Source organism: Saccharopolyspora rectivirgula DSM 43747 (assembly GCF_000497205.1).
Lineage (GTDB): Bacteria > Actinomycetota > Actinomycetes > Mycobacteriales > Pseudonocardiaceae > Saccharopolyspora > Saccharopolyspora rectivirgula.
Map to the genome: position 1 here is coordinate 1 of NZ_AYJW01000029.1, position 50,129 is coordinate 50,129.

Here is a 50,129-nt window from a genome sequence, read left to right on the forward strand (position 1 = left end):
CTCCGGGAGAGATTCCGAACAACCGGTCAGTGCGGCACGTTCGGGCGGCCTCCCCAAGTGGGAGGCCGTGTTGGAACGGATGCGGTCGGAGAACTTCCCGGTCGCCTCCAAAGTGCTGCCCCCGAGCGTGCGGCAGGACTTGCATGCCCTCTACGGTTACTTCCGACTGGTTGATTACGCCGGCGACGAGGCCCCGGGGCACCGAGGGGAGCTGCTCGACCTGCTGGAGGTGGATCTGCGTCGGGCCTACCAGGGCACAGCGCGGATCCCGGCGCTGCGAGCGCTCAGTCCGACGGTGCGCAAGCACGGCATTCCGTACGAGGTCCTGGTCAAGTTGATCGAGGCCAACCGGCAGGACCAACGGGTGCGCAGGTACGAGACGTTCGCAGACCTGCTCGACTACTGCGCTCTGTCAGCTGCCCCGGTCGGAGAAGCGGTCCTGCACGTGTTCGACCGCGCTGACAAGAGCTTGATCGAACTGTCGGACAAGATCTGCACCGCACTGCAGATCCTGGAACACTGCCAGGACATCAGGGCTGACTTCAACCAGGGGCGGATCTACATCCCCGCCGAGGACATGCGCCGCTTCGGTTGCGCTGAAGAAGAACTCGCCGGCGCCCACGCGTCGACGAAACTGCGCGGATTAGTGAAGTTCGAGGTGGACCGGGCGCGGCGGATGCTGGCGGCCGGCGCACCCATCGTCTCGCAACTGTCCGGTATGGCCCGGATAGCGGTGTCGGGGTACATCGCCGGTGGCCGTGCCACCGCTGCGGCATTCGCCGCGGCCGGACATGATCCGCTCAGCACCGAGATACGTCCCGGCCGCGTGCGGACCTTCGTGGAATGGGGAAAACTCTACGCTCTGGGGAGACCTTGGTGACTGAGGCGGCGAGCATTGCGGATGCTTATCGGGAATGCGAGCGGATCACCCGTCAGCAAGCCCGCAACTTCTACTACGGCATCCGCTTGCTGCAGCCCCCGAAGCGGCGCGCGCTGAGCGCCGTTTACGCCTTCGCTCGACGCGTGGACGATGTGGGGGACGGCGAGCTGCCCGCGGAGGAGAAGCTGCAGCAACTGAAACAGGCGCGACACGCGCTGCAGCACATGTCGGTGGATTCATCCGATCCCGTGCTGGCAGCCCTGGCCGACGCCAGCAGCCGCTTCCCGATCCCCCTGCCAGCTTTCGCCGAGCTCATCTCCGGGTGCGAAGCGGATGTGCGCGGCCAGCAGTACGACACGTTCGCCGAACTCGTCGGCTACTGCCGTTGCGTCGCCGGGTCCATCGGGCGCCTCTCCCTCGGGGTGTTCGCCCCCGAGGACAGCAAAACCGCCGAACCCCACGCCGATTCGCTGGGAGTGGCGCTGCAGCTGACCAACATCCTCCGCGACGTCCGGGAAGACCAGCGCAACGGGCGGGTCTACCTCCCCCGGCAAGACCTGGCCGTGTTCGACGTCGAGCTCAGCCCGAGCGGCGAGCTCATCACCTCAGGTGACTCCTGGGAAAGATTGATCCGGTTCCAGGCGGCCCGCGCTGAGTGCTGGTACGAGGAGGGGTTTCGGCTGCTGCCGATGCTGGACCGCCGCAGCCGTGCCTGCACTGCTGCCATGGCCGGCATCTACCACCAACTGCTGCAGCGCATCGCGGCCAAACCGCACGCGGTGATCCAGCGCCGCGCCGCACTGCCCGGGTGGCGCAAAGCAGTGGTGGCCGTCCGCGCGCTGGCGGGGTGGCAGCCGTGAGCCGCGGTCAGGTGGTGGTGATCGGCGGCGGGCTCGCTGGGATCAGCGCTGCGCTGCGCTGCGCGGACAACGGCTTCACCGTCACCCTCTTGGAAGCGCGCTCCAGGCTCGGCGGTGCCACGTACTCCTTCCAGCGGGGAGAGTTGGAAGTGGACACCGGCCAGCACGTGTTCCTGCGGTGCTACCGCAATTACCGCGGACTGCTGGACCGCCTCGGGGTCAGCTCGCACGTGAGCATCCAGCCGCGGTTCCACATCCCGGTGCTCGCCCCCCGAGGCCGGCGAGCCGAGGTGCGCCGCTGGAACCTGCCGGCTCCCTGGCACTTGCTGCCTGCGCTGCTGGGCTACCGGCTGTTGACCGTGGGGGAGCGGATCGGTGTCGCGCGTGCAGCTTGGGCGATGCGCAAACTCCCCCTCGATGACCCGGAGCTGGATCGGACCAGCTTCGCCGACTGGCTGCGCGCGCACGGGCAACACGACCGGGCGGTGGACCTCTTCTGGGGGCTGTTGGCGGTTGCCGCGCTGAACGCTTCCCCGCGGCAAGCTTCGATGGCCTTGGCCGCGAGGGTGTTCCGCACCGGGGTGCTCGACGAAACCGACAGCGCGGACATCGGGATTCCCCAAGTCCCGTTGAGCAAGCTGCACGGCGAACCCGCCCACCGGGAACTGACCGCCAGCGGCGTCCGGGTTCTACTGCGCTGCAAGGTGACCGGGATGCAGCGCGGACGAGACGGCCTGCGCGTGTGCTTCCGGGAGCGATCCGGAACCTCCACGATCGACGCGGATTGGGTCGTCGTCGCGGTACCGCACTGGTCGGCTTCCCGGTTGCTGGCCGGGCACGGTGTGGCCGGGCGGGAGGAGTGGGCCCAGCTCTCCTCGGCGCCGATCATCAACGTCCACGTCTGGTACGACCGCCCGGTCACCGACCTGCCGGTCAGCGCGGTGGTCGACTCGCCGGTGCAGTGGGTCTTCGACCGGACCGAGGCAGCCGGCGCCGGGGACGGCCAGTACCTGGTCCTGTCGATTTCAGCGGCCCAGCCCTACCTGCACCAGCGGGCTGAGCAACTGCAGCAGCTCTTCCTGCCCGCGCTCGAGGAAATATTCCCAGCAGCCCGCCGAGCCGAGGTGCGGGACTTCTTCGTCAGCAGGGAACCGAACGCCACTTTCCTGCAAGCCCCGGGCGTCGCTCGCCTTCGACCGGGGCCGCACACCGAAATTCCCGGGCTCCTCCTCGCTGGTGCCTGGACGGCCACCGGTTTCCCGGACACCACCGAAGGGGCAGTGATGAGCGGTCTTCGAGCCGCAGAAGCAGTGGACCTCGAGCAGCGATCGGCGCGTGGCGTGGAGGTGACCGCATGACAACTGTTGTGCCGCCTGTACTTCTCTCTGCCCGAGAAGCGGTGGAACCGGTGCTGCGCGAAGCAGTCGGCAAGCTGGAACCGCACACCCGAGGGGTGTGCGAATACCACTTCGGCTGGCAGAACGCGGACGGATCTCCGGCCACCAGCGGAGGCAAAGCGCTGCGCCCGGCAATGGTGCTGCTGGGGGCCAGGAGCGCGGTACCGGACTGCGATCCACCCCTGCCGGCCGCGGCGGCCGTCGAACTCGTGCACAACTTCTCCCTGCTGCACGACGACGTGATGGACAACGACACCGCTCGACGCCATCGCCCGACCGCGTGGACCATCTTCGGTCGTTCCGCCGCCCTGCTGGCCGGAGACGCCCTGCTGGCCTTGGCCACCGACGTGCTGCTGGAGAAGAACAGCCCGCACACCGCGGCAGCGGTCCGCTGGTTGTCCGCCGCCACCCGCACCCTGATCGCCGGCCAGGCGGCTGACCTCGACTTCGAGCGGCGCAACGACGTGCGCCTGGACGAGTGCTTGCAGATGGCGCACGACAAGACGGCCGTGCTGCTCGGGTGCGCCGCTTCCATCGGAGCCCTGTACTTGGGGGCGGAACAGCGGGAAGTGACCCGGCTCCACACCTTCGGGGTGGAACTCGGGATGGCGTTCCAACTCGTCGACGACCTGCTCGGCCTGTGGGGAGATCCCGAGGTCACCGGCAAGCCCGTGCTCTCCGACCTGCGCACCCGGAAGAAGACCGTGCCGGTGGTCCACGCGCTGAACTCGGGCACCCCCGAGGGCGAACGGCTGCGCCGGTTGTACGACCAGCCCGATCCGCTGACCGAGGACGAACTGCAGGAAGCCGCTGAAATGGTGCAGCGCACTGGGTCTGCGGATTGGACTCGAGCGGAGTGCGAACGCCGGCTGGCCACCGCCCGGCAGCACTTGGGGAGCGGCCCGCCAGAAGTGATCGATTCGCTGACCGAACTCGCCGAGTTCATCGTTCGGAGGAAACATTGACCGACCAGCTTCAGCACGCCCCAGCGTCAATCGGAGAGGGCCCGGACGTCCAAGCCGCGCTGCGCGCTGCCCGGGACTACTTCCTGTCCCTGCAGCACCCCGCCGGCTATTGGAAGGGTGAGCTGGAAACCAACGTCACGATGGATGCCGAAGACCTGCTGTTGCGCCAATTCCTGGGAATTCGCACTCAGCAGGAGACCGAGGAAGCCGCCCGCTGGATTCGTTCCCAGCAGCGCGAGGACGGCACCTGGGCCCTCTTCCGCGGAGGACCCGGTGATCTGTCCACCACGGTCGAAGCCTACGTGGCGCTCAAACTGGCCGGTGATGACATCAGGGCAGAGCACATGGTGGCCGCTCGGGAGTGGATCCTCACGCACGGCGGGCTGGAATCCACCCGGGTGTTCACCCGGATCTGGCTGGCCCTGTTCGGGGAGTGGTCGTGGCGGGACCTCCCGGCCATGCCTCCGGAGATCGTGCTGCTGCCGACCTGGGTGCCGCTGAACCTTGCGGACTGGGGATGCTGGGCGCGGCAGACCATCGTCCCCCTCACCGTGGTGTGCACCCTGCAACCCCGTCGAGAACTCGGCTTCAGCGTTCGGGAACTCCGCACCGGGCAGCGCCCACCGCGCGTGCGGCCGCAGTGGAACGCCGAATACGGCTTCCACCTGCTGGACCGGGTACTGCACCTGTACCAGAAGCGTCCGGTGCGGACGCTCCGGCAGCACGCGATGCTGCGTGCCGCGGAGTGGATCATCGCCCGGCAGGAAGCGGACGGGGGCTGGGGCGGCATCCAGCCGCCGTGGGTGTACTCAATTCTGGCGCTGCACCTGCTGGGGTATTCGCTGGAGCACCCGGTGCTGCGCCAAGCGCTCGACGGTCTGGAGGGGTTCCTCATCAGGCAGAAGACGCCGGAGGGGACGGTCCGCCGACTGGAGGCGTGCCAATCCCCGGTGTGGGACACCGTGCTCGGCATGCAGGCGCTGCGCGATGCCGGCCTGCCCGCTGACCACCCCGCTCTGCGCAAAGCTGCCGACTACGTGCTGGACCAGGAAATCCAGGTCAAAGGTGACTGGTCGGTGCGCAGGCCCGAGCTGCCGCCCGGCGGCAACTGGGCGTTCGAGTTCGAGAACGACTGGTACCCGGACATCGACGACACCGCGGAAGCCCTGCTGGCGCTCAACCGGGTGGACCACCCCCACCGGAACGAGGTGCAGGGGGCGATCTCCCGAGGAATTCGCTGGTTGCGGGGCATGCAGTCGGCCGATGGAGGTTGGGGCGCCTTCGACGCCGACAACACCCGGGGACTGGTGGGCAAACTGCCGTTCTGCGACTTCGGGGAAGTCATCGATCCCCCTTCGGCGGACGTCACCGCCCACGTCGTCGAAGCGCTGTCCGTGCTGGGGCACCGCAACGACAAGACCACCCGCGACGGGGTGCAGTGGCTGCTGGACCACCAGGAAGCCGACGGCTCGTGGTTCGGCCGCTGGGGCGCGAACCACGTGTACGGCACCGGAGCGGTGGTACCGGCCCTGGTGCGCGCGGGAATCCCCACCGACCACCCGGCGGTGCGGCGGGCGGTGAACTGGTTGGAGCAGCACCAGAACCCCGATGGCGGTTGGGGAGAGGACCTGCGCTCCTACGACGACCCCAGCTGGATCGGCCGGGGCACCTCCACCCCCTCGCAGACGGGATGGGCGCTGTTCGCCCTGCTGGCCGCTGGTCGGCAGCACTCCCCGGTGGTGCGCCGCGGGGTGGAGTACTTGGTCCGCACCCAGCGCGCCGACGGAGGTTGGGACGAGGAGATGTTCACCGGAACCGGTTTCCCCGGTGATTTCTACATCAACTACCACCTGTACCGGGTGATCTTCCCGCTGGCCGCCCTCGGGCGCTACCACCAAGCGATCTCCGAGGAGGCCCCGGAGACGCTGGTGGCCGACGAACTGGAAGCGGGATAGCGCCATGACCGGCCTGCTGGTGTGCGCTCCGCTCGGCATCGAGGCCCGGGCGCTGCGGGCGACGCTGGGACCGGGCCCGGTCGTGCGAACCGGGTTCGGTCCGGCCCGCAGCGCGAAAAGCGCCGCAGAGCTGGCTCGTCGGGAATTCTCGGCCCTGGTCGTGGCCGGCTTGGCCGGCGGTGTCGGAGCAGACCTGCACCCCGGGGACGTGGTCGCGGCCAGCGAGGTGCGCGGTCGCCGGACCGTGCCCTGCTCCCTGCTGCCGGGGTTATGGCAAGAGCTGCTGCGCGCCGGACTGCCGGTGCGACGCGGACCGGTGGCCACCGTGGACCACGTGGTGCGCGGTCGGCAGCGGGACGAGCACCGGCGGGCCGGTGCCCTGGCGGTGGACATGGAATCCGCTGAACTGGCCGCGATCGCCCGAGGACGTCCGCTCGCCGTGCTCCGGGTCGTCGTCGACACCGCCGAACAACCGCTGTTGAGCGTCGGCACACCGCTGCGCGCCCTGCGAGCGCTGAGCACATTGCGGACCATCGGCACATGCCTTCGGCGTTGGGCTGGCTCCGGACCAGACTTCGTCGGCGATTTCTCTTCCCAGCCACCTGAGGAGGTGCTCTGATGGGAATTCCACTGCGGCAGGCCGTCCGAGTCGGTTCCTACTTGCTGAAGCAGAAGCTGGCTCGCCGATCCAAGTTCGCCCTCCTGCTGGAGCTGGAGCCGCTGTTCGCCTGCAACCTGGCCTGCGCCGGGTGCGGGAAGATCCAGCATCCGGCCAGCGTGCTCAAACAGCGGATGCCGGTGGAGCAGGCGATCGCGGCGGTGGAGGAGTGCGGCGCCCCGATCGTGTCCATTGCCGGTGGTGAGCCGCTGATGCACCCGGAGATCGACGTCATGGTCCGGGAGCTGGTCCGTCGCAAGAAGTTCGTTTACCTGTGCACGAACGCACTGCTCATGCCCCGGAAGATAGACAAGCTGGAACCGTCCCCGTACTTCTCCTGGGCGGTGCACATCGACGGGTTGGAGCAGCGGCACGACGAATCGGTGTGCAAGAAGGGCGTTTTCGCGCAGGCCGTGGAGAACGTGAAGGAGGCGCAGCGGAGGGGCTTCCGGGTGACCACCAACAGCACCTTCTTCAGCAACGACTCCCCGAGCTCGGTGATCGAGGTGCTGGACTACCTCAACAACGAGCTCGAAGTGGACAAGATGATGGTGTCGCCGGCCTACGCCTACGACAAGGCACCCGACCAGGAGCACTTCCTCGGCGTCACCGAGACCCGGGAACTCTTCCGCAAGGTGTTCGCCGACGGTCGGCGCAAGAAGTGGCGGTTCAACCACTCGCCGCTGTTCCTGGACTTCCTGGAAGGCAAGGTGGACTTCGCCTGCACCGCGTGGGCCATCCCGTCCTACTCGCTGTACGGCTGGCAGCGTCCGTGCTACCTGATGTCCGACGGTTATGCCAGCAGCTACCAGGAACTGTTGGAGGAAACGGACTGGTCCGCCTACGGAAGGGGGAAGGACCCCCGGTGCGCCAACTGCATGGCGCACTGCGGTTACGAGCCCACCGCGGTGCTGGCCACGATGGGGTCGTTGCGGGAATCGATCCGCGCCATGCGCGAGTGAACGGCTCGCATCAGCCGAACCTGCGGGCGAGCCGGTGGAACGCTCCGGGGAAGAGCCCCTGCACCCGGACGGCCAATTCCAGCCAGCGCGGCACGTACACCTCGTCGATCCCCCGTTCGATGGCGCGAACCGCTTGCCGCGCTACCGCTTCCGGAGCGATCATGCGCGGAAACCGCCGGTCGTAGGGAGTGCCGCGGCGGTCGAAGAACGGTGTGCGCACCGCACCGGGGAACACCGTGGAGACACCCACCCCGTGCGGCTCCGCTCGATACCGCAGACTGGTCGCGAACGCGCGCAGCCCGGCCTTGGTCGCCGAGTACACCTCCTCCCCGCGGACACCGACGGCAGCGATCGAGGAGACGAAGACGATGTGCCCCCGGCGGCGTTGCACCATTCCGGGCAGCGCCGCCCGGGTCAGCAGCATGGGCGCGGTGAGGTTCACCGCCGTCAGCTCGAGAACGCGGTCTTCCGGCATGTCCGTGAACTGCCCCGCCCAACCGGCACCGGCGCTGTGCACCAGCACGTCCACTTCACCGGCAGCCGCCACCAGCTGCTCGGAACCGGCTGGATCCGCCAGATCCGCTGGGCAGACCCGCCCGCCGGTGCGGCGGGCCACCTCCGCCAAGCGATCGGGGTCGCGGCCGCTGAGCAGCACTTTGCACCCGGCAGCGGCCAGCTCTTCGGAAATCGCCGCGCCGATCCCGGAGGAAGCGCCGGTCACCAGTGCGGTGCTGCCGTCAACCCGCAACGCCATGACGCCCTCCCTCGCCGGCGCCACCGCTGGCGACCGACCAGACCGGCCGGGGCATCAGCAGAGGGTCGTGCATTCGCTCCTCCGGAACTGGTGCGGGGGTCAGGTACCGCTGGTGTGCTGCAGCAAGTCGAACGCCGACTTCATGTGCTGGGCCACCGCACCGGCTCGCGGGGCGATCTCCGGATCGGTGGTGATTCCCGAGAAGATGGCCTCTCCCCAGTTGAGAGCGCCCACGGCAAGGCCCACCCCTTCTGCGAGGGACAGCACGGGAACCGCAGCCTCGACAGGAGAACCGCCGATTCGCGGCACCCGCCGACGACCGGGTAGGACTGAGACGATCGCGTTGAAGAAGGCCCGGTGGTAGACCCGTCGAGCTATCCAGCGGTGCAGCGGCGCAGGCAACCAGCCGAACGCGGTCAGCACCGCGCTGGCCGCCTCCGCCTGCCGGTACCGCTTCTCGGAGTCGAGTTGGTCGTCCACCGCGGCCAGGCGGGAGGTGAACGGCATCGGCCCGACCGGGAGATCGACGGCGAGCGTGCTCGTGTGATTCCCGGGGGCGTCCGCTCCCGGGCCGTCGTGCCGGATCCGCGTGGTCTGCGGGATCATGACCCGCAACTGCTGCGCACCGGACCGCGGTGTTGCCCGGTGCACCGCTTCGGCGATCAGCGCCAGCACCACCCCGGTGGTGCTCACCCGGTGCCGGCGGGCCAGCTGGCGCAGCTCGGGCGCCGGCAACTCCGCCCAGGCGATTTCCCGGCGGGAACTGCTCATCCCGGTGACCGGACTGCGAGGGGCGAAGCCCGCCGCGGCCAGTTCGGCGATGCCGCGCAACACCGGCAAGACGTTCTTGCTCCGCCGGGGAAGACCGATCGAGGCTCCTCGGCGCACCGGATCCGGGTGGTCCGTCAGCAAGCGCACCAGCGTGCTGGTGACGGCCAGGCCATCGCCGAGGGCGTGGTGCATCTTCACCAGCAGGTTGCAGTGCCCGGAAGGATCGTGCAGCAGCTGCAGTTCCCACGGAGCGCGATCGGTGCGCACGGGGCGGCGGAAGAACTCGGTGACCGCGGCCCCGGTCTCTTCTGACGTGCTGAGCTGGCGCCAGTGGAGGTGCTCTTCCGGAGAACTGCTGTCCTGGCGCCAGCGCGGTCGCCGACCGGGGCGGAGAACGAGCCGCCGGGTGAGCATCGGCAGGTCGCCGACCCGCTCGGCCAGCTTCCCCCGGAGGTGTTCGGCCCACTCCTCGGCTGGTCTTCCCAGGTCCGGGAAGCGCAACAGGACACCGGTCTGCTGCGGGACGTTCGGGGTGGCGGCGTGGACGAAGAACGCGTCGGACGACCGCAGCGGTCGATTCCCGTGGTGCTGCGGCAGGTGCTGCAAAGCCTCCACCTGGTCGGCGAAGTTGCCGGAAGAGGCGTGTTCCAGGGCTCGTTTTTCCTGATCCGCCAGCTGCTGCGGATCGGAGAGCCAGTGTCGCAAGGTCTCGGTCAGTTCCTGCTCGTTCCAGCACAGGGCGGCCAGTCCGGCTCGAGCCATCAGCCTGGCGTTGGCCTTGCCGTGACCGGCGATCGGTTCGAACATCACCACCGCCCGGCCGCAGGCCAGCGCTTCCAGCGCCGTCGCACCTCCGGCGTTCGTGACCACCACGTCGGCGGCGGCCAGCAACCCCGGCATGTCCTCGACCCACCCCAGCGGCACCACCCGGGGGTCGGGGTGCTGGCTGAGCCGCTGGTGCAGAGCGCGGTTGCGGCCGCACACCACGACCACCTGGCGCACCCGGTCTTCCCGGAGGCAACCGTCGAGGGCGCGGTCCACCGCGCCGAACCCGTAGGAACCGCAGGCGAGCAGGGCGGTGAACCCGTCCGCCAAACCGTGCCGCTTCCGCGCGAGAGCGCGGTCCTGCGGTTGGAAGGCCGAAACCACCGGGGGCACGCAGACCTCGCCCACCGCGTGCGGTTCAGCGCGTTCCATGGCGCGCAGGCTCTCCTGGCTGGCGACGTAGTGCAGGTCGATCTCCGGGTACACCCAAAAGGGGTGCGGTGCGAAGTCGGAGACCACCGCGGCCGTCGGAACGTCGAGGAGGTCGTGCCGGCGCAACCAGTTCAACCCGGCCGTGCCCAGCGGATAGGTGCTGATGATCAGATCAGGTCGGTATTCGGCCAGCACGCGCTTGAGCCGTTGCCCGCACCAGGCTCCGGTGAAGTTCCTCGACGCGTTGGCGAACCACCGGTACCGCCACAGCGCGGCGTAGAAGAAGTCGTAGAGCCACGGGGTCGATTCCACGTTGGTCACGTAGATCCAGTTGAACGCGCGCGGAACCCAGCGGCCCATGACCTGCAGTGCGTCCAGCCAACGCGTCTGGCAGCCAGGCCAGCGCTCGTGGACAGCTTCTTCGACGGCGCGGGCGGTGGCGTTGTGCCCCTCGCCGATGGTGGCGCTGATGAGCAGCACGCGCTGCGGGTGGCCGTTCACGAGACTGAATCCTTTCGGTCCGGCTCGTGCGTTCGAAGGTTAACCTCCGGCAGCGGTTCCGGCTGGTCGAACAACCCCTTGCGGGGCCAGCTCCCGACGCCGCGCTCGCGGGGAAGCGCGCTAGATCCGGTTCCCGGCTCGTCTTGGCTGTCCACGCGGAGCTCGTTGTGGTGTGATCGGCAGCGAGGATCGCGATCGGGAGCAGTTGCTGATGAGAAGAGGGCGCCGAGGCCACCCCTGCCAGGTCGACACGTCGCAGATCGGGATGTGGACCTGCCCGGAGTGCGGGCAGAAGTGGGAGGTCCACGGAGTGGCCGGGCAGGTGGTCAAGGTCCGCAGGGTCAGCAGAATAGCGTGGTTCTTCGTCCGACTGCTGGGGTGATCCCCGCGAATGCGCTGACTGCGATTGCCGGTTTGGGGGTATCCGGCCTGCGGGAACGGGAAATCGCAGCGGGGATCCGGTATGGGCAGTGCAGTCCTGATCGTTGTGGTGGCCGTTGCGGCGGTCATCGTGCTGGTGCTGATCGGTTTGCTGCTGCTCCAGCAGCGGACTGCGCGGCTGCAGCAGCGCCTCTCCGAACGCTCCGAGGAGGAGAACGGACGGCGTGAGGACACCGCTGAGTGAGTTGCAGCGCCGCTGGGAGAACCGCATCAGAACCTTCCCGTCCCCGCGGTCGCGGCAGCAGCGCCGCTCGTCGGGTGCAACTGCCTTCGCGCTCGTTCGGCGTGACGGCGCAGCTGAACCAGCTCTCGCCGAGCGGGCTGCGGGCGGCCGACGGTGAGCAATGACGCACTCGCACGGACGGACCTGCGCAGATGTGTGCCTGGGACAGATCTTGGGGAACTGCTGGGGACAGAGGGGTTTCCCTGAGCAGGGAAGAAGACAGGAAGTGGTTCACGACCAGCGTGGTCCCCGGCAAGAAGGGGCAGTCCCGCAAGGGGGGCCAGGTGAGCAACGAGCGCAGCCGGGTGTGGTCCCCGCTGGCTCGGAACTTCGCGGATCTCGGCCGCGACCTGTTCGCCGCCGCACGTGTGGCGGAGGTGCTGGAGCACGTGGTCGGCGTGGCGACGACCGTGATGGCCGGGGCCAACGGCGCGGGGATCACGCTCCGCGGCGCGGACGGGGTGCTGCGGACCACCTCGGCCACCGACGAGCGCTGCGCGCGCTTCGACCAGCTGCAGCAGGAAACCGCTGAAGGGCCGTTCGCCGCCGCCACCGCCGTGGACGGTACGGGCATCTCCGGCAGCCCTGACTTGGCGAAGGAACCCCTCTGGCCGCAGCTGGGGCCCCGAGCGGCGCAGGAGGGGATTCGCGGTGTCCTCTGCGCCGACATGGCTCTTCCGGCCCCCAGGGCGGGGACCCTGAACGTCTACACCAGCGAGCCGCGCGGCCTGGCCGCTTCCGATCCGGACACGCTGCTGGTGCTCGCGTCGTTCGCCGCCACCGCGCTGGCCACCACCGGGGTGGTCACGTCCGAAGAGCTGGCCGCAGAACCGATCCGCGGGCCGCTGCGCAGCGGAGAAGCGATGAAGCGGGCAGCCGAGTTGCTGATGCTGCGCCGCCGCTTGTCCGCGGAGGAGGCCTACGACGTGCTGGAAAAAGCGGTGCGGGAGTTGACCGAGTGGCGCAGCTGAGCGGTCATGAGCCCGTCTTGTCCCGGACTATCACCACGGGGCAGTTGGCGTGCACCGCGCAGCGCCGGCTGACGGAGCCGATCAGCGTTCCGTAGAAGGTTCCGTGGCCCCGGCTGCCGACGACGAGCAGCTCGGCGTCAGCTGCCTCGTCGATGAGCACCTGGGCGGCGTGCCCGTGCTTCAAAGTCCGGCGGATGGTCACCGGAGTTCGGGTCTCCTCCTCCATCTCCTGCACGGTTTCGTCCAGGTTGCGCTGCGCTGAGGCAGCGAAGTCGTCGGGCGGCATGGGGCCGCCTTCCCAGCTGTAGAAGGCCGGGAACTCCCAGGCGCTGACCGCGTGGACCTCGGCGCCGGTCAGTTCGGCCTGGCCGATCGCCCAGCGCAGCGCTCGTTTCGAGGGTTCTGAGCCGTCCACTCCGACCACGATCTTCCGTTCCGCAGCGCTGCCCATGGCTGTGCCTCCTAGCCGCCTCGCCGACTACGAAAGGACCTTTTCCAAGAGTTCGTCGGAGAGCGTGCGCAACTTGGCCTGTGCTTCTGGATCGTGGGCTTGATCCAGTGGTTTGGCCTCCCGGACGCCGTGGAAGTAGCAGCCGGTGAGGCCTTCCGTGTCCGGGGAGTTGACCAGCCGCAGGGTTGCTTGCACTCCTTCGTCGACGGTGCCCAAGGGGGTGACCCCGGCTTCTCGCACCATGGCGGTGTTCATGTAGGTCGCCGGGTGCACCGCGTTGACCCGGACCCCGGTTCCCTCGAGTTCCTTCGCCAAGTCGAAGGTGAACATGATGAGGGCGAGCTTGCTCCGGGCGTAGGCGCGAGTGCCGGAGTAGTTCCGGATCAGCATCGGATCGTCGAAGTCGATGGGGTGCTGGCCGGCGGAAGCGATGTTGACGATGTGGGAGGGAGCGGATTCGCGCAGCAGCGGGAGCAGCAAGCGGGTCAGGTAGTAGCTCGCGAGGTAGTTGACGGCGAATCGCATTTCTATCCCGTCGGGGCTCTCTTGGCGCTCACCTCCGGGAGGTCCTGAGCTGATCCCGGCGTTGTTGATCAGGATGTCGAGCTTTTCGCAGCACTCGGGGACGTCGTGCGCCAGCTGGCGAACTTGGTGCAGATCGGCCAGATCGGCGACCACGACGTCCAGGTCTTGGTTCCCGGTGGAGGCGGCCAGCTCGTCGCGGACGGCTTCGGCGCGCTGCGCGTAGCGGCCGTGGATGAGCACGTGCGCCCCTTCTTGCGCGAACTTTCCGACGAGCGCCCGGCCGAGCCCGTTCGTCGCTCCGGTGACCAGCACGGTCCGCTGCTTGCTTGTGCTCACGGGTGGCTCCGAATTCATCTTGCGGGTCCTCCAAGTGTGGAGATAGGGACGCGCACTTGTCATCCGCGCGAGTGCGGTGAATTTGGCTTTCCTCCTTCTGGAGCGCATTCAGGGGCGTTGGCTTCCACCGGAAGCGCGGCAGGTTGAAGAAGGGTTGTCACGCTTTGTGAATACGTACCTGACCGGGCGATTGTGACTACTAGTAATTGAAGATACACATCGAGTAACAGATTACTTTCCGTTGACCCGAAGAGGGAGCTCTTATGACGACTGGACCGGAATCCACGGGCCGATACCTGGTGCTGCTCGAAGACGACGCGACCATCGTCGGCACCCGTGAGCTGACCAGGCTTGCCGGGCTCCGGTGCGCGAACACCGCGGACATCGCCGGACCCGCTCCCGCCGAGATCTTCGGGGAAGCGGACGGGATCGTGCTGCACGAACTCGGAGTCGCGCTGGTCCAAGCCAATGCGGAACAGGCCTCCCTGATCGAACGAGCCGCGGGGGAGCGAGGCCCCATCGCCGCCTTCGAGCCGGAGCGAACGGTCTACGCCATCGACGGTGAGCCGCGAGCGGAGGACGGGGAGTTCACCTGGGGACTGCAGGCGGTCCGCGGAGACCGCAGCGAGCCCACCGGTGCCGGGGTGCGGGTGGCCATCTTGGACACCGGGCTCGACCAGGAGCATCCCGACTTCGCCGATCGCGACATCGTGGCCGGCTCGTTCGTCCCGGGAGCCGACCCCCACGACGGCCACGGGCACGGCACGCACGTCACCGGCACCGCGTGCGGTCCGCGGCAAGCCCAAGAGGGACCCGGCTACGGATTGGCATCCGAAGCTTCGATATACGCCGGCAAAGTGCTCAGCGATGAAGGTTCTGGCACCGACAGCGGCATCCTCGCCGGAATCCAGTGGGCGATCTCCAACGGGTGTTCGGTGGTGTCCATGTCGTTGGGCGCGCCCGCTCAGCCCGGGCAACCCTACTCGCGGGCGTTCGAACAGGTCGCGCGGCGAGCGATGGCGAGGGGAACGCTCATCATCGCTGCTGCCGGCAACGAGAGCCAGCGTTCGGCGGGGGTCATCGCGCCGGTCGGCCACCCGGCGAACTGCCCGTCGATCATGGCGGTGGGAGCGGTCGGGCCGGAACTGCAGATCGCTGATTTCTCCTCCGGCACGGTCGATGAAATAGGGCAGGTCGACTTGGTGGCGCCCGGAGTGGACGTGTACTCGAGCTTCGCCGGGCCCGAGAAGTACCGCAAGCTCAGCGGGACCAGCATGGCGACCCCGCACGTTTCCGGAGTAGCCGCTCTGCTCGCTCAGCAGACCGGCGAACGTGCCTGGGGCCTGTGGGCCAGGTTGACGCAGTCGGCCAGGAGACTGCCGCTGGCCTCCACTGATGTCGGTGCCGGATTGGTGCAGGCCCCCTGATCGGAAAGCGCCGTCCGGGTCATTCCCGATCTTCGATGGCCTGGGCGGCGACCTTCGTGCAGTTCCCCAGGTCCTCGGCGGCCGCTGCGGCTTGGTCCAAGGCCACGTGCACAGCTGACGGCTCGGAGAGCGAGGGTGATTCGTACTCGTTGGCCAGCAGGTCCAACTGCCGAGCCAGCCGGGCGCCAGCCCGGGTTATGGCGAACAGAGCTTCCTGAGCAGTAGCCAGCTCCTCGGTCGATTTGATGTGCCGGGCGCTGGTTTCCAACTGGCCACCAGCCTGGGCGATGGCTTCCGCGGTAGCGCTCACCTCGTGCCAACGAGATGTTGTGCTGCTGCCCATGAATTGCCCCCGAATCTGCCGTATCAAGCGATCAGGTTGACCGGACGGCTTGCCGCCCAACCTCCATCCAGCGCTTACCCAGTGGCTTCGCTGGTCACACGCAAAGGTGAGCGACATCGCAGGTCATCGCCAGGAGGTGAACCACCATCCGGTGTTGGCGGTCCGGTTGGCCAGCACCGCGCTCATCGCGGCAAGAGCAACACCGGCCCGCCTGCTGTTCGGGACCACGGCGCGTCCGCCGAAAACGTTGTAGTCCGCCTCGACGATCCGGTCGAGGATGTCCTGGTACAGGGTGAACGCGGTGGCGATGCACGGTCGGGAGCAGGGCTTCAGCAGGGCGATCCCGTGCTCGGCGAACCGGTACGTGGCGCGGGTGCGGGCCACTTGGTCGGCCAGAGCTCGCTGCACCTTCCGGTCGGCGATTCCCCGCTGCCGGCACCACACCAGTCGCTCCCGGTCGACCCCGAAAGCGGCCAGTTCATCGGCGGGCAGGTACACCCTGCCCCGATCCAGGTCTTCGCCGACGTCCCGCAAGAAGTTGGTCAACTGGAACGCCCTGCCCAGTGCGGTGGCGTAGGGGGCCGCTTCGGATTGGGGGCACACCGTGCCCAGCACGGGGAGGACCTGCAGCCCGATCACCGCGGCGGACCCGTGGACGTAGGTGTTCAGGGCTTCCCGGGTGGGGTACTCGTGGACCGTCAGATCCATTCGCATGGACGTCATGAAGTCGCTGAACAGCGCCGGTTCTATCGCGTGCCGGGCAGCGGTGTGCGACACCGCCGCCAGCACGGGGTGCTCGGTCCTGAGGCCCTCCAACCCGGTCTTGAGCTCCTGCTCCACCTGGTCGAGCATCTGGTGGAGCTCGGCGCGCCGAGCTGGGGCTGACAAGTCGTCGACCAGGTCGTCCACCCAGCGGGCAAAACCGTACAGAGCGTGGATGGGCGGGCGTTGCGCAGTGGTCAGCAAACGGGTGGCCAGGAAGTAGGTCCGCCCGTGCTGCGCGTTGAGTCGCCGGCACCGGTAGTAAGCCGTCCGCAATTGCGGGTCCGTGATTCCCGCGGCGTCGAGTTCTCGGCGAGCAGCGGCATTCGGTCGGGTACCGGAGAGCATGTGAAGAATCACAGCACACCAGCAGTGCCCCGCAGGACGTGGACACAGCCGCTGGTGAAGCCGGTCACTGCTGGTGATTGCTGTGGGGGTCCGAGGAGAGCACCTCGGTGGGAGTGCGCAGCCCGCTGAACGCCACCTTGGTCACCGCATCGGCTATCTCGGCGCTCCGCATTCCGCGGTTCGGGCGATACCACTCACTGATGGAGTTCACCATGCCGAACAGCAACCGCGCGGTCAGCGCCGGATCCACATCCGGCCGCACGCTGCCCTCGGCAACCGCCTGCTTGACCAAGTCGGTGACGAACCGGTCGAACTCGCGGCGACGCGCGAGCGCCTGCCGCTCGACCCGGGTGTTGCCACGCACCCGCAGCAGCAGGGTCACGAACGGGAGCTCGGCGATCAGCACTTCGACGCTGCGGCGAACCACGTGCTCCAGGCGGTGGATGGCCGGACCGGTGGCGGACTCCTCCTCTTCCAGCACCGCGAACAACGCGTCCAGCGCCCGGTTGACGCTGAGCCGGAGCAGTTCGTCCTTGCCCGAGACGTGGTGGTAGATCGCCGACTTGGTGATCCCGAGGCGGTGGGAGAGGTCCTCCATGCTGGTGCCTTCGTAACCGCGCTCGTTGAAAACCCGGACGGTGACCTCGAGCAATCGCCCGAGGTCATATCCGGGCCGGCCCCGGCGCGTTGCGCGCTCTCCGTTGCCCTGCATACCAGCAAGTATCGCAGTGGGCCGGTCAGCGGTTGCGCCGGTCCACGACGCGCCGAAGTTTGCCGACCGAACGCTCCAGGGTGTCCGGATCGACGATCTCGACCTTGGTGGACACGCCCACGCTGTTCTTGATGTTCTGCTGCAGTTCGGTCACCGCAGTGGTACGGCGTTCCGCAGGGCAGTCCGGGCGTGCCTCCACCCGCACGGTCATGTTGTCCATGCGGCCCTCCCGGGTGAGCACCAACTGGAAGTGCGGTGCCATGCCGGGGGTCTGCAGCACGATCTCCTCGATCTGCGTCGGGTAGACGTTCACCCCGCGCAGCACGATCATGTCGTCGCTGCGCCCGGTGATCTTGCTCATCCGGCGCATCGGGCGGGCGGTGCCGGGCAGCAACCGGGTGAGGTCCCGGGTGCGGTAGCGGATGACCGGCATGGCCTCTTTGGTCAACGAGGTGAACACGAGTTCCCCCTCGCTGCCGTCCGGCAACGGCTCCCCGGTGATCGGATCGATGATCTCGGGGTAGAAGTGGTCCTCCCAGATGTGCAGGCCGTCCTTGGTCTCCACGCACTCGCTGGCCACCCCGGGGCCCATCACTTCGGACAGCCCGTAGATGTCCACGGCGTGGATGTCGAGGCGCTCCTCGATCTCGGCGCGCATCTGATCGGTCCAGGGTTCGGCGCCGAAGATGCCGACCTTCAGCGAAGTGCTGCGGGGATCGATGCCCTGGCGCTCGAACTCGTCGAGCAGCGTCAGCATGTAGGTCGGGGTGACCATGATGATCTCGGGCTGGAAGTCCTGGATGATCTGCACCTGACGCGCGGTCATGCCGCCGGAGGCGGGAACGACGGTGCAACCCAGCTTCTCGGCTCCGTAGTGGGCCCCGAGGCCACCGGTGAACAGCCCGTACCCGTAGGAGACGTGCACCTTGTGCCCGGGGCGGCCACCGGCCGCGCGGATCGAGCGGGCCACCACTTCGGCCCAGGTCTGCAGATCACCGTCGGTGTAACCCACCACGGTGGGTTTGCCGGTGGTGCCGCTGGAGGCGTGCAACCGGCGGACCTTCTCCTGCGGAACGGCGAACATGCCGAACGGGTAGTTCTCCCGCAGGTCCTGCTTGGTGGTGAACGGGAACCTGCTGAGGTCCTCGAGGCTGCGGCAGTCCTGGGGGTGCACCCCGGCTTCGTCGAACTTCTTGCGGTACGCCGGGACGTTGTCGTAGGCGTGCTGCAGGGTTTTCCGCAACCGTTCGAGTTGGACAGCGGCCAGTTCGTCGCGGGAATACCGTTCTGCCTGATCCAGCTCAGCCGGTGCAGGAGCAACGCCGACCCTCTGGGAGGCCAGGGACTTCGTTGTCGCTGTCATTGCTTGGCTCCTTGGTCGGAAATGGTTCGGCTGTGGCCACGGAATTCCGCGACTGTTTCGCTTCCGCGGCGAACGGTGACGTCGTACATGCCGCTGCGGCCGTAGCGAACTCGCTCGGTGGCGGTGGCTTCCAGCAGGTCCCCCTGGCGGACGGGACGGATGAAGGTGATCTCCGCGCTCGCTGCGACGGTGGTGGGCCCGTGACTGTTGCAGGCGCAGGCGAACGTCGTGTCGGCGAACAGGAAGATGTAGCCGCCGTGGGCGATGCCGTGCCCGTTGACCATGGTCTCGGTGATGCGCATCCGAGCCCGGGCGAAGCCGTTGGCCGCTTCCACCAGTTCGATGCCGAGTGCTCGGGAAGCGCGGTCGTCGTCGAACATCGCGTGTGCCGCGTTCGGCGTTGCTTGTGCGTGCACCAATGTCACCGCCTTGGACTGAACGATTAGTCGGTAATTAATGCAGCGGCCGGGGTGGTTGTCAAGGTTGGGATGAGATCAATTCTGGTTCGATAAAGGGAAAATCCGGAACCAGGGGTAGTGCCCGAACCGCCCTTCGGTGCTAGCGTTACTGAACAAACGGTCAGTAATTCAACCCGTGAGGAGGTCGGGGCGCATGGTTGCCCTGCGGAGCTACGTCAACGGTGACTGGCACGTGCCCTCGGACGAAGGAGTCCCGCTCCACGACGCGGTGACCGGGGACGAGGTGGCCCGGGTCTCCTCGGCGGGGATCGACATGGCGTCGGTGCTCGAGCACGGGCGCAGCAAGGGCGGACCCGCCCTCGCCGAACTCACCTTCCACCAGCGCGCCGCGCTGCTTAAAGCGCTCGCTTCCCACCTGCGGGAGCACCGCGAGGAGCTGTACGCGCTCTCCGCCCGCACCGGAGCCACCCTGGCCGACTCGAAGTTCGACATCGACGGCGGCATCGGAGTGCTGTTCAGCTACTCCAGCAAGGGGCGTCGGGAACTGCCCAACGACACCGTCTACGTCGACGGATCGGTGGAAGCGCTCGGCAAGGGCGGCACCTTCGTCGGCCAGCACGTCTGCACCCCGCTGCGCGGGGTGGCCGTGCAGATCAACGCGTTCAACTTCCCGGTGTGGGGTCCGCTGGAGAAGTTCGCCCCGGCCTTCCTGGCCGGGGTGCCAACACTGATCAAGCCGGCCACGCAGACCGCGTACCTCACGCACCGCCTGGTCGAGCTGATGGTGGAGTCCGACTTGCTGCCGGAGGGGTCGCTGCAGCTGGTCTGCGGCAGCGTCGGCGACTTGTTCGACCACCTCACCGACCAGGACCTGGTGTCCTTCACCGGCTCGGCGGCCACCGGTCAGCGACTGCGCGCGCACCCGGTGGTCGCGGCGAACTCGGTGCGGTTCAACGTCGAAGCGGACTCCCTCAACTGCTCCGTCCTCGGTCCTGACGCGGTCCCGGGAACCGACGAGTTCAAGCTCTTCGTCAAGCAGCTGGTCACCGAGATGACCGTCAAGGCGGGGCAGAAGTGCACCGCCATCCGACGCGCCCTGGTGCCGGAGCACCTGCTGGACGACGTGGTCGAGGCGGCACGGGAACGACTCGCCCGGGTGGTGGTCGGCAATCCTGCCTCCGAACAGGTCACGATGGGCGCGCTGGCCAGCCTCGAACAGCGCGAAGAAGTCCGCCGTTCCCTCAAGGCGCTGCTGGAAGCCGGAACGCTGGTGCACGGCGACCCCGAACGGGTCGAGGTGGTGGACGCGGACGCCGAGCGCGGAGCGTTCCTGCCGCCGCTGCTGGTGCGCTGCGCCGACCCGGAGCTGCCGCAGCCGCACGAGGTGGAAGCGTTCGGGCCGGTCAGCACGATCATGCCGTACCGCGACGCCGACCACGCCGTGGAGCTGGCGCGCCGAGGCAAGGGCAGCCTGGCCGGTTCGGTGGTCACCGCCGACGCGGAATTCGCCCGCAAGGTGGTGCTGGGAGCGGCCTCCCGGCACGGCCGCATGCTCGTGCTGAACTCGCGCAACGCCAAGGAATCCACCGGCCACGGCTCCCCGCTGCCGATGCTGGTCCACGGAGGACCGGGACGGGCCGGCGGAGGTGAGGAGATGGGCGGCATCCGGGGCGTGCTCCACCACATGCAGCGCACCGCGGTCCAGGCGGATCCGGACACCCTCACCGCGGTCACCGGCCAGTGGGTGACGGGCTCCCAGCGCAACACCGCTGACCAGCACCCGTTCACCAAGTACCTGGAAGACCTGCGCATCGGGGACTCGGTCGTGGCCGGCCCCCGCAAGGTGACGCTCGAGGACGTCCAGCACTTCGCGGAGTTCACCGGAGACACCTTCTACGCCCACACCGACGAGGAAGCCGCCCGCGCCAACCCGTTCTTCGAGGGCAAGGTCGCGCACGGCTACCTGGTCGTCTCCTTCGCCGCCGGGTTGTTCGTGCATCCCGACCCGGGGCCGGTGCTGGCCAACTACGGGCTGGAGAACCTCCGCTTCCTGACTCCCACCTACCCGGGGGACGAGATCACCGTGACCATGACGGCCAAGCAGATCACGCCGCGGGTCAACGCCGAGCACGGTGAAGTCCGCTGGGACGTGGACGTGACCAATCAGAACGGCGACTCAGTGGCCAAGTACGACGTGTTGACCCTGGTGGCCAAACGGCCGGAGGAGCAGAAGTGACGATGACGACGACGGAAGCCGACCGGCTGGACGAAGCCGAACTGGAACGGCACTTCGAGGAGAAGATCGCCAAGGACCAGCGGATCGAGCCCCGTGACTGGATGCCCGAGGGCTACCGCAAGACCCTGGTGCGGCAGATCGCCCAGCACGCCCACTCCGAGATCATCGGCATGCAGCCGGAAGGCAACTGGCTGACCCGGGCCCCCAGCCTTCGCCGCAAGGCGATCCTGCTGGCCAAGGTGCAGGACGAAGCCGGTCACGGGCTCTACCTGTACTCGGCCGCCGAAACCCTGGGAGTCAACCGGGCCGAGCTGACCGAGCGGCTGCTGCAGCACAAGCAGAAGTACTCGTCCATCTTCAACTACCCGACCCTGACCTTCGCTGACGTCGGTGTCATCGGGTGGTTGGTGGACGGTGCCGCCATCTGCAACCAGGTACCGCTGTGCCGCAGTTCCTACGGCCCCTACGCGCGGGCCATGGTGCGGATCTGCAAGGAGGAGTCCTTCCACCAGCGGCAGGGCTACGAACTGCTGATGACGATGATGCAGGGCACCGAGGAACAGCGGCAGATGGTGCAGGACGCCACCAACCGCTGGTGGTGGCCATCGCTGATGATGTTCGGACCGCCGGACGCCGAATCGCCCCACACCCAGCAGTCCATGGCCTGGCGGATCAAGCGCCACACCAACGACGAGCTGCGGCAGAAGTTCGTGGACATGACCGTGCCCCAGGCGGAAGCGTTGGGCGTGACCCTGCCCGACCCGGAACTGAAGTGGAACCCCGAACGGGGGCACTACGACTTCGGCGAGCCCGACTGGGCGGAATTCAAACAGGTCATCAGCGGCAACGGACCGTGCAACCAAGAGCGGCTGGCCCATCGCACGGCCGCGCACGAACAGGGCAGCTGGGTGCGCGAGGCGGCCGCGGCGTACGCCCGCAAGCACTCCGGGCAGGAGGTGGCGGCATGAGCGAGCAGAAACCACCGCAGGCCGACTGGCCGTTGTACGAGGTGTTCGTGCGCAGCAAGCGAGGGCTCAACCACGTGCACGTGGGGTCGCTGCACGCGGCCGACGACCAGATGGCGCTGCACAACGCGCGCAACCTCTACACCCGCCGCAACGAGGGCGTGAGCATCTGGGTGGTGCGCGCTGACGCGATCACCGCGTCCAGCCCGGACGAGAAGGACCCCTTCTTCACCCCGAGCGGTGACAAGGTCTACCGCCACCCCACCTTCTACGAGATCCCCGACAACGTTCCGCACATGTGAGGCCCCGATGTCGTTCGACAACGCCTACCAGGCACTGACCGAGGATTCCTCGGGAGACGGCCGCTGGGCCTTCGGCACCGGCTTCGCCGACCCGCTGGCCGGAGTGGACACCCGCTTGCCGGAAGGGGTGGACGGGCAGCTGCTGGCGCAGTACTGCCTGATGCTGGCCGACGACGCCCTGGTCACCTCGCAGCGGCTGACCGAGTGGGTCAGTTGGGCTCCAGAGCTCGAAGACGAGATGGCGTTGGCCAACATCGCTTTGGACCTGCTCGGCCAGGCCAGGATGCTGCTGACCCGGGCGGGCCAGGCCGACGGCACCGGTCGTGGCGAGGACGAGCTGGCGTACTTCCGCAACGAACACCAGTTCCGCAACGTGCGGCTGGCCGAGATGCCCAACGGGGACTTCGGCCACACCGTGGCGAGGATCTTGCTCTTCGCTTCCTGGCGCCTGGCGGTGTTCGCGCGACTGCGCGAGTCCCGGGATCCGATGTTGGCGGCGATCGCGGCCAAAGCGGTCAAGGAACTCACCTACCACCGGGAGTACGCCGCCAGCTGGGTGATCCGGTTGGGAGACGGCACCGAGCTCTCCCACCAGCGGGTGCAGCGAGGACTGGAAGAGCTCTGGCCCCTGGTGGAAGAGCTGTTCACCTCGCACGAAGTGGAGCAGCAGCTCGCCACCAGCGGAGTGGCGGTCCTGCCCGATTCGGTGCGCGAAGAGTTCGACCAGGTGCTCGAGCAAGTGCTGGCCACTGCCACGCTGCAGCGACCGGATCTTCCCGCCCTGCCCGGAGTGGCTGGAAAAGCAGGTCGGGACGGGGGGCACACCGAACACCTCGGCTACCTGCTGGCCGAGATGCAAAGCGTCGCTCGAGCCTACCCGGGAGCGAAATGGTGAACCGAACAGCGGATCTGCAGCTCGCCCGGAAGGCGGCCGAGTCGGTCACCGACCCCGAGCTGCCCGTGCTGACCCTGGCTGACCTCGGAGTGCTGCGCGACGTCGAGCTCACCGACGACGACAAGGTCGTGGTGTCCATCACCCCCACCTATTCCGGGTGTCCGGCCATGGCCGAAATGCGGGCCGATCTGATCCGCAAACTGCAGCAAGCCGGTTTCGCCGAGGTGGAGGTCCGCACGGTGTTGGATCCTCCGTGGACCACCGACTGGATCTCCGCGGAAGGCAAGCGGAAGCTCGCGGAGTACGGTATCGCCCCACCGGGCAAGGCGCCGCACCGACCGACTGGCCCGGTCCCGCTGGCCCTGCTCCCGCCGCGACGGCAGGTCCCCTGCCCGCAGTGCGGTTCGCCGGACACCGAAGAGGTGTCCCGCTTCGGTTCCACTTCCTGCAAAGCGCTGCGCCGGTGCCGCTCCTGCCAGGAACCCTTTGAGCACGTCAAGGAGATCTGAGCGTGTCGACAACTGCCATTGCTGCAACGACCGCCGGGGAAGACCGACCGGTCCGGCGCCGCGCCGCCTTCCGGAAACTGCGCGTCTCCGGAGTCGAGAAGCTGTGCGCGGACGCGGTCGCGGTCAGCTTCGCAGTACCGGAGGAGTTGGCCGACGAGTTCGACTTCCTGCCCGGCCAGTCGCTGACGCTGCGCCGGCAGCACGAGGGGAGGGAGGAGCGCCGCTCCTACTCGATCTGCGCGCGACGGGGCAGCGAGCTCCGCATCGGCGTCCGGCGGGTACCCGGTGGGCTGTTCTCCACCTGGTTGACCGAAGAGGTCCGGCCAGGGGACGAGGTCGAGGTGCTGGCCCCCACCGGGCGTTTCGTGCCGGACCTGCAGACCGATCAGCACCACGTCTGCTTCGCTGCGGGCTCGGGGATCACTCCGATCTTGTCCATCGCCAGCACGCTGCTGCACGAAACCGGATCCACGGTGACCCTGGTCTACGGCAACCGCCGGAGTGACACGGTCATGTTCTCGGACGAGCTCGCCGAGCTCAAAGACCGCTATCCGACCAGGTTCGAACTCGTCCACGTCCTTTCCCGAGAGCCTCGGGAGTCGGACTTGTTCACCGGGCGGCTCGACGCGGAGAAGATCCGCACCTTGCTGTCCGCGGTGATCAACCCGGCTGACACCGACCACTGGTGGCTCTGCGGTCCTTACGGCATGGTCACCGATGCCCAACAGGTCCTGCAGGACGTCGGCGCTGTACCGGAGCAGGTCCACACCGAACTGTTCTTCGTCGACGCCGCCCCGCCGGAACCGGTGCACCGGGAAGACGAGACCGCGGTGGACGGCCCGGCCAGCGAGGTCACGGTCATCCTGGACGGGCGCAAGACGTCGATGTCGCTGTCCCGCAACGTGCCGATCCTGGACGGGGCTCAGCAGGTGCGTCCCGACCTGCCGTTCGCCTGCAAGGGCGGGGTGTGCGGGACCTGCCGGGCGCGAGTGACCTCCGGACAGGTCGACATGCGGCGCAATTTCGCCCTGGAGGAGTCCGAGGTCGCCGACGGGTTCGTGCTGACCTGCCAGTCGCTGCCGGTGTCCGACTCGGTCACCGTCGACTACGACGCCTGATCCCCTCCTGCTGGCCGCATCGAGAACGACAGTTCCCCGTCCGCTGCGCTGACCTGCAACTCCTGCCCGGAGTGGAGCTCTCCGCTGAGCAGCATGTCCGAGATCGGATCGTCCACTTCGCGTTGGATGGTCCTGCGCAGCGGACGGGCGCCGAACTCGGGCTGGTAGCCGTGCTCGGCCAGCCAGTCGACAGCGGAGCGGCTGAACTCGACCTCGATGCCCTGGGCCCGCAGCCGCCGCCGGGTGTTGTCCAACAGCAGTTCGGTGATCTGCGCAAGCTGGCCGCTGTCGAGCTTGCGGAACACCACGATCTCATCGATCCGGTTGAGGAACTCCGGCCGGAAGGACTCCCGCAGCCGGTCCATGATCTTCTCCCGGGCAGGTCCTTCGGCCTGCTCCTGGTCGCGGCTGCTGAAGCCGAGGATCCCGGACCGCTGGGACACGATGTCCGAACCGAGGTTGCTGGTCAGGATGAGCACGGTGTTCCGGAAGCTGACCGTCCGCCCTTGGCTGTCGGTGAGCCGGCCGTCTTCCAACACCTGCAACAGCACGTTGAACACGTCCGGATGGGCCTTTTCGACCTCGTCGAGCAGGATGACCGAGTAGGGCTTGCGCCGCACCTGCTCGGTGAACTGACCAGCCTTGTCGTAGCCGACGTAACCGGGCGGGGAACCGACCAGCCGACTGGCGGTGTGCGCTTCCTGGAATTCGCTCATGTCCAACCGGATCATCCGATCCTCGTCACCGAACAAGGCTTCCGCCAAGGCCTTGGCCAGCTCGGTCTTCCCCACCCCGGTGGGGCCGAGGAACAGGAAACTGCCCACGGGACGTCCCGGATCAGCCAGCCCGCTGCGCGAGCGGCGCACCGCTCGGGCCACCGCGTGGACCGCCTCGTCCTGGCCGAGCACCCGGTGCTCCAGCTGCTCTTCCAGCCGGGCCAGCCGGGTCTTCTCCTCCTCGGTCAGCTGAGTGGCCGGGATCCCGGTGGCCCGGGAGACCACCTCGGCGATGTCATTGCTGCTCACTTCGGCGATCTCGGCAGCCACACCCCGCTGTTGGTCGATCTGCTGCTGCAGCTCGTTGATCTCGTCGCGCAGCTTGGAGGCGCGCTCGTAGTCCTCCACGTTGGCCGCTTGTTCCTTGTCCAAGCGCAGTTGTTCGATCTGCTCCTCCAGCTGGCGCACCCCCGTGGTGGGGATCGTGCTGCGCGTCCGCTTCCGCGCCCCGGCCTGGTCGATCAGGTCGATCGCCTTGTCCGGCAGGTTCCGGTCGGTCAAGTACCGATCGGAGAGCTCGGCGGCGGCGGCGATGGCCTCGTCGGTGAACCGCACCTGGTGGTGCGCTTCGTAGCGGTCCCGCAACCCGCACAGGATCTTGATGGTGTCCTCGACGCTGGGCTCGCTCACCAGCACCGGCTGGAAACGTCGTTCCAGCGCTGCGTCCTGCTCGATCTTCTCCCGGTACTCGTCCAGGGTGGTGGCCCCGACCACGTGCAGTTCTCCGCGAGCGAGCCGGGGTTTGAGCATGTTGCCGGCGTCCATCGCACCTTCGGTCCCACCGGCTCCGACCACGGTGTGCAGTTCGTCGATGAACACCACCAGCTCGTCCTGGTGTTCGCTGATCTCGTTGAGCAACTTGTTCATGCGCTCTTCGAAATCACCGCGGTAGCGGGTACCAGCGATCAGACCGGACAGGTCGAGTTGGATGACCCGCTTGCCCATCAACACCTGGGGGACCTGGTTCTCGATGATCCGCTCGGCGATGCCCTCCACGATCGCGGTCTTCCCGACTCCGGCCTCACCGACGAGCACCGGGTTGTTCTTGGTCCGCCGAGCCAGGATCTCGATGGTCTGCTCGATCTCCTCGTCCCGCCCGATGACCGGGTCCAGATCCCCTTCCCGGGCCTTGGCCGTGAGGTCCTGGCCGTACTGGTCCAAGGTCGGGGTGGCGGCCATCGGGGGTTTGCCCGACTGCTGCTGCCGCTTGATGCTCTTCTTGAGGGCGTCGATGTTGACCCCGTGGGACAGCAGCGTGGAACCGGCCCCCGACTCGGTGTTCGCCGCGAGCGCCAGCAGCAGGTGCTCCGGGCTGATGTAGGAGGCGCCCACGGTGCGAGCGGCGTGGTGGGCGTCGAGTAGGGCGCGCTTCGCAGCCGGGGTGAGCGTCGGGGGTTTGGCGGCTCCGTTCGTCGAAGACGGGATCTGCCGCTCCACGGACTCGGCCAGGGACTCGGGAGAGGCCCCGGTGCTCTCCAGCATCGACCGGGTGCTGGAGTTCTGGGTGGCGGCCCACAACAAGTGCGTGGCGTCCAGGTCGGGTGTGTGCCGGTCCGCAGCCAGCCGAACGGCGTTGGCGAGCATCTCCTGGGCTTGCTGCGTCATCAGCCGGGTGATGTCCACCCGGTGGGACGGACGTTGGTCGCCGGTGCTGAAGAACCTGGCCATGAACTCGTCGAACGGACTCGGCCCGGTACCTCCGGGATCGAAATTCCCCGTCATGGCGTTCCCCGCTTCCAAAAGGACGTTCGGCTGCTGGGCTAGGACTACCCTCTAATCGGATGGCTCATGTGGGTGCGCCGGATGCAGCTTCGGCCCCGGGCTCGTCGCGGCAGCGAGACCGGCACCCGCTGGGGCGGCTGCTGCGCAGCACGTGCTCAGGAGACCTTGCTCCGCCTCCTGCGGCTCGTGCCGTGCGTGGCGGCCGCGATCGCCTTCTCCAGCTCAGCTCGCCGCATCTTCGACCGGCCCTTGATGCCCAGTTGCCTGGCGCGGTTGCCGAGCTCTCCCATGCTCATCGACGACAGGTCTTCACCTCGGTGGCGCTGCTTGGGCATCCCGCGCCCCTTGCGGGCCTGCTCCACGCTGCGCTGCAGCACATCGGTCAAGTCCACGACCTCTGTCGGCTGCGGGGGAGCCTCGGCGACTTCGGGCTGCTTCCCCGCGGCCTTCTCCGCGATCAACTGCTCCACCCGGGCGGTGTAGGTGTCCTCGTACTGCTCCGGCACCCACACACCGCTCATCGACTCGATGAGCGTGGTGGCCATCTGGAGCTCCTTGTCGCTGACCGCGGCCGAACTGCTGATGTCCCCGACCACTTCGGTGGGGTCCCGCACTTCGTCCGCGAAGTGCATCAGGTCCAACGCCAGAGCCTCCTCGCTCGCCCGCACCGCGCTCAGGTACTGCTTGCCGCGGAACACGAAAGTGGCGATCCCGGCCTGGTTGGTCTCGTACATGGCCCGGCGCAGCAGGTTGTACGGGCGGGAGTGCTTCTTGCTGTTCGGCGCCAGCCAATAGCTCCGCTGGAAGAACACCGGGTCGATCTCGGAGAGGTCGACGAAGGTGGTGATGTCGATGGTGCGCGACCGGCCTGGCGCGATCGCATCCAACTCCGACTGCTCGACGGTCACCACGACACCGTCCACTTCGCGGCCCTTGACGATGTCCTCGAAGTCGACTTCTTGGCCGGTCCGCTCGTTGAACCGCTTGTAGCGGATGCGATCGGTGGTGCCGCGCTGGTACTGGTGGAATTGGATGGTGTGGTCTTCGGTGGCGGCGTACAACCCGACCGGGATCGTCACCAGGCCGAAGTTGACAGAACCCGTCCAGATCTTCCGCGGCATGGCCCCTCCTCGCCCTGGCGAGCAGCCCGATCACGCTAGCGGCGCCCCTGGGCCGGTGCGCCGTTCGTCATCAGACTTCCCGCCTGCCCAGCAGCGGAAACAACGCGGTGCGTGCCGTCGTCCAGGCGTTCGGTGCGGCCGCGCCGGGCGAGGTGCTCCAGCAGCGGAACAGCCACCCGTCGGGTGGTGCGCAGTGCTTTGCGGGCTTGGCTCAGCGTGAAAGGGGCGGGGAGTTGCGCCAACCGCTCGACCGCGCGCTGCTCGGCGTCCGGTAGCAGCACCAGGCCCGGTGCGATCCGCAGCAGCGCCCCGGCCCGCTCGGCAGCGGCCAGTTCTCTCTCCGCCACACCCAACGCGCGGAGCTCTTCCGCCGTCGGCGCTTGGAAGGGCTCTTCGGCCAGTTGCCGGGTGATCGCGCGCACCGCTCGGGCGACGCGTTCGGGCAATTGCGGACGAGCATCACCCAACTTCCCGGACTGCAGCGGTATTCCAGCGGTGGCGGCCACTTCGGCCACCAAGGAAGCTTCGGGCAGGCCCAGGGCTTGGCGGGCGGCCTCCACCGGCATCGCGGGTTGCAGGGGGTGTTCGCGGCGGTAGCGGCGGACCAGGTCGGTCAGCTGAGCGGCCAGTTCGGCGCGGTGGTCGGCGTCGAACAACCATCTTCCGGCATCCGCCGGCGGGGTGGCTCCCATCGCCCGCAGCCGGTCGGTGCGGACCAAGCCGCGCCGGCGCGCTTCTGCCGCCGGGTCCGGGGTTTCGCCCATGTTCGCCAGCTCGGCTGCTCGAGCCCGGGCGGCGCCGCGGCGCTTCAGCGGCGGTGGATCCACGTCCAGCACGAGCAGGCCCCCGAAGATCCGGTGGCTGCCGGGATCGCGCAGCAGGGCGCGGTCTCCGATGCGCAGGGGGAGCGGGGTGCGCAGGGCCAGCCGAACCGCGTCGCTGCCGAGCGGGCGGATGCGGGCATCGACCGAAGCCGCTCCGATGTGCAGCATCAGCTTGGTGGGCAGTTCGCCCGCTTTCGCCGCGCTCAACCGCGCGTCGAGCACGTCGGTGGTGATCCAGCGGTCCGGGGTGAGCAGCGCGTGACCGCGGCGCAGCTCGCCGGGATCGGCGTTGCGCAGGTTGACCGCCACTCGAGCGACCGCTCGGACCTCTTCGCGGGGGGTGCCGAGCGACTGCAGCCCCCGGATGGTGACTTCCTTCCCGCCTGGGCTCACCTGCAGGCGCTGTCCGGGGCGGAGCGTGCCGGCGGTGAGCGTCCCGGTCACCACCGTTCCCGCCCCGCGGATGGTGAACACGCGGTCGGCCCACAGCCGGATGTCCGCGGTGGGGTCGGCGGCCGGAAGGCGGTGCGCCAGGGCGTCCAGTTCGCGGCGCAGCTGGGGCAGCCCGTCGCCGGTCTTCCCGCTGACCGCCACCGAGGGGATGCCGTCCAACGACGTGTCGCTGAGCTGCTCTCGCGCCTGGTCCTCCGCGGCGCGGGGATCGGCGAGGTCGCTGCGGCTGATCACGAGCACCCCGTGCTGCACGCCGAGCGCGTCGAGCGCGGCCAGGTGTTCCGCGGACTGGGCCTTCCAGCCCTCGTCGGCGGCCACCACGAACATCACGGCCGGAGCGGGCCCGACCCCGGCCAGCATGTTGGCCACGAACCGCTCGTGCCCGGGGACGTCGACGAAGGCCAGGCCGCAGCCGTCGTCAAGCCGAGCCCAGGCGAATCCGAGGTCGATGGTCAGCCCGCGGCGCCGTTCTTCCTCCCACCTGTCCGGTTCCATGCCGGTGAGCTGCCGGATCAGAGTGGACTTCCCGTGGTCGACGTGCCCAGCGGTGGCTATGACATGCATTTGCGGGCCTCCAGCACAGCGCGTCGCAGCACTTCGTCGGAATCGGCCGGCAGCGCGGCCAGGTCGAGAACGCACCGGCCTTGTTCCACTCGCGGCAAGACCGGAGGTCGTCCGGTGCGCAGCGGTCGCGCGTAGCGCTCCGGCAAGGTCACCGCAGCGCTGGGCAGGACCTTTCCAGGAGCTCCGCCGCCGCCCACGGTCGCTTCGGTGCGTTGCGCACGGGCGGCGATTCCGGCGCCGCTGAGCTCTTGCGCCAGTCGTTCTGCTCGGGCGAGCAGCGTCTTCGGATCCTGGCGCAGCGCTTGCTCGGTGGGGGTGGGAGGACCGGTGATGGTGGCTTCGAGGGCGGCCAGGGTGAGCTTGTCCACCCGCAGGGCCCGGGCCAACGGGTGGCGGCGCAGCTGGTGGACGAGATCGGCCTTGCCGAGCAGCAGACCGGCTTGCGGGCCGCCGAGCAGTTTGTCCCCGCTGGCCGTCACCAGCGACGCCCCCTGCCGGAGCGCGGTGGTCGCGTCCGGTTCATCCGGCAGGACCGGATGCGGCTGGAGCAGGCCGGATCCGATGTCCGCGACGACCGGCACGCCGAGGTGGGCCAGTTCGACGACGGGAACCGACGAGGTGAATCCTTGGACGACGAAGTTGGACGGGTGGACTTTGAGGATGAACCCGGTGTCCGGCCCGAGCACCGCCTCGTAGTCCTGCCGGTGGACCCGGTTGGTGGTGCCCACCTCTCGCAGCCGCGCCCCGGTGGCCTCCAGCAGTTCGGGGATGCGGAAGTGGTCCCCGATCTCCACCATTTCCCCGCGGGCCAGCACGATCTCCTTGCCGCGCGCGAACACGGTGGCCACCAGGGCGAGGGCTGCTGCTCCGTTGTTGACCACGTGAGCGGCTTCCGCCGTTGGCACGGCGTTCAGCAGCGCCTGCACGGCAGCGGCTCCGCGCGGGCCGCGTTGGCCGGTCTGCAGGTCCAGTTCCACGTCCGTGGTGCCCGCGGCTTCCGCCAGTGCCTGCACGGCGGCGTCGGAGAGCGGGGCGCGGCCGAGGTTGGTGTGCAGCAGCACCCCGGTGGCGTTGAGCACCCGGTGCAGGCTCGATGCGGTTTTCGGCAGCATGGTCGCTGCTTCGTCGATGACCTCGTCCGGGGAGATCTCACCGGCTCGTGCTTTGTCCTGGGCGGCGTGCACGGCTTGCTTCACCAGTTGACGTCCGAGTCGCGCGGTGGCCAGCGCTATTTCCGGGGCGTTGAGCACTTGGTCGGTGCCGGGGATCTGCTGGCGTTCGTCCGCCATGGGGCGGACTATAGATCCTTCAGGGGAAACTGGCGCGCTGGAGCGGTTGCCCACCAGCCATAATGATGACAACGCTTGTTGACATCGTTTGTAGGCTGGCGAGCATGACCGACACCGGTGTCGCCGGCCGCAGCTGGGTCGTTGCTGCTGATGGAGTTCGGCTCGCGGTGCGGACGTCCGGTCCGCCGCAAGCGCCGACGGTGCTGGCGGTGCACGGCTACCCGGATGACCACTCACTGTGGACCGAGGTCGCCGCCAGGCTGGGCGAGCGGTACCGGGTGGCCGTCTACGACATGCGCGGCACCGGTGATTCACCAGCTCCGCCCGACCCCGACGCGTATCGGCTCGGCCTGCTGGCCGACGACTTGGGCCGGGTGGCCGAAGCGGTCAGCCCGTACGCCCCGGTGCACCTGCTGGCGCACGATTGGGGTGCGATCACCGCGTGGCAAGCCGTCTCCGATCAACGGCTCAACGGCAAATTCGCTTCCTTGACGTCGATTTCCGGGCCCTGCTTGGACCACGCGGGCCACTGGTTGCGCAGCAGGGTCCGCCGACCGTCGCCCCGCGGGCTCAGCGAGCTGGGCCGGCAGTTGCTCTCCTCGGCCTACCTGTGGTTCTTCTGCCTTCCGGTGCTTCCCGAGCTGAGCTGGCGCAGCGGGGTGCTGCCCTGGCTGCTCAGCAGGATGGGCGGTGAAGGAGTGGAGATCCCGTCGACTCCGGACGCGATCCGCGGGCTCGCGCTGTACCGGGTCAACATCCCTTCCCGGCTGCGGGCCCCGGTGCCCAGGCGGGTTTTCCTCCCGGTGCAGGTCATCGCGCCCACCGAGGACCGCTTCGTCACCCCAGCGCTGCAGACCGGGGTCGAGCGGTGGGTACCGGACTTGCGGGTCCACCGGGTTCCCGGCGGGCACTGGCTGCCGCGGAGTCGACCGGACGTGGTGGCCGACCGCACTGCGCGGTTCATCGAGGAGATCGGCGACCGCTGATCCGGCGGTGGGACGCCGAGGAAGTGGTCCCCGCCGAACACGCCGGACCGAGCGGGAACGCTCCCCGCGGCGCAGCGATCCGGGAGAGCGGAACAGCGGAGGCGGACGGGAATCGAACCCGCCTGACCGAGGTACTCGGCCACGTCGGTTTTGAAGACCGCGGGGGCCACCAGGCACCCTGACGCCTCCACTGATCGACCCTAGCAAGGGACCACCGGTGGTGCGGTGCAGCGTTCGCCCGAATGACGACACCGATCGCTTGGTTTAGCGTCGGGGCATGACCGACACCTCAGTGAAGCACCGGCTGACCCAGTACGCGCACGGCGGTGGATGCGCCTGCAAGATCCCGCCGGACGAGCTGGAGTCCATGGTCTCCGGCTTGCTGGGCGACGTCTCCCCGCAGCTGCTGGTGGGGCTCGACAGCGGGGACGACGCCGCGGTGGTGCAGATCAGCGATCGCACCGCGATCGTCAGCACTGCGGACTTCTTCACTCCGGTGGTGGACGATGCCTACGACTGGGGTCGCATCGCCGCCGCCAATGCGCTGTCCGATGTGTACGCCATGGGGGCCGCTCCGATCCTGGCGATCAACTTGCTGTGCTGGCCCCGGAACGTGCTTCCGCTCGACCTGGTCCAGCAGGTGCTGCAAGGGGCCACCGACATCGCCGCGCAGGCGGGCTGCCCAATAGCGGGCGGCCACAGCGTGGACGACCCGGAACCGAAGTACGGCATGGCGGTGACCGGGACCTGCGCGGCGGAACAGCTGATGCGCAACGACGCCGGGCAGCCCGGTGTTCCGCTGTCGCTGTCCAAACCGCTGGGGATCGGCGTGCTCAATTCCCGGCACAAAGCGACGGGGGAGACCTTTCCCCAAGCGGTCGAGGTGATGACCACGCTCAACGCCCAGGCCGCGGCGAATGCTCTCGCCGCCGGCATCCGCTGCGCCACCGACGTGACCGGCTTCGGCCTGCTCGGCCACCTGTTCAAACTGGCCCGCGCCAGCGGAGTCTCGGCGGTGGTGGACTCCGCCGCGGTGCCGTACCTGGAGGGAGCGCGGGAAGCCCTCCGCGACGGCTACGTCAGCGGGGGCACCCAGCGCAATCTGGAGTGGGTGCGACCGCACTGCGACCTCTCGGCGATTTCCGAAGCGGAAGCGCTGCTGCTGGCCGACGCGCAGACCTCGGGAGGTCTGCTGGTGGCCGGCGAGATCCCCGGTGCACCCGTCATCGGTGAACTCGTCCCCCGCGGCGAGAAGGTGATCACGGTCCGCTGACATCGCCGGTTCGCTCGGCCAGCAGCTCGTTGGCCTCCTCCAGGGCACCGGTGAGGCCGGTGAGCACATCCGCGAAGACCCGCCGCAGCGGAGTGCCCTCCGCGCTGGTCAGCCAAGCGTGCATGGCTGCGCCGAAGCAGCCCAGCAGAGCGGTGGCCCAAGCGGCGGGGCAGGTGTGGTTCGAGGAGGCGCCCGCACGTTCGCTCAGCAGCTCGGTCAGATCGCACACCCACCGCTGGCGCATCAGGTGCAGTTCGTAATTCCCGGTCGAAGAGAGGCTGTTCAGCAGTTCGGCGCGCTGCAGGAACTGCTCCCGCTGCTCTTCCAGCTGATCAGCCGATTCCAGCATGGCCGCGGTGAGCGAGCGAACCGGGTGTTCGTCGGCTGGTCGGGCGGCCAATCGCTGCCGCAACTGCGCCATGGCCTCTTCCGAGTCGCCGTAGAGCACTGCTTCCTTCGAAGGGAAGTGGCGGAAGAAGGTGCGAGGGGCGATGTCGGCCGCTTCGGCGATCTGCTCCACCGTGGTGTTGGCGAACCCCTGCTCGGCGAACAGCCGGAGCGCTGCTTTCTCGATGGCCGCCCTGGTCCGCATCGTGCGCCGGTGGCGCCGGTCCGTCGGTGCGGTGCTGGCCGAGCCGTGCGCTGGCTTTTCCTCCATGGCCGTCATGACGTCAGGTTTGTCCGCGCAGCTCCCGTGGTCAACAGTGTTCAGCGTCACGACTGACAAATGTCAGTCGTGACATAACCTGGCACTCGGAGTGCAACACGGAGGAGGACGACCGGGTGTCCGGGTCTGACATTCGCGCCGATCTGTCGCAGCCCCGAAACGCGGGGGAAGAACAAGCCATCGCTGAAGGAATCCCACTGCGGGTCTACCGGAGTCGGTGGCGGATCTTGGGCGTGCTGTGCCTGGCCCTGTCGGCGACCATGCTGGCCAACACCTCGCTCGGGGTGGCGCTGCCCTACCTGGCCCGAGACCTGCAGGCATCGATGGCGCAGCAGCAGTGGTTCAACAACGCCTACGCCCTGGTGTTCGCCGGGCTGCTGTTCACCACCTCCACCATCGCCGACCGGTACGGGCGCAAGCTCGTGCTGCAAACCGGCATGATCCTCTTCGGCGCCGCATCCCTGTACGTCTGGCTGTGGGTGGACTCCAGCGCTGAACTGATCGCGGCCCGGGCGGTGCTCGGCCTGGGCGCAGCGATGATCATGCCGGTGACGCTGTCCATCCTGACCAGCGTTTTCACCAGCGCGGAACGAACCCGGGCGGTGAGCCTGTGGGCCGCGGTCTCCGGAGGCGGCACCGCCCTCGGGCCGGTGGTCGCCGGTCTGCTGCTGGAGATCTCCACCTGGCAGTCGGTGTTCGCCATCAACTTGCCGGTGGTCGTCGTCGGGGTGCTCGCCGGTTTCTGGCTCATCCCCAGCCGGACCAGCACCGCGACCAGCACCGGCGGCGGAATCGACCTGCCCGGCGCCCTGCTGTCCACCGCCGGTATCACGCTCGTGGTGTACGCCCTGATCGAAGCCCAGCACGTGGGCTGGACCGCGCCGCGGACGCTGGTGCTCACCGCGGCTGGGCTGGTGCTGGTGGCGCTGTTCGCACTGTGGGAGAGCCGGGCGGAACAACCGATGCTCGACGTTTCCCTGTTCCGCAACACCGCGTTCTCCGCCTCCGCGGTCGTCATCACCCTCGTCTTCTTCGCCATGGTCGGGGTGTTCTTCTCGCTGAGCCAGACGCTGATCCTGATCTTCGGCTACTCGCCCCTGAACGCCTCGCTGTCCCTGCTGCCGATGACCGTGGTGATGGTGCTGATCGCCCCGCAGATCCCCGAACTGGTGCGGAAGTTCGGCCCGCGCACCGCCATCGCCGGCGGCATGGTGGTCTCGGCAGCGGGCATGGTCGCGCTGAGCACCCTGGACGCGGACTCCGGGTACTGGCACCTGCTGGGCGGCCTGGCGGTGACCGCCCTGGGCATGTCGGTGGCCATGGCCCCCGCGACCGACGTGCTGATGGCCAACGTGCCGCGGGAACGAGCCGGCATGGGATCGGCCACCAACGACGTCACCCGGGAAGTCGGCGCCTCGCTCGGCGTCGCCGTCCTCGGCAGCGTGCTGGGCAGCAGCTACGCGGCCCAATTGACCGGTTCGGTGGCCGCCCTGCCGGACCAGGCGCAGCAGTTGGCCAAGCAGTCGCTCGCCGGTGGACTGCAGGTGGCGACCTCGCTGGGGCAGCACGGCCTCCAGCTGGTGCACGACGTCAGAGCAGCCTGGATGCACGGGCTGCAGGTGGCCCACCTGGTGGGGGCGGGGCTCATCCTGCTCGCCGCGCTCGTGGCCTGGGTCTGGTTGCCCCGCTCCACCGCGGACCGCGAACCCGGCCACCGGAGTTTGCGTTGATCCCACCCCGGGTACTCCCGACCCGAGATCGAGGGAGGACCCATGGTCGAGTGGCTGAACTGGCCGGTGCTGCGACAACTCACCGGCCACGACGACCTTGGCCGGGGCAAAGCGGCCCGGTCGGCCAAGACCGACCGGATGAGAGCCCGGACCGAAGACGCCGAGCGCGTGGTCCAGTCGATATGCCCGTACTGCGCGGTCGGCTGCGGCCAGCGGATCTACGTCAAAGACGGTGAAGTCACCCAGATCGAAGGGGACCCCGATTCGCCCATCAGCCGGGGCAGGCTGTGCCCCAAAGGTGCCGCCAGCCGAGAGCTGGTCACCTCCCCGCTGCGCGAAACCAAGGTCCGGTACCGCCGTCCGTACGGCACGGAGTGGGAAGAGCTGGACCTGGACACCGCGCTGGACATGATCGCCGACCGCGTCATAGCCACCAGGGACGCCACCTGGGAGGAGCGGAGCGAGGAGAACTACCCGCTGCGGCGCACCATGGGGATCGCCAGTTTGGGCGGAGCGACCCTCGACAACGAGGAAAACTATTTGATGAAGAAGCTCTACACCGCCCTCGGCGCGATCCAAGTGGAGAACCAGGCCCGCATTTGACACTCCTCCACAGTTCCCGGTCTGGGAACTTCCTTCGGGCGCGGCGGCGCCACCACTTTCCAGCAGGACTTGGCCAACGCCGACTGCATCGTCATCCAAGGGTCGAACATGGCCGAGGCGCACCCGGTCGGCTTCCAGTGGGTGATGGAAGCCAAGCAGCGCGGAGCCAAGGTCATCCACGTCGACCCGCGCTTCACCCGCACGTCGGCACTGGCTGATCTGCACGTCCCGCTGCGGGCCGGCAGCGACATCGCCTTCCTCGGTGGACTGATCAACTACGTGCTCACCAACGAGGCCCACTTCCTCGACTACGTGCGCACCTACACCAACGCGGCGCTGATCGTCGGGGAGGAGTTCCGCGACACCGAGGACCTGCACGGCGTCTTCTCCGGGTTCGACACCGAAACCGCCAGCTACGACACCTCGAGCTGGCAGTACGCCGATGGCCAGCAGCGCCCCCGGGAAGCGGAGACCAGCCCTTCCAAGGAGCACGGACGGGAACGCGAGACCAGCCGGCCGGAACGGGCCGGTTCGGGCGGACCGAGCTACAGCGGAACCGCCCACACCGATCCCACGCTGCAGCACCCGCGTTGCGTTTTCCAAATCCTCAAGCGCCACTACGCCCGGTACACACCGGAAATGGTGGAGCAGGTCTGCGGGGTGCCGCGGGAGTTGTTCCAGCAGGTGGCCGAGACGCTGGTGCGCAACTCCGGCCCGGAGCGGACTTCGGCGTTCGCCTACGCGGTCGGCTGGACCCACCACACCGTGGGGGTGCAGTACATCCGAGCGGCCTCGATCCTGCAGTTGCTGCTGGGCAACATCGGCCGGCCCGGCGGAGGAATCTTGGCGCTGCGCGGGCACGCCAGCATCCAGGGCTCCACGGACATCCCCACCCTGTACAACCTGCTGCCCGGGTACCTGCCCATGCCGCACGCGCACACCGACCTGGACCTGGAGAGCTACGTGCGGCCGAGCGAGGACGCGGTCGGCTACTGGGGGAACATCCGTTCCTACCTGGTGAGCCTGCTCAAGGCGTGGTGGGGGGACAGCGCCACCGCAAGCAACGACTACTGCTTCGACTGGCTGCCGCGGCTGACCGGGGACCACGGCACCTTCCAAACCGTCATCGACCAGATGGAGGGGAAGGTCAAAGGATATTTCGTCATCGGGGAGAACCCGGCCGTGGGCACCACGAACGCCCGTCAGCAGCGGCTTGGCCTGGCCAATCTGGACTGGCTGGTGGTCCGCGACCTCAACCTGATCGAAACCGCGACCTTCTGGAAGGACGGGCCGGAGATCGAAACCGGTGAAATGTCCACCGAGAACATCCCGACCGAAGTCTTCTTCCTGCCCGCGGCTTCGCACGTGGAGAAGGAGGGCACGTTCACCAACACGCAGCGCTTGCTGCAGTGGCGGCACAAAGCGGTCGAACCCCAAGGGGACCAGCGGAGCGACCTGTGGTTCTTCTACCACCTGGGCCGACGGATCCGGGAGAAGCTGCGGGACGCCCAGCGGACACCGGAACAGCGGGAACGGGACCGGCCGATCCTGGAACTGACCTGGGACTACCCGACTGAGGGCGAAATGGAGGAGCCCAGCGCCACGGCGGTCCTGCAGGAGATCAACGGTCGCGACGCGGACGGCAATCCACTGGCCAGCTACACCCAGCTGCGCGCCGACGGTTCGACCAGCTGCGGGTGCTGGATCTACTGCGGGGTCTACGCCGACGGCGTCAACCAAGCCGCGCGGCGCAAGCCCGGCAGCGAGCAGTCGTGGGTCGCCCCCGAATGGGGATGGGCTTGGCCGGCGAACCGCCGCATCCTCTACAACCGGGCTTCGGCACGGCCCGACGGGCGCCCCTGGAGCGAGCGCAAGGCCTACGTGTGGTGGGACGAGCAGCGAGGGGAGTGGACCGGGCACGACATCCCGGACTTCGACCGGGACAGGCGCCCCGACTACACCCCACCGCCCGGAACCACCGGTCCGGCCGGGCTGGCCGGGACGGATCCGTTCATCATGCAAAGCGACGGGCTCGGTTGGCTGTACGTTCCGGCAGGACTGGTGGACGGACCGTTGCCGGCGCACTACGAGCCGCAGGAATCGCCGGTGAGCAACCGGATCCACACCACGCAGCAGCGGAACCCGGCCCGACAGGTGCATTCGCGCCCGGAGAACCGCTACCAGCCCAGTGGGGACGAACCGGGGAGCGAGGTGTTCCCGTACGTGTTCACCACGTTCCGGATCACCGAACACCACACCGCCGGCGGCATGAGCCGCTGGCTGCACCACCTGTCCGAACTCGCTCCGGCGATGTTCCTGGAAGTGTCTCCCGAGCTCGCCGCCGAGCGCGGGCTCAAGCACATGGATTGGGCCACGGTCATCACCGCGCGCAGCGCGATCGAAGGCAGGGTGCTGGTGACGCACCGCATGCGGCCCTTGCAGGTGGGGGGCCGCACGGTGCACCAGATCGGACTGCCTTGGCACTGGGGGCCGAACGGGCTCACCACTGGGGACGCGGCCAATGAGCTGATCAACGTGTCCCTGGATCCCAACGTGCACATCATGGAGAGCAAGGCGGGCACCTGCGACATCCAGCCGGGCCGGCGACCGCGAGGACCCGCGCTCCTGCAGTACGTCGAGGAGTACCGCCGGCGCGCGGGGATCACCGAATTCACCGGGACCGAACACCTCGACAGTCCGCATTGGACGGAAGGGGGGCTGCGGTGACGCAGAACCGGTTGAGCGGACCGCTGGCGGATCCGGCGGGGGAGGCCGGCTACCCGCCGGACCACCCCGAGCGCGTCGGCTTCTTCACCGACACCAGCATCTGCATCGGGTGCAAGGCCTGTGAAGTGGCCTGCAAGCAGTGGAACCTGCTGCCCGAGGACGGACTGGACTTCACCGGGATGTCCTACGACAACACCAAGGACCTGGGGGCCACCACGTGGCGGCACGTGGCGTTCGTCGAACAGCGGGGAACGCCGGAAGAACTCGGCATGCCCGCCATGGGACCACCGGACGAGGCGCAGACCCGCTGGCTGATGTCCTCCGACGTCTGCAAGCACTGCACGCACGCGGCTTGCCTGGACGTCTGCCCCACCGGGGCGCTGTTCCGGACCGAGCACGGCACGGTGGTGGTGCAGGACGACGTGTGCAACGGTTGCGGTTACTGCGTCCCGGCCTGTCCGTACGGGGTGATAGACGTCCGCCCGGACACGGGTGGGGCGGCCAAGTGCACGCTGTGCAACGACCGCCTGGGAGCCGGGTTGGAGCCGGCTTGCGCCCAGGCCTGTCCGACGAAGTCGATCCAGTTCGGTCCGCTGGATGAATTGCGGCTGCGCGCTCAGCAACGGGTGGACGAACTGCACGAGCAGGGGTTCACCAGCGCCCGGTTGTACGGCCACGATCCGCAGGACGGTGTCGGCGGTGATGGCGCGTTCTTCTTGCTGCTCGACGAGCCCGAGGTCTACGGGTTGCCGCCTGATCCGGTGGTGACCACCAGGGACCTGCCCTCGATGTGGCGGTGCGCCGCTGCTGCGGCAGGGACCGCGGCGGCTTTGGTGATCGGCAGTTTTTTGGGGAGGCGGCGGTGACGGACGAGCGCCCGGTGGCGGGGGAGGCGCAGTTCAGCTCCTACTACGGCCGAGAGGTGATCAAGCCCCCGGTGTGGAAGGTTCCGGACGTTCCGCTCTACCTCTACTTGGGAGGTATGGCTGGTGGCGCCTCGATGATGGCGCTGGGGGCTGAGCTCACCAATCGCCCGGCGTTGGGCAGGGTCGGTCGCATCGCAGCGGGGGCGGGCGCTGCGGCGAGCGTGGTCGCGTTGATCCACGATCTCGGTCGTCCGCTGAAGTTCTTGAACATGCTCCGGATGTTCAAGCCCACTTCGCCGTTGAGCGTGGGATCGTGGATCCTCGCGCCGTTCTCGGCGCTGACGGGTGCGGGAATGGCCAGCGAGGTGACCGGGTGGTTGCCCCGGCTGGGGAAGTTGAGCGCGGGGGTTTCCGCGGTGCTGGCACCGGCCATGACCACGTACACCGCGGTGCTGCTCTCGGACACCGCGGTTCCGGGTTGGCACGAGGTGTACCGCGAACTGCCCTTCCTCTTCGCCGGGAGCGCGGTGGCCAGTGCTGGCGCGGTGGGCTTGCTGGGAGCACCGGTGCAGCAGACCGCTCCGGCCCGGAGGATGGCGGTTGCGGGGGCTGCGCTGGAGATCGCGGCGGATCACCGGTTGCACCGGCGGGCGGGAATGATCGACGAGGTTTACCAGCAGGGTCGGCCGGGCACGGTGCTGCGGGTCGCTCGCGCACTGACCGCAGCGGGGGCGATCGGCGCGTTGTTCAGCGGGCGCAGCCGATTGGCGGCGATAGGGGCCGGGCTGTGCTTGAGCGCTGGTTCGGCTGCCACGCGCTTCGGCATCTTCTCCGGTGGGCGGAATTCGGCGCGGGATCCGCGTTACACGGTGGTGCCGCAGCGCCAGCGCCAGGCGGTCCGCTGATCAGCGGCTGATTCGTTCCTGGTGGGAACCGCTCGGCCAATTATGTCAATGACATTTATTACTTCAGTGTTGACTGAAATTAATCCTCAGTGGACGAAGTGTGAGCGTGATCACCAGGCATGGGCTGAGGAGTTAGGTTAGCCTCGGTTTAACTTCATCCGGCCGGAGCATCGAGCGGGCAAGCACAACGCAGTGGGAGCCAGTATGACCATCACTACCTACCCAGCCACCGCGGTCGAAGCCTTCCGGCTCTTCGACGTCGAGGTGGTGGCCGCGTCCCGGCTCAGCCCCAACATGGTCCGCTTGACCTTCGCCGGTCCGGAACTCGAGCACATGACCAGTGGTGGCCTGGACCAGCGCATCAAGTTGGTCTTCCCCGCCGAGGGGCAGAGCGAAGTGGTGGTGCCGTCAGGGCCGCGTCCGCTGCGGGCGATGCGGGAGCTCCCCGTCCATCTGCGACCGAGGTTGCGCACTTACACGGTCAGCGCGTTCCGGCCGCGCCAAGAGCAGTTGGACGTCGACTTCGTGCTGCACGGCGAGGGGCCCGGTGCTTCGTTCGCGATGCGCGCCGTGCCGGGTGACCGCTTGCTGATCTACGCGCCCAACGCCGAATATCCGCACGGGAGCAGGCTTTCCGGCGTTGAGTACCGGATGGACGCTCTGCAGGGCCGAACTCTGCTGGTGGGGGACGAGACAGCGCTGCCGGCCATCGGTGCGATCCTGCGGGAACTGCCGGTGGGAGTGCACGCCAAGGTCTTCGCGGAAATTCCCGAGGAGGACGACGCGCTGCCGCTGCCCAGCGCCGCCGATGTCGAGCTGCACTGGCTGCCGCGAGAAGGCGCTCCGGGAACCGCTGTGGAGAAGGCGGTGCGCGCAGCGGACCTCAGCGGCGCGGACTGGTACGCCTGGGTCGCTGGGGAAGCGAACATGGTCACCGGCGTTCGCCGCCACCTGGTTTCCGAGCGCGGCTGGTCCCGGGACGCGGTGACGTTCATGGGGTACTGGCGCCAAGGCAGGTCTGAAGACGATCCGCAGGCTGACTGAGTCCGGGTTTCGAGCTGGTGCGGCTGATTGCCGCACCAGCTTTCGCGTCCTCAGTGGATTGAGAAGCTGATGACTGGCGCGCGGTTGGCGTTGCGCGGATTTCCCGCGAGAGGAAGTCTTCCGCTCGCAGCGCCGCTGTGCCCGTCCTGCGCGCTCAGCGGCGCGGACTCGACCACCTGATCCGGTCGCGGCGCAGCTCGTCGCGGACGTCCCACGCCGTCCACAGGATTCCGACGAGAAGCACGGCGGTCAGCAGGATGAACAGCAGCGCTTGGATCATGGCGAGCTCCCTTCGGGTCTCCGAGGCAGAAGGACCATCGGGATTGCTTCCACCGTAATCCGACGAATAGTGATCGCTGTCTGTATTGACACGATAAACTCGACCGGATGAAATTTTTCCAAAAGAGGATGTTGTAACTGCCCGTCAATCTGGCTGTTGAGCGCGAAAAAGCTGATCAGAACAAATCACTTTCACCCGCGACGCTCTCGTGGGAGATGTCACGAATTGTAAAGACGCCTGCCTGTTCGAGTGAGTTGTTCACTTTTCGAGTGAACAACTGTGCCAAGAGGGCGTCGTCCTCGCCCTGCGAATGTGGAAATCGGGGCAGCGGATGGGTTCCACAGGGCGACGCCCGACCAGGACGGAAGAATTCCCGCTCCACGCCGGTGAAATCTTTCCACAAGTCCCCGGACGCGAGCTGACCCCCGGTGATCTGTGATGTTTTTCGCCGAATGCGCCGGTTCAGATCAGCGCGCTGCATCGGGAATCTGCCTCCACACTTGGAACACGACGGGCGAAAGCAACCGGTTCGCGAAAATCAGCGACCGAGCTGCGCCCGGTGTGCATCAGCGCATCCGCGCAATGCACGCAAGGGGGGAGGAGACGCATGGCCGAGACCAGGCGGAGCATCGAGAACGCTGGCAATCGCGTCACTACCGGAAATCAGGAAACCGGTCAGCAGTGGAAAGCCGTTCCCGCACCGTCGATTCCGGAGCACGAACGTCCACCCCGGCTCGATCTTCGCAGCAGCCTGGCGGTACGGGTCGCGCGACTGGCCACCTCGATGTCCCGCCGCCTCGGGCTGGGCAGCGGAGGGATGATCGGTGGCCGCATCGCCATGGCGCTGCAGCCCCGGCTGCTCGCTCAGCTGGCCACCGGCCGCAGCATCGTGATGGTCACCGGGACCAACGGCAAGACGACCACCACGCAAATGATCGCGGAAGCCCTTCGCTCCAACGCCGCCACGGTGACCAACGCGACCGGCGCCAACATGCTCGACGGGCATGCCACCGCACTGATCAGTCAGCTCGACGCCCCCTTCGCCGCCCTCGAAGTGGACGAGCTGCACCTGGCCCAGGCGACCGAACAGCTGCAGCCAGCGGTGATCGTTCTGCTCAACCTCAGCCGCGACCAGCTCGACCGGGTCGGCGAGATCCGCACGGTGCAGGCAAGTCTGCGTCGAGCCCTGCAGCAAGCTCCCCAGACCCACGTCATCGCCAACCGGGACGACCCCAACATCGTTGCCGCAGCGGTGGACCACCCCTCGGTCACCTGGGTCTCCGGCGGGGTGCGCTGGAAAGAAGACGCCCAGAACTGCCCCCGGTGCGGCGTTTTCCTCTCCGACCTCGAAGACGACTGGAAGTGCTCCTGCGGTCTGCACCGGCCACCGGCCGATTGGATCGTCACCCCGACCGGGGTGATCGACCCGTACGGCGTGTCGCACGAACTGCCGCTCCGGTTGCCCGGCCACGTCAACCGGGTGAACGCAACCTTCGCCCTGGCCGCTGCGCTGCACCTCGGTTGCGAAGGGGAAGCCGCCCTGCGGCGGATCCGCACCCTCGAACAGGCCAGCGGACGGTACAGCACCATCCGGCTCGACGGCCGCCAGGTGCGGCTGCTGCTGGCGAAGAACCCCGCCAGCTGGCTGGAAATGCTCGACTTGGTGGCCCACAACGGGAAACCGCTCGTCCTGGTGGTCAACAGCCGGGAAGCCGACGGCTACGACGTTTCCTGGTTGTGGGACATCGACTTCTCCGTCCTGCGCGATCGCCACGTGCTGGTCACCGGTGATCGGGCGCTGGACCTCGCGATCCGGCTCCGCTACGAGGAAGTGCCCTGCCAAGTGGCCCCCAGCGTCGAAGAAGCGCTGCGCCTGCTTCCAGCCGGGGAACCGGACGTGATCGCCAACTACACAGCTTTCCGCGACCTGTTCGCCGGGAGGGACCAGAAATGACCACGGAAGCCGTCCGCATCGCACTGCTGCTGCCGGACCTGCTCGGCACCTACGGAGACCGGGGCAACGTGCAAGTGCTCGCGCAGCGCATGAAGTGGCGCGGCATCCCCAGCGAAACCATCACCGTGCTGTCCTCGGCGGACTCGGTTCCGGAAAGCTGCGACCTCTACGTCCTCGGTGGCGGGGAAGACGTGGCCCAGATAGCCGCCGTCCGCTTCCTCAGCCGAGGGCCGGGGCTGAAGCGCGCAGCCCAGCGCGGTGTGCCGATCCTGGCCATCTGCGGCGGCCTGCAGATCCTGGGCACCAAGTTCACCACCGGAGACGGGGCGGAGCGCTCCGGCCTGGAGCTGGTGGACGCCGTCACCGAACCCGGCAGCAAGCGCGCCATCGGCGAGGTCAGCACCCAGTGCACCCTCGGCGACGTGGGAATGCTGACCGGATTCGAGAACCACCTGGGACGAACCAGGCTCGGCGGCAGCACCCAGCCCCTGGGAAGAGTGCTGCGCGGCATCGGCAACGGCGTAGCAGAAGCCGAAGGTGCGGTGGCCGGGCACGTGGTGTGCACCTACATGCACGGTCCCGTGCTGGCCCGCAATCCGAAACTGGCCGACCTGCTGCTGGAATGGGCGATCGGAGAGCCGCTCGAACCGCTGCCGGAACTCCCGGAACTGCCCGCGCTGCGCAAGGAGCGCACCAGGCAGCCGCTGCGGCAGCGCAAATAGCAGCCGATCAACCGCGGCGCGCCAACCGGCGCAGCCGCTCCACGGCCGGGCTCAACTCCGGTGCCCGGAGCAAGGCCAGCACTCCCAAGGTCACCGCGAGCACCACCACCGCGTGCACCACCAAGCCCAGCCAGGCGTCGGGCACCGGGGAGAGCGGAGGAAGAACCCGGTGCAGCAGCGCCACGGCCGCAGCAGAGCACCCGCAACCGACAGCCGAGGCGAAAACCGTGCGCGCGATGCCCGCTGCGGTGCGCCAAGTCTGCAGGTGACCGATGCGGAGGCGAAGCCACAGCTGGCCCAGCACCGCGCCGATGACGAAGCTCAACGACATCGCCAAAGCCACTCCGATCACCACGTGCTCCGGCGGCAGCAGGGCGAGCGCCGCGTAGCACAGCACGCTGCGGACCGCGACCATCACCACGTTGATCCAGGTGGGAGTGCGCGAATCGTGCATCGCGTAGAACGCGCGCAACTGCAGCATGGTGATCGCGAACGGGACGATCCCGATCGCCAGCGCGGCCAGCGTCATCCCGAGCCGGTCCCCGGCAGCCACCCCGCTGGCACCGATGGAGAAGAACGCCACTCCGATGGAACTGCCGGCCACGATCATCACAGCGCTCACCGGCATCAGCAGGATCGCGGTGAGGCGCACCCCCAACCCCAAGTCGGAGACGAACTCGCCGACCTCCCGGTTCGCCGCCGCACGGCTGATCCTGGGCATCAGCGCGGTCAGCAGGGAAACACCGAGCACGCCGTAGGGGACTTGGGACAGCAGCCAGGCGTAGTTGAAGGTCGCCACGCTCCCGGGACTGCCCTGCCCGCACACCCGCGTGATCACCACCATGCCGACCTGGCTGACCACGGTGTACATCAGGACCCAGAAGGCGAGGGAACCGAACTCGCTCAACCGCCGGTCCCAGCCCCACCGCCAGCGGAACCGGAAACCGCTGCGACGCAGGGAAACCGCCATCACCAGGCTCTGCACGGCAATGCCCGAGGCGGTTCCCAGCCCCAGCACCAGCAGCTTCGGCTCGCCCATCCGGACCGGGTCGGTCGAGATCTCGCCCGGCATCAGCGCGTAGCAGATGACCGTGGCGATCACCATGACGTTGTTCACCACCGGCGCCCACGCCGGGATGCCGAAGACGCCGCGCACGTTCAAGATCGCCTGCAGCAGTGCCGAGAGCCCGTAGCAGATGATCCCGGGCAGCAGCAGGTAGGCGAACGCCGTGGTCAGTTCGGCGTTCGCGCGCGTGTCCGCACCCAAGTAGAGGTGCGTGAGCAGCGGAGCCGCCAGCACGGCCAACACGGTCGCCGCCGCCAGCAGCACGACCGCCATGGTCACCATCCACTGGGCGTACGCCTCGCCCTCGTGCTCTCCGCGTTCTCGGGCGCGTACCAGTAGCGGAACCGCGATGCTGGTCAGCACACCGCCCAGCAGGAGCTCGTTGACCACGGTGGGCAAGGTGTTGGCCACCGTGTAGGAGTCGTTCACCACTCCCAGGCCCAGGACGGCGACCAGCAGCACTTTCGCCAGCAAACCGCTGACCCGGCTGACCGCGGTGCCGAGCGCCATGGCACTGCTCGCGCGGGCGAGGGAAGAACTTCGAGAACGAGACCCGGTTTCGACCAAAGCGTCCCCTCCCAGCTGTCAGGCGACTGAGCTGACCGTGCCACGAATCAGGTGTTCCCGCCGGGCAGCGGGCGCTCGATTGCCCATGGCAACCTGATCGGGGAACCTGCATCGGGAGGATCTTTTGCTGGCAGCTGTTGGTGGATCGCTCGCCCTCGTCGGGGTGGTGCTGGCATTCACCGTGGGAGGGGATGGCGCGGGAGGATGGCTGCTGCCGTTCGCCTTCATCGCCGCCGGGGCGGGGACGGTCGTGGCCGGGGTGGTGGCAACGGTCCGCCGCCGGTTGGCGCCGGTCAAGGCAGTCGCCGAAGTGCACCGCCAAGAGAACTTCGGGCCGCTGCAACGGGTTCGGGCCGTGCCGCGGATGTTCGTCGACACCTTGCGCGGAACCAACCCGGTGCTGCGGCGGTACCAGGCGGTCCTGTGGGTGATCGCGCTGATCTACTTGGTTTGGCCGCTCGACTTCATCCCGGACCTGTTGCCGCTGTTGGGGGTCAGCGATGACATCGGTGTTGGAGCGTGGCTGGTGACCAGCCTGTACGCGGAGTCCGGCAACTACCTGGCCTCGGGGGGGCGAGCGCGTGAATAGTCAGAACCCCGTGGCCGGGGGCCGTTCGGTGCGCTCGTTCTTCCGGCGCCGTCGGAAGAGGGCGTGATCCACTGACCAGGTGCCGCCGTTGAAGCCGAGCGCGAGACCGGCCGCTCCGAGGACCAGCACGAACTCGAAGCCGTTCGGCAAGAACAGGCCGTGCGGGAAGTGCACCAGAACCAGGGCGCCGACCATGTCGACGGCGATCAACAGCCCGACCACGGGCAGCAACAGGCCCACCACCAGGAGGATCCCGCCCACCAGCTCCACCATGGAGCTGTACCAGGCGGCGAGTTGCGGAAGCGGCACACCCATGCCTGCCATGTTCTGGGTCGTGCCGTCGATGCCGTGGACGAAGACCTTCTGCCAGCCGTGGGCGATCAGCACGATGCCCACGCACAACCTGGCGAGGAAGGCGAAGAAGCTCTGCGCGGCGTTCATGAGGGACTCCCGCTCGTTCCGGTCACCGGTGCGGTGCACCGGGACCTGCGCTTTCCGCCATTGTGGTGGTTGCCGGTGCGGCAGTCATCCCGGTGCGGGGCTGCTCGGCCACGGCCACCGGTGCGCAGCGCTGGCGGGGAGAGGGGTGCGGGGCGGTGCGCACCGCACCGTTCGGTGGGGAAGGCGGGTGGCAGCACCCGGCTGGCGCGCTGCCACCCGCAGCAGCCTCAGTCCCGAAGCAGGGAACGAGCCATGACCATGCGCTGGATCTGGTTCGTGCCCTCGTAGATCTGGGTGATCTTGGCGTCCCGCATCATCCGCTCCACCGGGAAGTCCCGGGTGTAGCCGGCGCCGCCGAACAGCTGGACGGCATTGGTGGTGACCTCCATCGCGACGTCGGAGGCGAAGCACTTTGCCGCCGAGGAGATGAACCCGAGGTTCGGTTCACCGCGCTCGGCCCGAGCCGCGGCCACGTACACCATCTGCCGCGCTGCTTCGGTCTTCATCGCCATGTCGGCCAGCATGAACTGGACACCCTGGAAGTCGGCGATGGCGCGGCCGAACTGCTTGCGCTCCTTGACGTAGGCCCGGGCGGCGTCCAGGGCGCCCTGGGCGATGCCGACCGCCTGGGCACCGATGGTGGGGCGGGTGTGGTCCAGGGTGCGCAGCGCGGTCTTGAAGCCGGTCCCCGGTTCACCGATGATCCGGTCCGCCGGGATGGTGCAGTTCTCGAAGTACAGCTCGGCGGTGGGGGAGCCCTTGATGCCGAGCTTCTTCTCCTTCGGGCCCACCACGAAACCGGGGTCGTCGGCGTGCACGACGAAAGCGCTGATGCCGTTGGCCCCCTTGTCCGGGTCGGTGACGGCCATGACGGTGTACCACTTCGACACACCGCCGTTGGTGATCCAGCACTTGCTGCCGTTGAGCACCCAGTGGTCGCCGTCGAGGTGGGCTCGGGTCTTCATGGAGGCGGCGTCCGAACCGGCTTCCCGCTCGGACAGGGCGTAGGAGGCCGTCACCTCACCGGAGGCGATCGACGGCAGCACGGCCTTCTTCAGCTCTTCCGAGCCGGAGAGCAGGATCGGCATGGTGCCGAGTTTGTTGACCGCTGGGATCAGCGAAGAGGAGGCGCAGACCCGGGCGACCTCTTCGATGACGATGCACGTGGCCACCGAGTCGGCGCCCTGGCCACCGTAGGCCTCGGGCACGTGGACCGCGGCGAACCCGGCTTTGGCCAGCGCTTCCAGGGCTTCCTGGGGGTAGCGCTCCTGCTCGTCGACCTCTGCAGCGTGCGGAGCGATTTCCTTTTCGGCCAGTGCGCGCACGGACTCCCGGAGAGCCTCGTGTTCCTCGGCCAGCTTGTAGGTGTCGAAGCTCGGATCCACCGGATGCCTCCTTGCTGCCAGCGGAATGCTGGATATGTGGTCGTGGCTCAGAGATCTGGGCAGGAGGTGTGCCGATGCGGCATTGGGATGAACTCCTGCCAAATCGCCGCTATGGTAACGGCACTCAGTGCCACTAGCAATGCTGTGAGTGCTATATTCCCGCCATGTCAGAGGCTGCTGCTCCCTCTTCGAAGCACCGCTCTGGTCGCACTGTCCGCGGACGGCGCGAGGTGCGCAGCGCGTTGGCGCTGGCCGCCATGAACCTCTTCGTCGAGCAGGGGTTCGAGAAGACGACCGTGGACGAGATCGCCGAAGCAGCGGGGGTGGGG

General features: G+C 68.0%; 47 protein-coding genes and 1 tRNA gene. 28 read left to right on the top strand and 20 right to left on the bottom strand.

Going from position 1 to position 50,129, the window contains the following annotated elements; genetic code table 11:
* The 7 genes from hpnC to hpnH form a co-directional block, all read left to right on the top strand.
* A partial coding sequence (hpnC, locus tag SREC43747_RS0109970; RefSeq protein WP_029721070.1) for a squalene synthase HpnC occupies nucleotides 1–880 on the top strand: 880 nt, incomplete at its 5' end.
* Entirely contained in the window at nucleotides 844–1,740 is an 897-nt protein-coding gene (gene hpnD, locus SREC43747_RS0109975) for a presqualene diphosphate synthase HpnD (RefSeq protein ID WP_051387920.1), read from the top strand. The genes hpnC and hpnD, both read left to right, overlap by 37 nt.
* Complete coding sequence (gene hpnE, locus SREC43747_RS0109980; RefSeq protein ID WP_236623120.1) at nucleotides 1,737–3,098, top strand: hydroxysqualene dehydroxylase HpnE; 1,362 nt, start codon at nucleotides 1,737–1,739, stop codon at nucleotides 3,096–3,098. Before hpnD ends, hpnE begins: the two co-directional genes overlap by 4 nt.
* A complete protein-coding gene (locus SREC43747_RS0109985) occupies nucleotides 3,095–4,102 on the top strand; it encodes a polyprenyl synthetase family protein (protein WP_029721073.1) in 1,008 nt (335 codons plus the stop codon). The genes hpnE and SREC43747_RS0109985 overlap by 4 nt, the downstream gene beginning before the upstream one ends.
* On the top strand, nucleotides 4,099–6,057 hold the full coding sequence (shc, locus tag SREC43747_RS0109990) for a squalene--hopene cyclase (RefSeq protein WP_051387921.1): 1,959 nt from the start codon (nucleotides 4,099–4,101) through the stop codon (nucleotides 6,055–6,057). Before SREC43747_RS0109985 ends, shc begins: the two co-directional genes overlap by 4 nt.
* A 4-nt stretch (nucleotides 6,058–6,061) precedes the next feature.
* Nucleotides 6,062–6,676: a phosphorylase family protein gene (locus SREC43747_RS0109995; RefSeq protein ID WP_029721075.1), complete on the top strand. Its 615-nt coding sequence runs from the start codon at nucleotides 6,062–6,064 to the stop codon at nucleotides 6,674–6,676.
* Nucleotides 6,676–7,677 carry an adenosyl-hopene transferase HpnH gene (gene hpnH / locus SREC43747_RS0110000; RefSeq protein ID WP_029721076.1) on the top strand — a complete coding sequence of 334 codons (1,002 nt, stop codon included), beginning with the start codon at nucleotides 6,676–6,678 and terminating at the stop codon, nucleotides 7,675–7,677. The genes SREC43747_RS0109995 and hpnH overlap by 1 nt, the downstream gene beginning before the upstream one ends.
* A 10-nt stretch (nucleotides 7,678–7,687) precedes the next feature.
* Here the strand turns inward: hpnH and SREC43747_RS0110005 are convergent, their stop codons facing one another.
* Together SREC43747_RS0110005 and SREC43747_RS0110010 are read right to left on the bottom strand one after the other, a co-directional pair.
* Nucleotides 7,688–8,431 carry an SDR family NAD(P)-dependent oxidoreductase gene (locus SREC43747_RS0110005; protein ID WP_029721077.1) on the bottom strand — a complete coding sequence of 248 codons (744 nt, stop codon included), beginning with the start codon at nucleotides 8,429–8,431 and terminating at the stop codon, nucleotides 7,688–7,690.
* A 99-nt stretch (nucleotides 8,432–8,530) separates the two neighbouring features.
* Nucleotides 8,531–10,900 (bottom strand): MGDG synthase family glycosyltransferase, encoded by a 2,370-nt coding sequence (locus tag SREC43747_RS0110010; protein ID WP_029721078.1) that lies wholly within the window; start codon nucleotides 10,898–10,900, stop codon nucleotides 8,531–8,533.
* A 172-nt stretch (nucleotides 10,901–11,072) separates the two neighbouring features.
* Between SREC43747_RS0110010 and SREC43747_RS21535 the strand changes: the two genes are divergently transcribed.
* The 3 genes from SREC43747_RS21535 (at nucleotide 11,073) to SREC43747_RS21305 (ending at nucleotide 12,535) form a co-directional block, all read left to right on the top strand.
* A complete protein-coding gene (locus SREC43747_RS21535) occupies nucleotides 11,073–11,282 on the top strand; it encodes a hypothetical protein (RefSeq protein ID WP_037331720.1) in 210 nt (69 codons plus the stop codon).
* A gap of 81 nt (nucleotides 11,283–11,363) precedes the next feature.
* Nucleotides 11,364–11,525 (top strand): hypothetical protein, encoded by a 162-nt coding sequence (locus SREC43747_RS21300; RefSeq protein WP_160173028.1) that lies wholly within the window; start codon nucleotides 11,364–11,366, stop codon nucleotides 11,523–11,525.
* 323 nt (nucleotides 11,526–11,848) lie between these two features.
* On the top strand, nucleotides 11,849–12,535 hold the full coding sequence (locus tag SREC43747_RS21305; RefSeq protein WP_160173029.1) for a GAF domain-containing protein: 687 nt from the start codon (nucleotides 11,849–11,851) through the stop codon (nucleotides 12,533–12,535).
* Nucleotides 12,536–12,539: 4 nt separating this feature from the next.
* Here the strand turns inward: SREC43747_RS21305 and SREC43747_RS0110035 are convergent, their stop codons facing one another.
* A complete protein-coding gene (locus tag SREC43747_RS0110035) occupies nucleotides 12,540–12,986 on the bottom strand; it encodes a universal stress protein (RefSeq protein ID WP_029721080.1) in 447 nt (148 codons plus the stop codon).
* A 27-nt stretch (nucleotides 12,987–13,013) separates the two neighbouring features.
* On the bottom strand, nucleotides 13,014–13,847 hold the full coding sequence (locus SREC43747_RS0110040) for an SDR family NAD(P)-dependent oxidoreductase (protein ID WP_306413780.1): 834 nt from the start codon (nucleotides 13,845–13,847) through the stop codon (nucleotides 13,014–13,016).
* 263 nt (nucleotides 13,848–14,110) lie between these two features.
* Here SREC43747_RS0110040 and SREC43747_RS0110045 point away from each other — a divergent pair, with 263 nt between their 5' ends.
* Nucleotides 14,111–15,274 carry a S8 family peptidase gene (locus tag SREC43747_RS0110045; RefSeq protein ID WP_029721082.1) on the top strand — a complete coding sequence of 388 codons (1,164 nt, stop codon included), beginning with the start codon at nucleotides 14,111–14,113 and terminating at the stop codon, nucleotides 15,272–15,274.
* 19 nt (nucleotides 15,275–15,293) lie between these two features.
* Here SREC43747_RS0110045 and SREC43747_RS19735 read toward each other — a convergent pair whose 3' ends face one another.
* From SREC43747_RS19735 to paaI, 5 genes are all read right to left on the bottom strand, one after another.
* Nucleotides 15,294–15,617 carry a hypothetical protein gene (locus SREC43747_RS19735; RefSeq protein ID WP_029721083.1) on the bottom strand — a complete coding sequence of 108 codons (324 nt, stop codon included), beginning with the start codon at nucleotides 15,615–15,617 and terminating at the stop codon, nucleotides 15,294–15,296.
* Between the two features lie 123 nt (nucleotides 15,618–15,740).
* Nucleotides 15,741–16,727, bottom strand: coding sequence for a phytoene/squalene synthase family protein (locus SREC43747_RS0110055; RefSeq protein ID WP_051387923.1), 987 nt, complete (start codon nucleotides 16,725–16,727; stop codon nucleotides 15,741–15,743).
* A 64-nt stretch (nucleotides 16,728–16,791) separates the two neighbouring features.
* A complete protein-coding gene (locus SREC43747_RS0110060; protein ID WP_029721086.1) occupies nucleotides 16,792–17,439 on the bottom strand; it encodes a TetR/AcrR family transcriptional regulator in 648 nt (215 codons plus the stop codon).
* A gap of 25 nt (nucleotides 17,440–17,464) precedes the next feature.
* Nucleotides 17,465–18,802, bottom strand: coding sequence for a phenylacetate--CoA ligase PaaK (gene paaK, locus SREC43747_RS0110065; RefSeq protein ID WP_029721087.1), 1,338 nt, complete (start codon nucleotides 18,800–18,802; stop codon nucleotides 17,465–17,467).
* Entirely contained in the window at nucleotides 18,799–19,182 is a 384-nt protein-coding gene (gene paaI / locus SREC43747_RS0110070; RefSeq protein ID WP_029721088.1) for a hydroxyphenylacetyl-CoA thioesterase PaaI, read from the bottom strand. Before paaI ends, paaK begins: the two co-directional genes overlap by 4 nt.
* Before the next feature lie 232 nt (nucleotides 19,183–19,414).
* On the opposite strand from paaI, the gene paaZ reads away from it, so the two are divergent.
* From paaZ to paaE, 6 genes are read left to right on the top strand one after another with little or no spacing between them, the layout of a single operon-like run.
* Nucleotides 19,415–21,457, top strand: coding sequence for a phenylacetic acid degradation bifunctional protein PaaZ (gene paaZ / locus SREC43747_RS0110075; RefSeq protein ID WP_029721089.1), 2,043 nt, complete (start codon nucleotides 19,415–19,417; stop codon nucleotides 21,455–21,457).
* A 2-nt stretch (nucleotides 21,458–21,459) separates the two neighbouring features.
* Nucleotides 21,460–22,425 (top strand): 1,2-phenylacetyl-CoA epoxidase subunit PaaA, encoded by a 966-nt coding sequence (paaA, locus tag SREC43747_RS0110080; RefSeq protein ID WP_029721090.1) that lies wholly within the window; start codon nucleotides 21,460–21,462, stop codon nucleotides 22,423–22,425.
* Nucleotides 22,422–22,724, top strand: a complete 303-nt coding sequence (gene paaB / locus SREC43747_RS0110085; RefSeq protein ID WP_029721091.1) for a 1,2-phenylacetyl-CoA epoxidase subunit PaaB — start codon at nucleotides 22,422–22,424, stop codon at nucleotides 22,722–22,724. Before paaA ends, paaB begins: the two co-directional genes overlap by 4 nt.
* A gap of 7 nt (nucleotides 22,725–22,731) precedes the next feature.
* Nucleotides 22,732–23,619: a 1,2-phenylacetyl-CoA epoxidase subunit PaaC gene (gene paaC, locus SREC43747_RS0110090; protein WP_029721092.1), complete on the top strand. Its 888-nt coding sequence runs from the start codon at nucleotides 22,732–22,734 to the stop codon at nucleotides 23,617–23,619.
* Entirely contained in the window at nucleotides 23,613–24,128 is a 516-nt protein-coding gene (gene paaD / locus SREC43747_RS0110095; RefSeq protein ID WP_029721093.1) for a 1,2-phenylacetyl-CoA epoxidase subunit PaaD, read from the top strand. Before paaC ends, paaD begins: the two co-directional genes overlap by 7 nt.
* A complete protein-coding gene (gene paaE / locus SREC43747_RS0110100) occupies nucleotides 24,125–25,246 on the top strand; it encodes a 1,2-phenylacetyl-CoA epoxidase subunit PaaE (protein WP_201768667.1) in 1,122 nt (373 codons plus the stop codon). Before paaD ends, paaE begins: the two co-directional genes overlap by 4 nt.
* Here paaE and SREC43747_RS0110105 read toward each other — a convergent pair.
* The 4 genes from SREC43747_RS0110105 to selA form a co-directional block, all read right to left on the bottom strand.
* The gene (locus SREC43747_RS0110105; RefSeq protein WP_029721095.1) at nucleotides 25,234–27,744 is read right to left on the bottom strand and encodes an ATP-dependent Clp protease ATP-binding subunit; all 2,511 of its coding nucleotides are present in this window, start codon (nucleotides 27,742–27,744) and stop codon (nucleotides 25,234–25,236) included. The two genes, paaE and SREC43747_RS0110105, sit on opposite strands and share 13 nt — an antisense overlap.
* A gap of 155 nt (nucleotides 27,745–27,899) precedes the next feature.
* A complete protein-coding gene (ku, locus tag SREC43747_RS0110110) occupies nucleotides 27,900–28,865 on the bottom strand; it encodes a non-homologous end joining protein Ku (RefSeq protein WP_029721097.1) in 966 nt (321 codons plus the stop codon).
* Nucleotides 28,866–28,900: 35 nt separating this feature from the next.
* The gene (gene selB / locus SREC43747_RS0110115) at nucleotides 28,901–30,706 is read right to left on the bottom strand and encodes a selenocysteine-specific translation elongation factor (RefSeq protein WP_051387924.1); all 1,806 of its coding nucleotides are present in this window, start codon (nucleotides 30,704–30,706) and stop codon (nucleotides 28,901–28,903) included.
* A complete protein-coding gene (selA, locus tag SREC43747_RS0110120) occupies nucleotides 30,694–31,995 on the bottom strand; it encodes an L-seryl-tRNA(Sec) selenium transferase (protein WP_029721099.1) in 1,302 nt (433 codons plus the stop codon). The genes selB and selA overlap by 13 nt, the downstream gene beginning before the upstream one ends.
* Nucleotides 31,996–32,099: 104 nt before the next feature.
* Here selA and SREC43747_RS0110125 point away from each other — a divergent pair, with 104 nt between their 5' ends.
* Nucleotides 32,100–32,981, top strand: a complete 882-nt coding sequence (locus SREC43747_RS0110125) for an alpha/beta fold hydrolase (protein ID WP_051387926.1) — start codon at nucleotides 32,100–32,102, stop codon at nucleotides 32,979–32,981.
* 95 nt (nucleotides 32,982–33,076) lie between these two features.
* Here SREC43747_RS0110125 and SREC43747_RS21030 read toward each other — a convergent pair.
* Nucleotides 33,077–33,170, bottom strand: a tRNA-Sec gene (locus tag SREC43747_RS21030).
* Nucleotides 33,171–33,258: 88 nt separating this feature from the next.
* Between SREC43747_RS21030 and selD the strand changes: the two genes are divergently transcribed.
* Entirely contained in the window at nucleotides 33,259–34,254 is a 996-nt protein-coding gene (selD, locus tag SREC43747_RS0110130) for a selenide, water dikinase SelD (protein ID WP_236623121.1), read from the top strand.
* Here selD and SREC43747_RS0110135 read toward each other — a convergent pair.
* The gene (locus tag SREC43747_RS0110135) at nucleotides 34,241–34,921 is read right to left on the bottom strand and encodes a TetR/AcrR family transcriptional regulator (RefSeq protein ID WP_037331721.1); all 681 of its coding nucleotides are present in this window, start codon (nucleotides 34,919–34,921) and stop codon (nucleotides 34,241–34,243) included. The two genes, selD and SREC43747_RS0110135, sit on opposite strands and share 14 nt — an antisense overlap.
* Nucleotides 34,922–35,037: 116 nt before the next feature.
* Here SREC43747_RS0110135 and SREC43747_RS0110140 point away from each other — a divergent pair, with 116 nt between their 5' ends.
* The 5 genes from SREC43747_RS0110140 (at nucleotide 35,038) to SREC43747_RS0110165 (ending at nucleotide 42,796) form a co-directional block, all read left to right on the top strand.
* Nucleotides 35,038–36,651: an MFS transporter gene (locus tag SREC43747_RS0110140; protein WP_051387927.1), complete on the top strand. Its 1,614-nt coding sequence runs from the start codon at nucleotides 35,038–35,040 to the stop codon at nucleotides 36,649–36,651.
* Nucleotides 36,652–36,693: 42 nt separating this feature from the next.
* Complete coding sequence (gene fdh, locus SREC43747_RS0110150) at nucleotides 36,694–39,981, top strand: formate dehydrogenase (protein ID WP_236623122.1); 3,288 nt, start codon at nucleotides 36,694–36,696, stop codon at nucleotides 39,979–39,981.
* Nucleotides 39,978–40,847, top strand: a complete 870-nt coding sequence (locus SREC43747_RS0110155; protein ID WP_029721108.1) for a 4Fe-4S dicluster domain-containing protein — start codon at nucleotides 39,978–39,980, stop codon at nucleotides 40,845–40,847. Before fdh ends, SREC43747_RS0110155 begins: the two co-directional genes overlap by 4 nt.
* Entirely contained in the window at nucleotides 40,844–41,752 is a 909-nt protein-coding gene (gene nrfD / locus SREC43747_RS0110160) for an NrfD/PsrC family molybdoenzyme membrane anchor subunit (RefSeq protein ID WP_051387928.1), read from the top strand. The genes SREC43747_RS0110155 and nrfD overlap by 4 nt, the downstream gene beginning before the upstream one ends.
* A gap of 204 nt (nucleotides 41,753–41,956) precedes the next feature.
* The gene (locus SREC43747_RS0110165) at nucleotides 41,957–42,796 is read left to right on the top strand and encodes a siderophore-interacting protein (RefSeq protein ID WP_029721110.1); all 840 of its coding nucleotides are present in this window, start codon (nucleotides 41,957–41,959) and stop codon (nucleotides 42,794–42,796) included.
* Between the two features lie 154 nt (nucleotides 42,797–42,950).
* On the opposite strand, the gene SREC43747_RS22155 is transcribed toward SREC43747_RS0110165, so the two are convergent.
* Nucleotides 42,951–43,076, bottom strand: a complete 126-nt coding sequence (locus tag SREC43747_RS22155) for a hypothetical protein (RefSeq protein WP_269077842.1) — start codon at nucleotides 43,074–43,076, stop codon at nucleotides 42,951–42,953.
* Between the two features lie 175 nt (nucleotides 43,077–43,251).
* Nucleotides 43,252–43,557, bottom strand: coding sequence for a hypothetical protein (locus SREC43747_RS21035; RefSeq protein ID WP_152528378.1), 306 nt, complete (start codon nucleotides 43,555–43,557; stop codon nucleotides 43,252–43,254).
* A 126-nt stretch (nucleotides 43,558–43,683) separates the two neighbouring features.
* Here SREC43747_RS21035 and SREC43747_RS0110175 point away from each other — a divergent pair, with 126 nt between their 5' ends.
* Both SREC43747_RS0110175 and SREC43747_RS0110180 read left to right on the top strand, forming a co-directional pair.
* Nucleotides 43,684–45,030 (top strand): MurT ligase domain-containing protein, encoded by a 1,347-nt coding sequence (locus SREC43747_RS0110175; protein ID WP_081722512.1) that lies wholly within the window; start codon nucleotides 43,684–43,686, stop codon nucleotides 45,028–45,030.
* The gene (locus SREC43747_RS0110180) at nucleotides 45,027–45,752 is read left to right on the top strand and encodes a type 1 glutamine amidotransferase (protein ID WP_029721112.1); all 726 of its coding nucleotides are present in this window, start codon (nucleotides 45,027–45,029) and stop codon (nucleotides 45,750–45,752) included. Before SREC43747_RS0110175 ends, SREC43747_RS0110180 begins: the two co-directional genes overlap by 4 nt.
* A 7-nt stretch (nucleotides 45,753–45,759) precedes the next feature.
* On the opposite strand, the gene murJ is transcribed toward SREC43747_RS0110180, so the two are convergent.
* Complete coding sequence (gene murJ / locus SREC43747_RS0110185) at nucleotides 45,760–47,385, bottom strand: murein biosynthesis integral membrane protein MurJ (RefSeq protein ID WP_037331723.1); 1,626 nt, start codon at nucleotides 47,383–47,385, stop codon at nucleotides 45,760–45,762.
* 124 nt (nucleotides 47,386–47,509) lie between these two features.
* Between murJ and SREC43747_RS0110190 the strand changes: the two genes are divergently transcribed.
* Nucleotides 47,510–47,974, top strand: a complete 465-nt coding sequence (locus tag SREC43747_RS0110190; RefSeq protein WP_236623124.1) for a YkvA family protein — start codon at nucleotides 47,510–47,512, stop codon at nucleotides 47,972–47,974.
* Here SREC43747_RS0110190 and SREC43747_RS0110195 read toward each other — a convergent pair whose 3' ends face one another.
* Both SREC43747_RS0110195 and SREC43747_RS0110200 read right to left on the bottom strand, forming a co-directional pair.
* Nucleotides 47,975–48,415 carry a DoxX family protein gene (locus tag SREC43747_RS0110195; RefSeq protein ID WP_051387929.1) on the bottom strand — a complete coding sequence of 147 codons (441 nt, stop codon included), beginning with the start codon at nucleotides 48,413–48,415 and terminating at the stop codon, nucleotides 47,975–47,977.
* 227 nt (nucleotides 48,416–48,642) lie between these two features.
* A complete protein-coding gene (locus SREC43747_RS0110200) occupies nucleotides 48,643–49,800 on the bottom strand; it encodes an acyl-CoA dehydrogenase (protein ID WP_029721117.1) in 1,158 nt (385 codons plus the stop codon).
* A 257-nt stretch (nucleotides 49,801–50,057) separates the two neighbouring features.
* Here SREC43747_RS0110200 and SREC43747_RS21935 point away from each other — a divergent pair.
* Nucleotides 50,058–50,129: TetR family transcriptional regulator (locus SREC43747_RS21935; RefSeq protein ID WP_236623126.1), on the top strand; the 72-nt coding region annotated here is incomplete at its 3' end.

Excerpts from the sequence above, each read along its gene's own strand:
- hpnD (WP_051387920.1), top strand. The coding sequence starts at position 844 with ATGGGGAAAACTCTACGCTCTGGGGAGACCTTGGTGACTGAGGCGGCG.
- SREC43747_RS0109985 (WP_029721073.1), top strand. The coding sequence starts at position 3,095 with ATGACAACTGTTGTGCCGCCTGTACTTCTCTCTGCCCGAGAAGCGGTG.
- SREC43747_RS0109995 (WP_029721075.1), top strand. The coding sequence starts at position 6,062 with ATGACCGGCCTGCTGGTGTGCGCTCCGCTCGGCATCGAGGCCCGGGCG.
- hpnH (WP_029721076.1), top strand. The coding sequence starts at position 6,676 with ATGGGAATTCCACTGCGGCAGGCCGTCCGAGTCGGTTCCTACTTGCTG.
- SREC43747_RS0110005 (WP_029721077.1), bottom strand. The coding sequence starts at position 8,431 with ATGGCGTTGCGGGTTGACGGCAGCACCGCACTGGTGACCGGCGCTTCC.
- SREC43747_RS21300 (WP_160173028.1), top strand. The coding sequence starts at position 11,364 with ATGGGCAGTGCAGTCCTGATCGTTGTGGTGGCCGTTGCGGCGGTCATC.
- SREC43747_RS0110035 (WP_029721080.1), bottom strand. The coding sequence starts at position 12,986 with ATGGGCAGCGCTGCGGAACGGAAGATCGTGGTCGGAGTGGACGGCTCA.
- SREC43747_RS0110045 (WP_029721082.1), top strand. The coding sequence starts at position 14,111 with ATGACGACTGGACCGGAATCCACGGGCCGATACCTGGTGCTGCTCGAA.
- SREC43747_RS19735 (WP_029721083.1), bottom strand. The coding sequence starts at position 15,617 with ATGGGCAGCAGCACAACATCTCGTTGGCACGAGGTGAGCGCTACCGCG.
- SREC43747_RS0110055 (WP_051387923.1), bottom strand. The coding sequence starts at position 16,727 with ATGCTCTCCGGTACCCGACCGAATGCCGCTGCTCGCCGAGAACTCGAC.
- SREC43747_RS0110060 (WP_029721086.1), bottom strand. The coding sequence starts at position 17,439 with ATGCAGGGCAACGGAGAGCGCGCAACGCGCCGGGGCCGGCCCGGATAT.
- paaK (WP_029721087.1), bottom strand. The coding sequence starts at position 18,802 with ATGACAGCGACAACGAAGTCCCTGGCCTCCCAGAGGGTCGGCGTTGCT.
- paaI (WP_029721088.1), bottom strand. The coding sequence starts at position 19,182 with ATGTTCGACGACGACCGCGCTTCCCGAGCACTCGGCATCGAACTGGTG.
- paaZ (WP_029721089.1), top strand. The coding sequence starts at position 19,415 with ATGGTTGCCCTGCGGAGCTACGTCAACGGTGACTGGCACGTGCCCTCG.
- paaA (WP_029721090.1), top strand. The coding sequence starts at position 21,460 with ATGACGACGACGGAAGCCGACCGGCTGGACGAAGCCGAACTGGAACGG.
- paaB (WP_029721091.1), top strand. The coding sequence starts at position 22,422 with ATGAGCGAGCAGAAACCACCGCAGGCCGACTGGCCGTTGTACGAGGTG.
- paaC (WP_029721092.1), top strand. The coding sequence starts at position 22,732 with ATGTCGTTCGACAACGCCTACCAGGCACTGACCGAGGATTCCTCGGGA.
- paaD (WP_029721093.1), top strand. The coding sequence starts at position 23,613 with ATGGTGAACCGAACAGCGGATCTGCAGCTCGCCCGGAAGGCGGCCGAG.
- SREC43747_RS0110105 (WP_029721095.1), bottom strand. The coding sequence starts at position 27,744 with ATGACGGGGAATTTCGATCCCGGAGGTACCGGGCCGAGTCCGTTCGAC.
- ku (WP_029721097.1), bottom strand. The coding sequence starts at position 28,865 with ATGCCGCGGAAGATCTGGACGGGTTCTGTCAACTTCGGCCTGGTGACG.
- selB (WP_051387924.1), bottom strand. The coding sequence starts at position 30,706 with ATGCATGTCATAGCCACCGCTGGGCACGTCGACCACGGGAAGTCCACT.
- selA (WP_029721099.1), bottom strand. The coding sequence starts at position 31,995 with ATGGCGGACGAACGCCAGCAGATCCCCGGCACCGACCAAGTGCTCAAC.
- SREC43747_RS0110125 (WP_051387926.1), top strand. The coding sequence starts at position 32,100 with ATGACCGACACCGGTGTCGCCGGCCGCAGCTGGGTCGTTGCTGCTGAT.
- selD (WP_236623121.1), top strand. The coding sequence starts at position 33,259 with ATGACCGACACCTCAGTGAAGCACCGGCTGACCCAGTACGCGCACGGC.
- SREC43747_RS0110135 (WP_037331721.1), bottom strand. The coding sequence starts at position 34,921 with ATGACGGCCATGGAGGAAAAGCCAGCGCACGGCTCGGCCAGCACCGCA.
- SREC43747_RS0110165 (WP_029721110.1), top strand. The coding sequence starts at position 41,957 with ATGACCATCACTACCTACCCAGCCACCGCGGTCGAAGCCTTCCGGCTC.
- SREC43747_RS22155 (WP_269077842.1), bottom strand. The coding sequence starts at position 43,076 with ATGATCCAAGCGCTGCTGTTCATCCTGCTGACCGCCGTGCTTCTCGTC.
- SREC43747_RS21035 (WP_152528378.1), bottom strand. The coding sequence starts at position 43,557 with ATGCAGCGCGCTGATCTGAACCGGCGCATTCGGCGAAAAACATCACAG.
- SREC43747_RS0110175 (WP_081722512.1), top strand. The coding sequence starts at position 43,684 with ATGGCCGAGACCAGGCGGAGCATCGAGAACGCTGGCAATCGCGTCACT.
- SREC43747_RS0110180 (WP_029721112.1), top strand. The coding sequence starts at position 45,027 with ATGACCACGGAAGCCGTCCGCATCGCACTGCTGCTGCCGGACCTGCTC.
- SREC43747_RS0110195 (WP_051387929.1), bottom strand. The coding sequence starts at position 48,415 with ATGAACGCCGCGCAGAGCTTCTTCGCCTTCCTCGCCAGGTTGTGCGTG.